Origin of the sequence: Sutterella wadsworthensis 2_1_59BFAA, assembly GCF_000297775.1 — a bacterium.
Taxonomy (GTDB): Bacteria; Pseudomonadota; Gammaproteobacteria; order Burkholderiales; family Burkholderiaceae_F; genus Sutterella; species Sutterella wadsworthensis_A.
The window spans coordinates 141,455-196,070 of the sequence record NZ_JH815514.1 but is presented as its reverse complement, the minus strand read 5'-3'; the positions used below and the strand labels follow the sequence as shown (position 1 = coordinate 196,070).

The following is a 54,616-nucleotide window of genomic DNA, read 5'->3' as shown; positions in this document are numbered from 1 at the left end:
GCTAGCTCGTCCTCGACCCCGCGCTTTTCCTCGCGAAGGTCGCGAAGCTTTCGGTTGGCCTGCGAGATGGCCTGATCGGCGGTCTTGAGCGCCTGGCTGGCCTCCTCGCTGCGCGCTTCGCGTGCATCGAGCTCGGCCTGCAGGCTCTGCAGCTTCTGCTCGATGTTGGCGCGCTGGCCCTCGACGCGCTTCTTTTCCTGGGCAGCCTTCTGCTGGGCGGAGGCGGCAAGCGCGTCCGAGCCGTCGTGCATCGGGGAGAGCCACAATGCGCCGGCAAGGCAGGCGGTGCAGAGGAATTTCAGACGGAAGGGCTTCACGGTGCGAAGTACGGCGTGGATCGGCTAGGCAAAAACAAAAGCAAAACAAAAGGAAAGTTCGCGCTTTCCATGATGCTCATCATAGCGGCAAAAGAGCCCGATGAGTGTGCATCTCGTCTACAATCATTGGATTCGCCTCTGCTCCGGCGGCACTCGTCAGAGTGCGGGGATCAGGGGGCTTCCGATCCATAATCGAACGCAATAAACATGTCGCAGTTTCTCATTGACAACAGCCTGCTGATCGTCGTGATCGCGGTTTCCGTCCTCGGTCTTCTCATTCCCGTCATCAACACCCGCCGCTACGCTCCCGAAGTCTCGCCCGCTCAGGCGACCGAGCTCATCAATCGCCAGGGTGCCCAGATCGTCGACGTCCGCAAGGCGGCCGACTTCGCGAAGGGACACATCGCCAACAGCCGCAACATTCCCGCCGACCAGATCCAGAACGAATTCGGCAAGCTCAAGCGCGAGCGCCCCGTGATCCTCGTTGACCAGACCGGCGCGGGCTCCCGTCCCGTCGCCCGACTGCTTCGCGGCGTGGGCTTCCAACGGGTGACCATCCTCGAGCGAGGCATCGTCGGCTGGCTGCAGGCCAAGATGCCGCTTGAATAATTCGAAATCATCCCCATATCCAAATAAAGTGCCTGACGAAAGGGTTCGCCGGGCATTCTCGTCAGTTGTTTAATTCCGGTTGCCCGCGAGGCCGCCGGGCAAGGAATCCAAAATGGCAGAAAACGAAAACGCCCAGCATCAGGATAATCAGCAGCCCCAGCAGGAAGCCGCTCCGGAACCCGTGTTCCAGCTTCAGCGCTGCTACCTCAAGGACGCCTCCCTTGAAATGCCGCATGCTCCTGAAATCCTTCTGCAGGCCCAGCAGGAACAGCCGCAGGTCGACATCAAGTTTGAAGTCAGCCAGAAGACGGTTGCCGAAGCCCTTTACGACGTGACCGTCCGCGGCACCATCACGGTCAAGGCCGCCGACAAGGTGATTATCCTCGTCGAAGGCACGCAGTCTGGTCTTTTCGCCATCCACGGCATTCCGGTCGAGGCCCTGCAGCATGTCACGAATGTCGTCTGCCCGGCCATGGTCTATCCGTACCTCCGCGCCAACCTCGCCGACCTGATGAACCGCGCCAATGTTCCGCCGGTCCATCTGCCTGAAGTGAACTTTGAAGTTCTTTACCAGCAGCGTCTCGCCCAGGCTCAGGCTGAAGCCGAAGGCGCCGCTCAGGCCTGATTGGTACTTTGATTCGCCGGCGAAAGGCAGCCTTCGGGCTGCCTTTCGTTTTTTCAGGTGTTGGCGAGCAGGCGTTCTTAAGCAAAATGCGGCGGGTGATGTTGGTACAATGGAAAGACTGTTCAAAAATTGTTCGACTCCGAATTTGCCAAGCAGCCCCGCCTTGCCGCATTTGAGTCGGAGCCGCTCTCGGGATTGAAAAAAATGACTCAAAGCATCCGCATTATTTTGGTCGATGACCACACGCTGTTTCGCAGCGGTGTCAAGGCCCTTCTTCAGAGGCAGCCTGACTTCGAGGTGATTGGCGAGGCCAGCGACGGTCTGGAAGGCGTCAAGCTTGTCGAACAGCTGGATCCTGACGTTGTTCTGCTTGACGTGGACATGCCGAGCATGAACGGCTGCGAGGCCATGGCCCAGATCCATGAATCCCATCCCGGCCTGGCGGTTCTGATGCTCACGGTGAGCGAGGACTGCGAGACCCTCGCGGAATGCCTGCGTCTGGGCGCCCGCGGTTATCTGCTCAAGAAGATCGATCAGGACTACCTGCTTCGCGCCATTCGCTCCGCCTACAACGGCGAAAGCATCATTGCGCCGCAGATGATGACGAAGTTCGTCAACCGCTTTGCCGATCCTGAACCGCGTAACGCGCAGGACATGGAAATGACGGCGCTCACGCGTCGCGAACGCCAAACGCTCGCCTGGCTTGCCCGCGGCGTCTCCAACAAGGAGATCGCCCGCGCCATGAATCTTGCCGAAAGCACGGTCAAGGTCCATGTTCAGAGCTGCCTGCGCAAGCTAGGCCTTTCGAGCCGTGTTCAGGCCGCCATCTACGCGGTCGAGCACGGTCTCGACAAGGAACTCGACTGATGCAGGCAGGCTGACGCCTGCTGTACCGCTCAAGAGAAAGGGCGCCCGCGTGGGATGCCCTTTTTTCTTGTCCGATTCTTGGACGGCGGGTTCAGATGCCGCCGTCGTAGCCGTTCTGACGCCATGCCTCAAAGACGGTGACGGCAACGGCATTGCTCAGGTTGAGGCTGCGGTTCTTCGGCCGCATAGGCAGGCGGATGCGCTGCGCCTCGGGGAAGGAGTTGCGGATGCCTTCGGGAAGGCCGGAGCCTTCGCAGCCGAAGACGAACCAGTCGCCCGGCGTAAAGCTCGAGTCCGCAAACGGATGCGAGCCGTGCGTCGTCATGGCGTACATGCAGGAGACGTCGGGATGCTCGGACTCGAGAAACGCCTCCCACGATTCGTGGATGCGGATCGTCGCGTACTCGTGATAGTCGAGCCCCGCGCGCTTCATGTGCTTGTCGTCAAGGGAGAAACCGAGCGGCTTCACAAGGTGAAGCGTGCAGCCCGTGTTGGCGCAGAGGCGGATGACGTTGCCCGTGTTGGGCGGAATTTCGGGATGAACCAGAACGACGTTGAACATGTTGGAGACTATTCCGAATAGTGGGCCTGCTCAAGAGTCTGACGCATCTTCTGGATGGCGAGCTTCTCGATCTGGCGGATGCGCTCTGCCGAGACGCCGAACTCGTTGGCAAGTTCCTGCAGCGTGACGGCCTTGCTGTTGCCTTCCTTGTCGAGATTCAGGTAGCGGGCCGTGATGATGCGGCGGCTGCGCTCGTCGAGCGAGCGCAGGGCCATCTGCAGGCCTTCGCCTTCAAGGCGCTGGTGCTCCTTTTCCTCGAGGATGGCTTCGGGTTCGTCGCTTTCGCGCGTGAGCCAGTCGGACGGGGTGAACGCGTTGTCGGAATCGTCGTCGGCGTTCGAAGGCGTGTCGAGGCTCGTCTCCTGACCGTAGAGGCGCTCCTCCATCTCGAGGACCTCCTTGGGCTTGACGTCGAGCGCGAGCGCGATGTGTTCGGCCTGACTGTTGGTGAGGGCCGTCTGAGGATCCTCCTTCATCTGGCGCAGATTGAAGAAGAGCTTGCGCTGGTTCTTCGTGGTGGCGAGCTTGACGATTCGCCAGTTGCGGATGATGTATTCCTGAATTTCCGAGCGGATCCAGTGCACGGCAAAGGTCATCAGGCGAGCGCCGCGGTCCGGATCGTAGTGGCGGATGGCCTTCATGAGGCCGATGTTGCCTTCCTGAATGAGGTCCGCATAGGGCAGGCCGTATCCGAGAAAGCCTCGGGCGATCGAGATGACCAGGCGGAGATGGCTGAGAATGAGCCGCTGGGCGGCCTCCACGTCACCGTCGTCGCGAAGACGGACGGCCAGGGACCGTTCCTCCTCGGGCGTCAGGATCGGAGCACGCTCGGCTGCGTGCATGAAGGCTTCGAGGTCTCCGAGCGGACCGACGAGCGCCGGTACGGAGGGTGCCTTGTATGCGACGAGGGCTGTGCCTTTGGGTTTCTCAGTCATTTGTGGGTGAGTCGGAGCCGAAAATTCGGAAAAGACTGTATGGTAGCACCGATCGGCGCGCCCAATCCGGAAAAAAAACGTATGCTCGGTCTCTCGAAACAGGGTCAGCGGCGGGCCTTTCGCCAGGCGTCCTGAGCCGAAAGAAGGGCGATGATGTAGCCGATCAGGCTGCAGATGATCACGAAGCCAGCGCACCAGTCGACGGGAGGAAGCGCAAGCGCGAGCTCGACCTCGTAGAGGCGGGCGACGGTGGCTATCGGGTGGCCGAGGACTGCGAGGCCTGCGTACGTGATGGCAATGGCGCCGAGGCTTGCCGACATCATCAGGATGAAGCCGCGCCAGGCGATCGGACGCATGGCGAAGGACGGAGAGGCGCCGAAAAGATAGAGGGCCTTCATCTGCGGCTGAACGGAAAGAGTCGTGAGCCTGATGGAGGCGGCGACAACCAGCATGACGAGCGTGAGCACGACGATGCCGAGGCAGAGGAGGCCAAGACGCGCCGCGTTGGAGAGCGCGTCGAGCTTTTCGCGCCAGTCGGTCTCGTAGGCGAGCATGTCCACGCCCTCGATCTTTTCGATGCGGCCTGCGGCGGCGTCGACGCCTGCGGGCGAGGTGCTGCTGCTGACGGTGGCGATCAGGATGTCGGGAAGGGGATTGTGCTTGACCGCCTTGTCCTTGAGCCCGAGATGTTCATTCAGGCTTCGGATGGCCTCGTCCTTGGGCACGAGCGAGACGCGCTCGATGGTTTCGATTTCGGCCACGGCTTTGGAGAGCTTCTCCATGTCCGTGCCCGACTTCGTGAAGACGGTGATTTCGACGGAAGTCGGAATCTGCCTGATGGGCTCGGCGAGCTCGTAGAAGATCGTCGAGATGAAGAGCGGAATGGAAAGCGCAAGCGCCGACAGGAAGGTCGCGAGCGAGAAGAGGCTGAAGTTCTGGCGGAAGCCCCTGAAGGTTTCCTTGAGCGCCCAGGCGCGCGAGGAGGCGTAGCTCATGCGGCGCCTCCCCTGTTGGACGCGGAGAGCGTGATTTCGCGCGAACGGCAGCCCTCCGGCGTCAGATGCTGGTGCGTGGCGGCGACGACGGTGACGCCCGCGAGGGCAAAGGCGCTCAGAAGGTTGATGAGCGTCTGGGCGTTCGTCTTGTCGAGGTGCGTCGCGGGCTCGTCGGCAAGGATGAGCACGGGACGGTTGACGACGGCGCGGGCCAGACAGGCGATCTGGCGTTGGCCAGCTGAGAGGCTCGAGGGACGAAGGTCGGCGAGATCAGCGGCGCCGCACTTGTTGAGGGCCAGAAGCGCCCTGCGGCGCGCTTCCTGTGCCGTTTCGTCCGCTGCGAGCGCAGGCAACATGACGTTTTCGAGAACGGTCCTGTCCTCAAGTAGAAGCTCCTCCTGCATCATGAGGCCCATGGAGCGCCTGAGCCATCGGCGCTGGGCCTCGTCGAACTCGTCAATGCGGTCTCCCGCAACGACGACTTCGCCCTTCGTCGGGTCGATGAGACCGGCGAAGAGCCTGAGGATGGTGCTTTTGCCGCACCCCGTGCTGCCGTGAATGACGACGAATTCGCCGCGTCCGACTTCAAGACTGAGGTCGTCGATGACGGCATGACCGTCGTAGACGACGCTCACGCCGTTCAGCTGCAGGAGGGGTGCTTCGGTTTCGGACATGAGACCTCTCAGAAGGTGGTCACGGTGATCACGCGGCCGACCTTCTTCCAGTCATCCGCCTCCTGCTGAAGCATGTAGGCGGTGAGGGGATGCTGTTCAAGCCAGGTGCGGTCGATGGCGATGTTGAGCACCGAGTTGTTGAGGCTGCGGGTGATCGTGATGAGCGGAAGCGGCGCGGGCTTGCGGGCATGCGCGAAGATGACGGCAAGGCGCATGGCGAGCACCTGACGGGTGTTGGCTTGGGACTTGAGGAAGTCTTCGGCCTTGCCGAGGCCGCCTCGCTGGGCGAGGATCAGCTTAGCCATGTACTGCTGGTCGGTGCGCGTGAATCCGGGCAGGTCCGCATTGCTCACGATGTATTCGCCGTGGCGGTGGTAGCGGCTCGTCGAGATCGTCGTGCCGACTTCATGCATGAGCGCGGCCCAGCGCAGGCGCTTGAGGGCGGCGGGATCGATGCCGGGGTCGAGCATGCGGAGGAATTCAACGGCGTAGCCTGCGACGATGTCGGCTTGCTCGCGGGACACGCCGCAGGTGCGGATGATCGCGTCGACGCTGATGTCGCGGGTGTCGCGGTTCTGGACGATGCCGAGCTGTTCGTAGAGAAGACCCACGCGAAGGGCGCCGCTGGCGGGACGCATGGACTTGATGCCTGCGGTGCGGTAGACGGCGGTGAGGACGGCATAGCCGCCAGCGATGACTTCGCGGCGGTCGGGCTTGAGGCCGGGGAACTGGATGTTGTTGATGTTCCCGGCGCGAAGCAGAAGCGCGCGGATCTTTTCAAGATGCTCGGGCGTGACTTCGCCGTCGCTCCAGCCCTGCGCAACGCAGATGTCGGAAACGGCGCCGAAGGTGCCGGCGGAGCCGTAGGCTTCGTCGAACTTGGTGTCGTTGAACTTGTGCTCGCCTTCGCTGAACTCGGCGCAGCAGGCGACGATTGCCTTGTCGAGCTTTTCGGCGGTGATGACGCCGTCGGCGAAGAACTTCATCGACGTGTTCACGCAGCCGACGTGGTAGCTCTCGTATTCCTGGGCCTCAAGGTCCTGGCCGACGACGAACTCCGTACTCGCGCCGCCGATGTCGACGACGAGACGGCGCTTGTCGGACGGGGGCAACGTGCGTGCACAGCCCTTGAAGACGAGGCGGGCCTCTTCGTGGCCGCTCAGAATGCCGATGGGATAGCCGAGCGCAGCTTCAGCCTTGGGAAGGAATTCGGAGGAGTTCGCGGCCTCGCGCAACGCCTGCGTGCCGACGGCACGCACCTGGGTGGCGGGAAGGCCTGCGAGCTTTTCGTGGAAGCGGCTCAGTGCGGCGAGTGCCTTCTCCTGCATCTCGGGCGTGAGGGCTCCGTTCTTGTCGAAGCCCGCGGCCATGCGAATGGTTTCCTTCCAGTAGCTCTGAGTGACGATGCGGTCGCCGTCAACACGGCCGATCTCTACGCGGAAGCTGTTGCTTCCAAGATCAACTGCACCTAAAAGCATCTTGTGTGCTCCATTTTTAATTGATTATTCCGGGGCTGTAGCGGGAGTGTTGGGATCGAGTCCGACGAGCGCATTGGCGAACTGCACCGCATTGAAGGGCTGCAGGTCGTCGATGGCTTCGCCCACGCCGATGAAGTAGATCGGCAGGGGATTTTCGGGACGCATTTGTGTAATGGCGACGAGCACGCCGCCCTTGGCGGTGCCGTCGAGTTTCGTGACGATGAGGCCGGTCAGGCCGACCGCGGCGTCGAAGGCCTTCACCTGGGTAAGCGCGTTCTGACCATTGGTGCCGTCGACGACGAGAATCGCCTCGTGCGGAGCGCCGGTCATGGCCTTGTCCTGGGCGCGGCGGATTCGGCGCAACTCTTCCATGAGGTTGATCTGGGTGGGCAGGCGGCCGGCGGTGTCGGCGATGACGACGTCGGTGCCGCGCGCCTTGCCTGCGCTCACGGCGTCGAAGACGACTGCGGCAGGATCGCCGCCCTGCTGGGCGATGACTTCGATCTGGTTGCGGTCGCCCCAGACGGCGAGCTGTTCGCGGGCGGCGGCTCGGAACGTGTCGCCTGCGGCGAGTAGGACGCTCTTGCCGCGCTGGCTCAGGTACTTGGAGATCTTGCCGATGGAGGTGGTCTTGCCTGCGCCGTTGACGCCCGTCATCATGATGACGAGGGGATGCGCCTGCTCGATGTCGAGCTCGCGCTGCGCCGGCGCGAGCATGCGGGCGATTTCATCTCGAAGTGCAAGGCGAACTTCGTCCTGCGTTTTGAGGCCCTTGAGCTTAATGGTGTCGCGCAAACGTTGTAGGATACGAGTCGACGCCTGCACGCCGACGTCGGCCGTGATCAGTGCGTATTCGAGCTCTTCAAGAAAGTCGTCGTCGATCACGCCGCCCGAAAACAGGCCGACGATATTGACGCGCGTTCTGGCAAGACCATTTTTTAATCGGGAAAACCATCCCTCGGAAGATCCAGTCATATTTCTCTAATGGCAGTTCGAAAGAATTCAAGGCGCCTGGGCGCAAGTAACTCAAGTTTAGCAACGCCCGCGCCCGTTCGGGGAGCGGGAAGCGTACGAATTGTGTCAGGCAAGTGGAAGCGCAGCGTCGTTCCCGTTGCTTGTGCCGAAGGGCTTCGCCCCACTTCCGAGCGTGTGAGGGAGACCGTCTTCGACTGGCTCACGCACCTCTTCGGAACCCTCGAGGGATGCGATGCGCTCGACATGTTTGCCGGTTCCGGCGCCATGGGGCTGGAGGCCGCGAGCAGGGGTGCGGATTACGTCGACTGGCTTGATATCCATCGCCAGGGCATTGCGGGAATCCGCCAGGCGCTCACGCGACTCAGTGCCGACGATCACAAGCAGGCGCGCGTGGCCGATGCCTTCCGCTTTCTGCAGGACGCGCCCCGAAGCTATGACGTGATCTTCATCGATCCGCCCTTCAGTCTCGACATGCAGGTGAAGGCCGCACGCGCCGCGCTCGGGGCGCTCAAGGAAGAGGGCCTTCTCTACGTGGAGTCGCCGACGGAGCTGCTCTCCGACGAGGCGCTCGAGTCCCTCGGCGTCGTCCGCGTGCGCTCGGGCAGTGCGGGCGCCGTGCGCTTCGAGCTGCTTGCCAAAGCGGGAAGCGGCATGGCGGGGCTCGTACGCCTGTCCAAGGAAGAGAAGAGGAGCAGGAAATGACGACGGCAGTCTATCCGGGCACGTTCGATCCCATGACGAACGGGCACGTTGATCTCGTGAGGCGCGCCTCCCGCATCTTCGATCATGTGGTGGTGGGCGTTGCGGAAAGTCGCAAGAAGCGTCCGATGCTTTCGCTCGAAACCCGCGTGGCTCTTGCCCGCGGGATCTGCAGGGAGTTCGAAAACGTGACGGTGCAGCCCTTCGACGGGTTGCTCAAGGACTTCGTCGCCGCCTGCGGTGCGGGCGTGATTATTCGCGGCGCGAGGGCCGTGAGTGACTTTGAGTATGAATTTCAAATGGCTGGCATGAACCGGCAGCTGATGCCGGACGTCGAGACGATCTTTCTGACGCCTTCGGATCAGTACCAGTTCGTGAGTGGGACCTTCGTCAGGGAGATTGCACAGCTCTCGCCGAAGGATGCGGCCCGCTTCGTGACGCCCGAGGTGCTCGAGGCACTGATTGAGGCATGCGCTGACAAGAAGGAGTAGATGATGGCGCTGATGATTACTGACGAATGCATTTCCTGCGGCGTCTGCCTGCCGGAATGCCCCAACGAGGCCATTGTGGAGGACAACGGCGTCTTTCGCATCCGCGGCGGCCGCTGCACGGAGTGCGCGGGCTTCTTTGACGAGCCCAAGTGCAGGGAGCTTTGCCCTGTGAGCGAGTGCATCGTGCCCAATCCCCGCCGTCCTGAAACAAGGGAGATGCTGCTTGAAAAGCATCGCCGCCTCGAGCTCAGAAAGCGGGTGGAGGCGGCGATGAAGGTGACGGGCTTGTAACGTTCGTCAGACGGGGTTGCGAGCGTCGGAGTTTTCCGGCGCCTTTTCTTTGCCGATGAATTCATTCGCCCAGTCGGGAAGCTCGATGTCGGGCAGCCTGAACTCGGGGAGGCTGAAGTCCTCGGTGTTGAATTCGGGGAGCTTCAGCTCGGACGCATCGAGGTTGTTCCACCAGTTTTCAAGTCCCTGACGGAGGCGGTCCTTGAAGTTGCCGGCCGTCCAGGGCAGCTCGCCGACGTGTTCGCGGGCGGAGGCGTGGGCGGCCGTCCAGTCTGGCGTCCAGAGGACGGGGTCGGCCTGGATGCGGGCGGGCATCGTGAAGAAGGCGGAGCCATTGTCGGTGGTGAAGTCGACGCGGCCGTCGATGTGTCCGTAGGCGCCCGTGAAGGCGGCCTTCCAGTTCGAGCCTTCGGCCGAACCGTTCCTGACGGTCCAAGCGCCGCCGTTGAGGGAGAGTTCGCAGGATAGCGCGGTGAAGGCCGTGCGGCTTGCGCGCAGGAAGGCGCTTGTGGGAAGGGCCTCGGGCTGGACTTCACGCATGATTTTCGAGGCCTGCTCGAGGTCGGCGCCGAGGAACTCGCCGTCGCGTGCCTCAAGCCTGACTTCGGCGACGCTCTTCGAGGCGTCCTTGAGCTGCCCGGAGGCGTCGAGCGATCCCGAGAGAGGACCGCTCAGGATGGAGGGGAGAAGGTCTCCTGCGTCAACGCCGCTCCACTGGCTGCGGATGTGCCAGGTGCCGTCTGCGGCAAGGTCGGCGTCGAAGGGAACGGGCGCGGAGGGAAGCTTCAGGCTGCCGTCGACCACGTAGGCCTTGCCTGCGGCGGTGATGAGACGTCCGGTCGCTTCATGCCTGCCTGCATGGGGAGACTTGAGCATGACGTTGAAGTCCACGGCCGACTCGACGTCCTTGAGGAGCGTTTCGGAGGACATCAGGCCGACGGCTGTCTTGAGGGCGATTTCTCCAAGGGATACGCGTCCCGTGAGACGGGGGATTGCCGCAAACTTGTGCGGGAAGAACGCACGGTCGGCCGTGAAGGGCACGGCGTTCGAGACGGACAGGTCCAGCGTAACGGGCGTGCCCTGAAGAGTGCCGTCGAATTCGGCGCGTCCCTCGCCCGAAGAGGCGTTCCAGAGAAGGCTGCCCGTAAGGGAGCCGGCATTCGAGGCGGTCGTTGCGCCTGCGGCCCTTTCGCTTGCGGCGACCGTGATGGACGGAGCCTCGAGGCGACGTGCACCGAAGTCGGCTTTGAGGGCCGAGGAGGCGGAAAGGGTCAGGGAGCCTTCGGGGGACATGACGGTGAGGGCCGTCGTCAGGACGGGGGTGTCAAGCGTGTGCCTGTCGAGCGTGACGGCGGGGGAGGAAAGCTCGAGCAGCGTCTCTTCACCGCGCTTCAGGGAGGCGGCGACATTGGAGAGCGAGGCGTTTTCGCGCGTCAGTGCGATCCTGTCAGCGTGCCCTGCGAATTCGGTGCGGCGGCCGCGGACTTCACCCTTGAAGGAGGCGTCGAGCTGTTCGGTTCTGGCTTCAAGAAGGCCTCGGGACCAGTCGGTGATGCCGCGGAGTTCGGCGCTGCCGAGCATTTCGGGAAGCTTGATGACGCCGTTGAGGCTGTAGGCGGCACCCGCTTCGCTCAGGTTGCTGATCGAGACGGAGGCGTTGTTGACGTATGCCCAGGGTTCGGGTCCCGTCAGGGGATCGGAGAAGTAGACGGCGCCCCTGTGAACGACGAGGTGGTCGACGTTGAAGGCAAGCGGCTTGACCGTGCCTTCGATCCAGGCGCGAACGTCTTCGGGAGACGTGTTGCCGAAGGTGAGCGAGCCGTCGGCGGTCGTGATCTCGGAGATGCGGGGGCTGCGCGTGAAGAGTGCAAGCGGATGAAGCCTGATCGTGGCGGAGGGCACGCTGCCGCGGACGGCGCCGTCGGCGCTGGTGAGAACGGCGTCCTTGACGGTGAACTTCAGGCTCGGCAGGCGGGTGTCGATGTGCAGTTTGGCCATTTCGATCTTCAGCCCGAGATGATGCGAGAGCGTGTTGGCCAGACGGGCGGAGACGCGTTCGGGCGTGATGAAGACGTAAAGGCCGGCGACGAGCACCAGCAGGAAGAAGGCGAGCGTGGTGAGGGCAAGCAGGAATGAGCGCACATAGCGCATGGCGGAATCCTCTCTTTGAGTCTTTGCGCGAACAAGTGTGCCACAAAAGAAATGGGGACGGGCGCAGGCCCGTCCCCTTTCAGGGAGAAAGTGATCGTGTCGTCAGGCGCCCTGACGGATCAGGTAGTCGAAGGCGCTCAGAGAGGCCTTGGCGCCTTCGCCGAGGGCGATGACGATCTGCTTGTAGGGAACCGAGGTGCAGTCGCCGGCGGCAAAGAGACCGGGGGCCGACGTCGTGCAGCGGTCGGAGACGGCGACTTCGCCGTACGCGTTGAGCTCGACAGCGCCGTCAAGCCATTCGGTGTTGGGCTTGAGGCCGATCTGCACGAAGCAGCCGTCGACGTCGATGGATTCGGTCTCGCCCGTTTCCCTGTTGAGGTAGAAGAGCTTTTCAAGCTTGTTCGAGCCCGTGAGCTTGGAGGTGCTGGCACGGTACTTGACGGTGACGTTCGGGAGCGAGAGGAGCTTTTCCTGAAGCACCTTGTCGGCGGTGAGCTCGGAGCCGCGCTGCAGAAGCACGACAGAGGAGGCAATGCCGGCGAGGTCGATGGCGGCCTCGACGCCGGAGTTGCCGCCGCCGACCACGGCGACGCGCTTGCCCTTGAAGAGCGGGCCGTCGCAGTGCGGGCAGTAGGCCACGCCGCGGCCCTTGAATTCCTCTTCGCCGGGCACTTCAAGCTGCTTCCATCGGGCGCCGGAGGCGGCGATGATGGTCTTGGAGCGGAGTTCGGAGCCGTTTTCGAGCACGAGCCTCCACATGTCGCCCTCGCGTTCGATCTTTGCGACGGAGTGCGGGGTGATGATGTCGATGTCGTAGGACTTCAAATGCGCCGTGAAGTTGCCGGCGAGCGCGGTGCCGTCCGTCTTGAGGATGGACGTGAAGTTCTCGATGTCGGCGGTTTCGTTCACCTGGCCGCCGAGGCGGTCGGCAACGATGCCCGTACGCAGGCCCTTGCGGGCGGCGTAGATGGCGGCCGTGCTGCCCGCCGGGCCGCTGCCGACAACGAGTACGTCAAAAGGGGCTTTGGCGCTGATCGAGGCCTGAGCCGCTTCGGCGACGGACGTGTCGAGCTTGGCGAGGATTTCGGAGAGCTCGCGGCGGCCGGAGAGGAAGGACTGGCCGTTGAGGAAGACCGTCGGAACGGCCATCACGTTGCGGCCTGCGGCCTCCTCGCGGAAGAGCGCTCCGTCGATCACGGTGACGGTGGCGTTCGGGTTGAGGATCGAGATGAGGTCAAGCGCCTGCACGACTTCAGGGCAGTTGTGGCAGGAGAGCGAGATGAAGACCTCGAAGTTGAGCGGGCCCTTGAGGGCTGCGATCTGGCGGGACTCCTCGTCGGAGATCTTGGCGGGATGGCCGCCCGTCTGCAGAAGGGCGAGCACGAAGCTCGTGAATTCATGGCCCATCGGGAGGCAGGCGAAGCGAATGCCTTCGTGACCGCCCTGAGGGGCGACTGTGAAGCTGGGACGGCGAACGGAGGCGTCGGACTCGACCTCGTAGGAGATCTTGTCCGAAAGCTCGGCGACTTCCTTGAGGAGCGCCTCGATGTTGGTGGCGTCCTGCGAGCCGTCAAGGGCGGCCTTGAGCACGATGGGACGGCGGAGTTTGGTGAAGTAGCTCTGCAGCTGGGCTTTGATGTTGGCGTCAAGCATGATGGATGAGGGCATTCGCTTTGAGGATAAGGAAACAGGCCGCCGACCGTATGGGTCTGCGGCCTGTCTGTTTCAGCCGATCGCTGGATTAGATCTTGCCGACGAGGTCAAGGGACGGCGTCAGCGTGGCGGCACCCGGCTGCCACTTGGCCGGGCAGACCTGGCCGGGGTTGGCGGCGACGTACTGGGCGGCCTTCACCTTGCGGAGGAGTTCGGAGGCGTCGCGGCCGATGCCGCCGTCGTGATGTTCCATGATCACGATCTTGCCTTCGGGATTGATCACGAACGTGCCGCGCTCGGCAAGGCCGTCGGCCTCGATGAGCACCTGGAAGTTGCGGGCGAGCGTGGCGGTCGGGTCGCCGATCATCGGGAACTGAACCTTGCCCACGGCGGCGGAGCTTTCATGCCAGGCCTTGTGCGTGAAGTGCGTGTCCGTGGAGACGGCGTAGACCTCAACGCCGAGGGACTTGAATTCGGCGTAGTTTTCGGCGAGGTCTTCGAGTTCCGTCGGGCAGACGAACGTGAAGTCGGCCGGGTAGAAGAAGACGACGGACCAATGACCCTTGAGGGAGGCTTCGGTCAGTTCGACGAATTCGCCGTTGGCGTAGGCCTGGGCCTTGAAGGGAAGGATTTCAGTGTTCAGAAGGGACATTTTGTTAACTCCGGTATGAGACGTGTGAGAAGGAGTCTCATTTGTTGATGGGGTTATCTTAGCTAACTTTTATACCCGTGTCAACAGAATAAGTAAAAAACTATTGCGATGAATCGAAAAATCCCGCCCTGGAGGGGCGGGAGTCGTTCAGTTCTTGAAGCGGCGGCGGAATTCCTGCTTGAGGTTCGGCGCCAGCCTTTCGAGTGCGTCCATGGTGGAGAAGATGGACGCGCGGCCGCGCTGCGAGAGGTCGCGAAAGCGCGAGAGAAGTTCGTTTTCCTCAGCCACGGGCACGTGACGTTCGGCCGTGATGATGAACATGACGTCGAAGCCGCAGGCGGCAAGACGGGGCAGGCGGTAGACGCCAGGATCGTCGTCGCCGTTTTCGAAGCGTTCGTAGGCGGGGATTGGAACGCCGAGCAGCTGTGCGATCTGCTGCTTCGTATAGCCAAGTCGTTCGCGTTCGTGGCGGAGGCGTTCTCCGATTTCCTGACGCTTTTTTGTGGAGGTCGTGGCCATGACAGCGTGGTTGTGGAGTTGTTGGGACGCCGTTCAGTATAACGGCATACGGAAAGAAAACGGGAGGCTGCCCCGAAGGCAGCCTCCCGTTGAAGTTCATGATGCGTCTTCGACGATCAGACGTTGAAGAGGAAGTTCATGACGTCGCCGTCCTGAACGATGTAGTCCTTGCCTTCGGCGCGCATCTTGCCGGCTTCCTGAGCGCCCTTTTCACCCTTGAAGGCAATGAAGTCTTCGTAGGCGATCGTCTGGGCGCGGATGAAGCCGCGTTCGAAGTCGGTGTGGATGACGCCGGCGGCCTGCGGGGCGGTGTCGCCCTTGTGGATCGTCCAGGCGCGGACTTCCTTGACGCCGGCCGTGAAGTAGGTTTGCAGGCCGAGCAGGTCGTAGCCCGCGCGGATGACGCGGTCGAGGCCAGGTTCGGTCATGCCCATGTCTGCGAGGAACATTTCCTTGTCCTCGTCGTCGAGGTCGGCGATGTCGGCCTCGGTCTTGGCGCAGACGGCCACGACGGGGGAGTGCTCGGAGGCGGCGAATTCACGCACGGCGTCGAGCAGCGGATTGTTTTCAAAGCCGTGGTCCTCGACGTTGGCGACGTACATCGTCGGCTTGATCGTGAGGAGGAAGAGCGGGCGCACGACGGCGATCTCTTCGGGCGTGAGCTTCACGGAACGGGCGGCACGGCCTTCGTTGAGGGCGGGCAGGAGCTTCTCGAGCACGAGCACGAGCTTGAGGGCTTCCTTGTCGCCGCCGGAGCGGGCCTGCTTGCTGTAGCGGGTGAGGGCCTTTTCGACGGTCTGAAGGTCGGCGAGGGCGAGTTCGGTGTTGATGACGTTGATGTCGTCAAGCGGATCGACCTTGCCGGAGACGTGAACGATGTTGTCGTCGGTGAAGCAACGGACGATGTGGGCGATGGCGTCGCACTCGCGGATGTTGGCGAGGAACTGGTTGCCGAGGCCTTCGCCCTTGCTGGCGCCGGCGACGAGGCCGGCGATGTCGACGAATTCGACGGCGGCCGGGACGACGCGTTCGGGATGAACGATTTCGGAGAGCGCCTTCAGGCGGGGATCGGGAACTTCAACGACGCCGACGTTCGGTTCAATGGTGCAGAAAGGATAGTTTTCGGCAGCAATGCCGGCTTTGGTAAGCGCATTGAAGATCGTCGACTTGCCGACGTTGGGAAGGCCTACGATGCCACACTTCAAACCCATGGTGAATCTCTGTTGAAATCAAAAAAAAGTTGCAGACAAAATCGTCCGGAAAATCATTCTATTTTAGCAAGCGGGATCTTCTTGCGTCTTGAGAGAGGCAAGAAGATCGAGGTCGTTCTCGGTGAGAACGCGTACGCCTGCATCCGAAAGTAGTTCGGCGGTGAGGCCGCGGCCCGCGACGAGGGTGCCCGTAAAGGTGCCGTCGTAGACCTGGCCGAAGCCGCAGGAGGGGCTCTTGGCCTTGAGGAGCGCAAGCCTGACGCCGTTCTCGCGGCAGAGGTCGGCCGCAATGCGGGCGCCCTTCATGAAGCAGGCCGTGTTGTCCCTGCCGTCCGCGGCCATGATGTGGTCGCGTCCTTCAAGCACGCCGCGGGCCGTGCCCCGGATTTCGGAGGGCGTGCGCGGCGTGGGAAGTCCGCCGTCGCTCTCGGGGCAGACGCTGATCCAACAGTCGTCTCCGATGCCTGCGGCGCGCAGGGGGGGCCTGAGGTCCGTCTTCACCCTGCCGTCGTATCGGCAGGGCTTGCCGAGCAGGCAGCGGCTCACGAGCAGCTTCATTCGGCGGCCTTCTTGGGCGGCTTGGGCGGATTGCCGTACTTGGCAAGACGGCGGGAGACACCCGTGAAGTCGCCTTCTGCAAGAGGACCGGCCTCCTTGAGGGCGATGCCGATGCAGTCTTCGATGGCGGCCTCGTGTTCGGAGGACGGTGCCGAGAGCACGAAGTCGGCCACCTGCTGGGCCATGCCGAGCGTGCGCGGATGCCCCGTGCCGAGCCTCAGGCGCCAGAAGTTCGGCGTGGAGAGCTTGGCGGAGATGTCCTTGAGGCCGTTGTGACCGGCATTGCCGCCGCCCTGCTTGATCTTCATGCAGCCGGGAGGCAGGTCAAGCTCGTCGTGAACGACGAGGATCTGATCGGGCGTGATCTTGTAGTAGAGCGCAAGCGCCACCACGGCGTCGCCCGAGCGGTTCATGTAGGTCGAGGGCTTGAGAAGCCAGACGTCGCTGTCGCCGATCCGCGTCCTGCAGACCTCGCCCTGGAACTTCCGCTCGTCGCGGAAGAAGGCGCCCGTCTTGCGCGCGAGCTCGTCGACGAACCAGAAGCCGGCGTTGTGGCGGGTGCGGGCGTATTCGCTGCCCGGATTGCCGAGGCCGACGATCAATCGAATTCCTTGTTCGGTCATGACGTTCAATGCGTGAAAAGGCCGGCAGAGCCGGCCGTGGAAAACTGGGTCCGGAGCGTCTCGAAGGAGACTGTCCGGACCTGCGTCATTTTAGCGGCGGGGACCGCGCTTGTCGTAGCCGCCTTCACGACGGAAGTCGCGCTTGGTTTTGGCGCCGCGGTATTCGCGGGAGTCGTCGCGCTGCTGCCAGCCGCGGTCTTCGCCGCGTTCACGGCGGTACTCGCCTCGGCCTTCACCACGACCTTCGATGCGGAAGTCACCGCGGTCTTCGCGCGGCTCGCGGCGCGGGCGGTCGAGCTTGACCGTGGTTTCACGGCCCTTGAAGCGCACGCCTTCCATGGCGTCGATGATCTGCTCGACGCGGTCGGAGTCGACTTCAACGATCGTGAAGCGGTCGGTGATGTCGATGGCGCCGATGCACTTGGATGGAACGCCGGCTTCGTTGGCGATGGCCCCGACGATGTCGGACGGACGAATGCCGAGGTCGCGGCCGGCGCCGACGAAGAGGCGCGTCATGCCTTCTTCGGGAGCCTCGCGGCGTTCACGGCGCGGAGCGCGTTCGCCGCGCACGGGCTTGTCGCCGCGTTCGCGGCGGGGACGCTCGAAGGGCGAGTAGGCGGGGATTTCCGTATCGTCGTCGTTCGCGCCTTCGTTTTCCTGGGCGAGCTTCATGGCGGCGGCAGCCACGTCGAACGGGTCGTACTCTTCGCAGAGGGACTCGACGACGACGCGGAAGCGGTCGAGGTCGCCCGCCTCGAGGATTTCGGCGAGGGAGCCGCGCATCATTTCGAGACGGCGGGCGCGCACGTCCGTGGCGGACGGCACGGAGCGCACTTCGATGCGGGCCTTCGTGATGCTCTCGATGGCGCGCAGGTGACGATGTTCGCGCGGCTCGAGAATGGTGATGGCGGTGCCGGTGCGGCCGGCGCGGCCCGTGCGGCCGATGCGGTGCACGTACGTCTCGTAGGAGGCGGGAATGCCGAAGTTGATGACGTGCGTAAGGTTTTCAAGGTCGATGCCGCGGGCGGCGACGTCGGTCGCCACGATGGCGTCGATCTGGCCGGAGCGGGCGCGCTTCATGACGCGGTCGCGGGTCGGCTGGTCAAGACCGCCGTGAAGGGCCTCGACGCTGAAGCCGCGGGCGCGAAGCGATTCCGTGAGGTCGTCCACCTCCATGCGGGTGCGCGTGAAGATGATGGCGAGCTCGGGGGCCTCGAGGTCGAGGATGCGGCCGAGCGCGGTCGTGCGGTAGTTGTGGCCCACGACGTAGGCGATCTGCGGGACGCGGGGCGTTTCGCCTTCGGCAGTCTTTTCCTTGGCGATCGTGATGCGGACCGGGTCGACAAGGCGGGCTTCGGCGATGCGGGCGATCTTCGGGGGCAGCGTGGCGGAGAAGAGAGCCGTCTGCACGTGGCCGGGAAGGGCGTCGAAGATGGCGTCGAGCTCGTCGGCAAAGCCCAGATCGAGCATTTCGTCGGCTTCGTCAAGCACGACGGCCTTGATGTTCGTGAGGTCGAGCGTGCCGCGGCCGATGTGGTCGAGCGCGCGGCCCGGCGTGGCGACGACGACGTGCGTGCCACGGCGCAGGGCACGGATCTGGCGGCTGTAGTCCTGACCGCCGTAGATCGGGGTCACGAGCACGCCGGCCTTGCGGCCGTAGTTGTGGAACGCCTCGCTCACCTGCAGGCAGAGTTCACGGGTCGGGGTGAGAACGAGGACGAGCGGCGCATCGGCTTCCTGACCGAGCACGTGGCGCTCAAGGAGCGGAAGCGAGAAGGCGGCGGTCTTGCCCGTGCCCGTGGCGGCGCGGCCGAGCACGTCGGCGCCGGTCAGGAGGGCGGGAATGGCCTCGTTCTGAATGGGGGTGGGTTCCTCGAAGCCGAGTTCGGTCAGGGAGGAAACGATGGAGTCGGACAGGCCGAGTTCGGAGAAAGTCGTCATGAGTTCGTGTTGAAAATGTTCTGACGGCCGCCCGCAGGTATGCAGGGAAGCAAGACGGACATGGCGGACGTCGGGAGAAGGGAATGGATCCGTTTTCCCCGCACATAACGAACGACGCGAACTTTCTGAAAGGGGCAAACGGCTTGTGGCGGCGCTTCAGGCAGCGGCCGCGGAGGTGTGGAAGACCGCGAGACGGTCTTCGGAAGGGGCGGGCCCTTCGTACAAAAAAGATCCGCAGGGAGTAGGTCCCTGCGGATCCTGTCAAAGCAACTGAATCAGATCAGAAACTTATTAGGCAGCCGGGGTTTCGGCGGCTTCGCCTTCAGCGGAGGGGACTTCTTCCTCGACCGGGAGGGCAACCGTGGCGAGCACGATGTCTTCGCCGGACTTGGCGTGGACTTCGATGCCTTCCGGAAGCTGAAGCATGGAGGCGTGGAACGTCTGGCCGGCTTCGAGCTTGGAGAGGTCAACGGTGATGAATTCCGGCAGTTCCTTCGGCATGCAGGTCACTTCGATGGCGGACACGGCATGGGAAACGATGCACTTGGAGACCTTGACGGCCGGGGATTCTTCTTCACCCTGGAAGTGCAGGGGCACGCGCATCGTGACCTTTTCGTTCGGGTTGATGCGCTGGAAGTCGATGTGCATGACCTGCGGCTTGTACGGGTGCATCTGGAAGGCGCGGAGAACGACGAGTTCTTCCTTGCCGTCGAGTTCCATCGTCAGGATCGAGGCGTGGAACTTTTCCTTGCGCAGAGCGTAGAAGATCGGATTGTGTTCGAGCTCGATCGGCGTAGCGGGGAGGTTGCCGCCGTAGACGATGCCCGGCAGCTTGTCCGCGCGGCGAAGGCGGCGGCTCGCACCCGTACCCTGCACGTTACGCGTGGTGGCGATGATGTTCATTGGATTACTCCTAAAAGTTAAGAAAAAAGGTTCCCGCGGTCGCGACCAACTGCGGGAACGAGGAAAAAACTGTTCCTTATTCCGTGAACAGGTTGCTCACGGAGTCTTCGCGGGCGATGCGCGAAAGCGTTTCGCCGATGATCGCGGCGCAGGAGACCTGGCGGATCTTCGGGCAGGCTTCGGCGGCGGCAGACAGCGGAATCGTGTCCGTAACGACCAGCTCGTCGAGAGCGGAATTCATGATGCGTTCAACGGCGGCGCCGGAGAGCACCGGGTGCGTGATGTAGGCGACGACGCGCTTGGCGCCGCGCTCCTTCAGGGCACCGGCGGCGTTGCAGAGCGTGCCGGCCGTGTCAACGATGTCGTCGGTGATGACGCAGGTGCGGCCCTTGACTTCACCGATGATGTTCATGATTTCAGCGACGTTGGCGCGCGGACGGCGCTTGTCGATGATGGCGAGGTCGACTTCGAGAGCCTTGGCCATGGCGCGGGCGCGGACAACGCCGCCGACGTCCGGGGAAACAACCATCAGGTCGTCGTACTTGCGTTCGACGAGGTCGTTGAGAAGAACCGGGGTGGCGTAGATGTTGTCGACCGGGATGTCGAAGAAGCCCTGGATCTGGTCGGCATGGAGGTCCATCGTGAGGACGCGGTCAACGCCGACGGCCTGAAGCATGTTGGCGACGACCTTGGCGGAGATGGCCACGCGCGTGGAACGCGGACGGCGGTCCTGACGGGCATAGCCGTAGTAGGGGATCGCAGCCGTGATGCGGCGGGCGGACGCACGCTTGAGGGCGTCAACCATGATCATGAGTTCCATCAGGTTGTCGTTCGTCGGAGCGCAGGTGCTCTGAAGGATGAAGACGTCCTTGCCGCGCACATTGTCGAGCAGCTGAACCATGACTTCGCCGTCGCTGAAGCGGTTGACGGTGGCGGAGCCAAGGGGAATGTTGAGATATTTCGTGACAGCCTGGGCAAGTTTCGGGTTGGCGTTGCCCGTGAAGACCATCATACTTTCCGGAACCATGGGATCCATGACTTAAGCTCTTTTCGTGGGCGGGGGCTTGCGCTCTCGCAGTTAACAACAGGGAAGCCGTCAGAGTAACACAAAGACGGCCCTGAAAAAAGAAAGGGAGCGCATTTGTTGCCTCCCATCCTCTTTCGTTTTTGTGCTGGCAGGGGTAGAAGGATTCGAACCTTCGAATGCCGGAATCAAAATCCGGTGCCTTAGGCCAGCTTGGCTATACCCCTACCGATTGTTTCTAGTCAAGCCAAGCCGAGAGCGGATGCTCCCGGAGCGACTTTGCGGCAAATCCTTTCCAGCCGTCGGGCAGCTGCGGCAGCCTGTAGCTGCACGGATCGGCGATGACGCCGAAGACGGCGCTGCCGGACCCTGTCATTCTGGCGTCGTGCGTGCCGCAGGCGAGCATTCCGAGACCTTCCGTCACCCTGTGCTCAAGCTCTTGCGCCACATTCTGCAGGTCGTTGTGCCCGTACAGATTCGGCCAGATTTCCAGTGCCTTGCCTGAAAGGATGTCTATTTTCAGTGATTTGGTATCCCTTGTCAAGTTTGGCGCAGCAAAAATCTCGGCCGTGGAAATGCCCCTTCCGGGCCAGATGACGGCGTATGAGGCAGGGGGGATTTCCAGCGGGGTGATGATCTCTCCAATGCCCTCCACGAAGCCCGTTCGGCCGAAAATGAAGAAGGGAACGTCGGCGCCGAGCCTCTCGCCGAGCTCCATCAGGGCGCTGCGCGAAAGGCCGAGTCCGAAGAGCCTGTTGAGGCCGATGAGGACGGTCGCGGCGTCGGAGCTGCCGCCTCCCATGCCCGCTCCCGCGGGAATGCGTTTTTCAACATGGATGCGCACGCCGCTCCTGACGTCGAAGGTCTCCATGAGCAGGCGGGCCGCGCGCACGCAGAGGTCTTTCTCGACGTTGCCGATCACGTCGCCCGTGCGCTCGACGACGGGTTCCTCAAGCCTGAAGAGGTCGATCGTGTCGTGCAGGTCGATGAGCGTGAAGACGGACTCGAGCAGGTGCTTGCCGTCGGGGCGGCGGCCCACGACGTGCAGAAAGAGATTGAGCTTGGCCGGCGCGGGCAGGCCGAGCAGGGCGCTGTCGGACAACATGTCAGTCCTCGTCCATGGTGAGTGTGAGTGAGACGCCTGTGGAGGAAGCGCGGATCGTGCCGGGCATGCCGTCGTCCCTGCGCTTGAGCACGCGGACGCTCCAGCCGTATTCGGAGGCGCGGTCGCCCTTCATTGTGAGCCAGCGCTCGAGGGTTTCGACGGGAACGGCGACGCCCGTCGTGCGGAGCATGAGCTCCTCGGCGGTGGCCGCCCTGAGGGGAGACTCGTTCTGCGAGGTTTCGAGCACGGCGCCCGAGGGCGTCACCTCGATGCTTGCCAGAATGCCGTTGAGGGGCGTCATCAGATTGAGGCGCAGGCCTGCGGACGTGCGCCGCAGGCTGAAGCGCCCGTTCACGGCCTCTCGTTCGCCCGAGGCGGACGTTGAGACGAGCGCGAAGCGGCCGTATCTCTCAAAAAGCGGGGGCTGTCCCGTCACGCAGCCTGCGAGCGTCAGCACTGCGGCCGCTGCGGGAAGCGCCAGAAGGATTCGACGTTTCATTTGATCTTGTAGTTGAGGCGCTTGGCGAGGTCAAGCACGAGGGCGTCCGAGCCCGCGCGCTGCTCGAGCTCGCGGAAGAGCTTCTCCGCCTCGTGGTCGCGGCCCGAGACGGCGAGGATCTCGACGAGGTGACAGGCCACTTCGACGTCGAAGAGGCGCTTGAGGGAGGCGAGCGTGAACTCCGCCGCCTGGTCGTAGCGTCCTTCCTTGAAGCAGAGCCAGCCCATGCTGTCGAGCACGTACGGATCGACGGGCGACAGACGGTAGGCGTGTTCAAGAAGGCGGCGCGCCTCGGGAAGGTTCATGTCTCTGGTCACCCACAGGTAGGCGAGCGCGTTGCCCGCCTGAACGTGGTCGGGATCGTCGGAGAGGATGTCCTTGAGAATGGACTCGGTCTCTTCGAAGTGACCGACGTTCTGGGCGATCATCGCCGTATCGTAGGCGAGGGAGACGTCGTCGGGTTGCTCGGCGAGGGCGGTCTTCATGACGCCAAGGGCGTCCTCGGGCCTGCTTGCCTCGATGAGCATCCGGGCCTCGGCCGTCATGAACAGGTTCAGGTGCTCGGGGTAGTCTTCGGCGGCACCCTGCAGAACGGCGCGGGCGTCGTCGAATCTCTTTGATTCGGCAAGCGCGGCGGCCTCGCGAAGTCTGGCCTGGGGCGCAAGCTCGCCGTCGGTGAGGGAGCCGAGCGCCTCGGCCTCTTCCTCGTGACGACCGTTTTCATGCAGGACGCCCGCCAGCTTGAGCCAGATGTCGTTGCTGGAGAAGTCTGCGTCGGGATTCTGCTCGGCCACGAGATCGATGTAGCGGGTGAGGTACTCCTCGGCCTTCGGGAAGTCCCTGCAGTCGGTCGCCACCTGGCCTGCGTTGAGCAGGATGACGGGCTTGTCGGGAGAGGTCTTCACGGCGCGCTTGACGTCAGCCATGGCTTCATCGAGCCTGCCCGTGCGGGAAAGCACGCGGGCGTGAATGAGCCTCACGGCCGAGGCGTCGGGATGTCGGGCCAGAAAGTTCTTGAGGATGTTCTCCGTTCCGGCCCTGTCGGCCTGCCAGCAGAGGTCGGCCGCCGCAGTGAGCACGGGCTCGCTGTCGGGCGAGAGCCTGACGGCGGTTCTGCCTGCGCGGCAGGCGCCGGGAATGTCGCGGCGGGCCTGGCGGAAGAGGCCGACGGCCAACTGGACCCTAGCGTTCTTCGCCTGCTTCTCCCAATAGGGGGAGAGGACTGTTTCAAGAGCGGCGGAGGCGGTTTCGGGCTGGGCGAGGAGCGTCGTGACGTCCGTGATCAGCTCGGCCTTGTCCTCCGCGTCTGCGTACATGCGGGAGAGTAGCTCGACGTATTCGGACTGACGGCCCTTTTCGACGGCGTTGACGAGAATCGTGCGCCGGGCAAGGCCAGCCTTCGGATCGATCGCGGCCCAGGCGCGCGCCTGTTCAAGCACGATGTCGGGATTGCGGGTCTGAAGGGCGGTGCGCCAGGCGAGTTCGCCCACTTCCGAGGACTTCGTTCGCGCGAGCGTCTGGTCGAGGAGCGCCAGAGCAACCTCGGGCTGCTCCCTGTGCGCGGCGATCTCGGCGGCTATGACTTCATAAAGAGACTGGGCGGCATCGCGCGATTCTGAGGAATGCGCGTCCACGCCGGGGAAGGCCGCCGCGCAGCCTGCGGCTGCGGCGAAGACGGCGAGCACGGCCGCTTTTTTGAATAGTTTTCCGGTCATGAAAGAGTGAAAGCTTGGGAAGCCGTTGGTGTAGAGTGTCTCCGTACTTTACCTCGAAAACTAAAGGAATGCGGCATGCGGGATCCCGAGAAGTTATTTGCAGATGCAATCATCGGCTGGCACGAAGCCTGCGGCAGGCACGACCTGCCGTGGCAGGTCGAGGACTGGTATCCGAGACTTGTCTCGGAGGTGATGCTGCAGCAGACGCAGGTCGTGTCGGTGCTTCCCAAGTACGAGGCCTTCATGACCGCCTTTCCGACGCCCGAGTGTCTGGCGGCTGCGCCCGACGACGACGTCATGGCGCTCTGGGCGGGCCTCGGATACTACTCGCGCGCCCGCAACCTGCTCAAGGCGGTCCGGATCATCGTCAACGAAATGGGCGGGAGATGCCCTGAAACCGCGGCCGAGCTTGAAAAACTTCCGGGACTCGGCCCCTCGACGGCGGGCGCCGTGGCCGCTTTCGCCTTCCGCGAGAGGGCCGTCATGGCGGACGGGAACGCACAGCGCGTGCTCGCGCGCGTGTTCATGGTCGAGGGCAACGCCGCACAGCCCGGCTTCGTGAAGGAGATCAGGACGCTCGCCGCCTCCCTGCTGCCTTCTTCGGAGCTTATGCCGACATATACTCAGGCGCTGATGGACTTCGGCGCCATGCTCTGCAAGCGGAATCCCGACTGCGGGGCCTGTCCTCTGGCGGACTGCTGCGGCGCGCGTCTGGCGGGCAGGGTGGCCGACTTTCCCGGTCGCAAGCCCCGCCGCGAGCGTCCCGTGAGGCATGCGGTGATGGTGTTCGCGTTTGCCGAGAACGGCCTCTGGCTCAGGCGCCGCACGGAAAAGGGCGTCTGGCACGGCCTCTGGACGCCGCCCCTGAGGCAGCAGGACGAGCCCGTGGAGTCGGCGGATCCGCTTTCCGTCTGTCCTGAACTTGAGGGCGGAATTCTCCGCACGATCAGGCTCGAGCCTCTCGTGCACGACTTCACGCATTACCGCCTCATCATTCATTCCGTGGCCGTCGATCTGGCGCAGGGGTTCGCCCCCGAGGGCTTCGAGCTTCTCGGAGAACAGGAAACGGCGTCGGTGGGAATGCCGACGCCGGTGGTGAAGCTGCTGACGATCTGCAGGGAGGAGCGGGACTTCCGTCCCCTGCTTTTCTGATCTTCTGAATCAGCTGCCTTCGTTCTGGACGGACTTCTCGCCCGACAGCAGGGCCTTCTGCTCGATGATGCGGTGTCGCACGACGACGCCGTCCGTGTCCCTGAAGCGGGCGCCGAGCTCTTCGGCCACGAAGACGGAGCGGTGCTGTCCGCCCGTGCAGCCGACGGCGACGGTCAGATAGTGGCGGTTCTGAGCAATGTAGGCGGGAAGCCACTTGCGGATGAAGCCTTCAATGTCGTCAACCATGTTGATGACGGTCGGGAAGGTGCGAAGGTAGTCGGCGACGGGCTTGTCCCGTCCCGTCAGGGGGCGCAGCGCAGGATCGTAGTAGGGGTTCGGCAGGCAGCGCACGTCGAAGACCAGATCGCTGGCGACGGGAAGGCCGTGCTTGAAGGCGAAGGACTCGAACGTGAGCGTCATCATGGCCTGGGGCTGGCCGACGAACTTCTTCACCCATTCGCGAAGCTGCGAGGAAAGAATGCCGGTGGTGTCCATCAGGGCCGCGCCTGCAGAAATGGGGGCGAGCAGGTCGCGTTCGCGGCTGATGGCCTCCTGAAGCGTGACGAGCTGGTCGCGGCTGGCGGCGAGCGTCGAGAGCGGATGGCGGCGCCTGGTTTCGGAGAAGCGCTTGACGAGCTCCTGATCCGAGGCGGTGAGAAAGAGGATGCGCACGTCGAAGCCCGCCTCCTCGAGTTGTCGGATTGCCTTGAGGGAGCCGTCGAAGGTGCTCTGGCTTCGCGCGTCGATGGCGACGGCGGCGGACTTGATGCCGTGCGTGCGGAGGTCCTGCGCCACGGGGAGCAGGAAGGCGGCGGGCAGGTTGTCGATGCAGTAGTAGCCGCAGTCCTCAAGCTGGCGGATGGCGATGGACTTGCCGCCGCCGGACATGCCGGTCACGATGATGAGTTGCATGGCGTTGCCTCCGTATTGGCGTAGTTTTTTCAGGCGTCTTCGTCGTCTTCGGAGAAGTCGGGCTCGTAGTGAAGGTCGGCGGGAGGCGTCCAGTTGTGAATGAGTTCACAGATCTTGACCTCCGACTCCGCGTGAAGCAGCGCGTTTCTCAGCGGCTTGTTGCCGAAGAGGCAGGCGACTTCGCGCAGGATCTTCAGGTACATGCCGTCGTCGTTTTCGGGAATGAGCAGGCAGAGGAACAGCTGGACGGGACGGCCGTCGGGCGCATCAAGGGAGAGTGGCGCGGCGGTCCTCAGAAAGACGGCGGCGGGTTCGGTGATGCCCTCGACGCGGCCGTGGGGAAGCGCGCAGCCGCTGCCGAGGCAGGTGGAACCGAGTTTTTCGCGTGCGAAGAGCGCGTCGAAGGCCTCCGTGTGGGAAAGACCAGCGGAGGTTTCGAAGACGAGGCCCGCCTCTTCGTAGAGGCGCTTGCGGCTCACGACGTCGAGGTTAAGGCGAACGGTTTCAAGAGTAAGCAGAGGTGCGAGAAGATTCATGACGCGTCGGACGGCCTTGTGGGACCGTCGAATCGAAAACTTCGTTCAGTGTACCAAAGGGGTGGAGAAGTCAGAGCCTGCGGCGGGAGCGAGCCGAGGGAATGCCTGCGCAGGTGCGGTACTTGGCGACCGTGCGGCGGGCGATGGGCACACCCTGCTTCTGAAGCATTTCGCAGAGCATTTCGTCCGAAAGGGGGGCTCTGGGGTCCTCGGTCTCGATGAGCTTGCAGATCATGGCCTGGATTTCGGAGGCTCCCTGCTCCTCGGCGCCGCTGCCCTGGTTGCTGAAGGAGACGGCGCTGAAGAGCGAGCGCATCTCGACCGTGCCCTGGCTGCAGGCGATGAACTTGCCGGAAACGGCGCGGGAGACCGTGGAAACGGACAGGCCGAGTTCTTCGGCGATCTGGCTGAGCGTCATCGGACGCAGGGCGGCGGGGCCGTGCTCGAAGTAGGCCTGCTGGCGCGTGACGATGGCGTCGGCCAGACGCTGCAGGGTGGCTCGTCTGGCCTCGATGCGCTGAATGAAGGTCTTGGCTTCGCCGAGAAGGACGCGGCGGGTCGAGGGATCGGCCTCGCTACTGGCGTCGTTGATGCGAAGGCGAAGGCGCAGCTGCGAGGAGCCGTTGAGGTGCGCTGTGCTCACGCCGTTCTGCGTCCTGACGATGACATCGGGAACGATGTAGAGCGTGCTGGATTCTCTGGCGATCGGATAGGGCGAGAGGGTCTTGAGCACGCGCAGCGCCTCGTCGAGAATGGAGGACTTGCCGTTGGCGAGCTTGAGAAGCGCAGGACGGTTGTCGGCGGCCACCTTGTCGAGATGTTTGGAGACGATGCGCTTGAGGGTTTCAAGCGCGGCGGCATGCATGATGGAGGGCTCGATGCGCTCGATCTGCTTCATGAGGGCCTCGACGGGGCCGGCGGTGCCGATGCCCGGAGGATCCATGCTCTGAAGGGTGGCGAGGGCTTCGCGCCACTCGGCGGCGGTCACGTTCTCGACGCCTTCCTCCTTGAGGATGCGCGCGTAGTAGCGCATGAGCGTCTCGAACGGGGACGTGAAGAAGCCCCTGTCGTCGAGCTCCTCGACAAGGCAGGCGACGAGCAGATGCTGGCGCGGCGTGAGCGGCAGGCAGCCGAGATCGGCGAGCAGCTCGTCCCTGAAGGATTCGGGGGCGGGAATGCGCTCGAAGGGCGCTTCGTCGCTGGAGGCGCCCTGCCAGGCCTCGTAGGGCTGGTCGACGGGCGTCTCCGCCTGGGCTGCGTCGAATTCGGAATCATCCTCGCCGCGGTCGTCCCGCCTGTCGTCGTCATGCTCCTGAGCGCGCGCCTGCGGGTCGTCGGAGGCCTGTGCAGGCTCCTCCACTTCAAGCAGGGGGTTGGATTCGAGCATGAGTTCGATTTCGCCGAGAAGCTCCTGCGTGGGCATCTGCAGAATGCGCAGCGACTGCTGCTGCTCCTGGGAGAGAACCTGCTGTTGGGAGAGTGTGGCGAGGAGATGATTTTCCATTTGGCTACATCCGGAAGTTTTCGCCGAGATAGATCTTGCGGACGGCCTGGTCGTTGACGAGCTCGTCGGGCGTGCCCGAGGCGAGCACTTCGCCTTCGTTGATGATGTAGGCGTGGTCGCAGATCGACAGGGTTTCGCGGACGTTGTGGTCGGTGATCAGAACGCCGATGTTGCGCTCCTTGAGGAAGCGCACGATGCGCTGAATCTCGATCACGGCGATCGGGTCGACGCCCGCGAAGGGCTCGTCGAGCAGAATGAAGCGGGGATTGGCGGCAAGGGCGCGGGCGATTTCCGTGCGGCGGCGCTCGCCGCCCGAGAGCGAAATGGCCTGGTTCGTGCGAAGGTGCTGGATCTGCAGCTCTTCGAGCAGCTGGTCGAGCCGCTCCTCGATCACGTCCTTGGAAAGCGGCTTGCCGTCCTCTCCCTCCTGAAGCTCGAGAATGGCGCGGACGTTGTCCTCGACGGAGAGCTTGCGGAAGACGCTTGCCTCCTGGGGCAGATAGGAGAGCCCCATGCGCGCACGCTTGTAGATGGGCATGTGCGTGATGTCCTGACCGTCGAGGCGGATCTGGCCGTCGTCGGCCACGACAAGGCCCACGACCATGTAGAAGGTCGTCGTCTTGCCTGCACCGTTCTTGCCGAGCAGTCCCACGACCTCGCCCGACTTGACGGCGAGGCTGACGCCCTTGACGACGTTTCGGGGCCCGTAGTGCTTCTTGAGGCCGGTCGCCTCGAGCGCGTGGGTGTGGGAATGGCTAACTGTTGCGTTTTCGGTCACGCTGAAGTCCTGTTACTGCTGAAGCTTGGTGGAGTTGGAGAGGGACGTGCCCTGACGCTGCGTGCCCGCGTCGGTCTTGGAGCGGGGCGCGATGATCGTCGTGACGCGCTTGCCTTCGCCGCTGTTGACTTCGGAACGGGCGTTGCGCATGTCGTAGACGATGCGCTCGCCGCTCGTCATGTCCTTCTGCTGGCCGTTTTCGCTGCGCGAGAGCTGGGCCTTGCCTTCGAGCGTGACCTTGTCGGTCTCCTCGTCGTAGGTGATGCGGCTCGCATGCGCGTGCACCCATTCCTCAACGCCCTTCGTCTTCGGATCGCGCTGCTGCTTGAAGCGTGCGGGAGAGCCCGTGATCGTGGCGCGACGGTAGCCCTTGGGCGTGATTGCAAGATCGAGGCGAGCGCCCGTCAGGTTCATCGAGCCCTGATCGACGACGACGTTGCCGGAGTAGACGGCGGTCTGCTTGACTTCGTCACCGTTGAATTGGTCGGCATGGACTTCAATGGGCTGGCTCTTGTCGGTGCTCAGGGCCCAGGTCGGCGCTGCGATGGCGGCGAGGATGCTGAAAACGATTGACTTCTTCATTTTTGGGCTGCGTTGGCGGATGTGTCAGTGGACTGCGCGTTGGGATGGAAGACCGAGACGACGCTGCCGTCGAGCTCGACCGTGTGCAGGATGTTGTCGTACTTCATGCCGTTGGAGGCTTCGGTGGTGTCGATGCCGCGGCGCATGTAGACCTTCCTGTCCGTCTCGAACCTGTAGGTGTCGAGATACCCCTTGATGTATTCGGTCGTGAAAAAGAGATCGGGCTCGTCCTTGAAGGGTGCGCGGCTCAGCTGCACGTTGCCTTCAAGCTCGACGGTCTCGAGGCTGTCGTTGCTCCATGCGCGGTCGCCCGTGAGGGCGAGCTGGGGCTTCGCAGGATCGAGGGAGTGATAGCTGGCGTCCGTGGCGCGCATGCGCTCGTCTGAGAAGTGCTCCATCGTGCTGGCGGAGAGGCGTGCGGTTGCGACGCCGCGTTCGTCGAAGTCGGTCAGCGTGACGCGGCGCGCCGTGAAGTCGGGGCTCGTTTCGCTGGGGACGTACTTCAGGGCCTCGATGCGGGTCTGGACCGAGTAGTAGTAGCTTGCGCCGACGAGCAGCAACAGCAGGGCCGCGCCGACGATGGCGGTGATGCGTTCGCGGAGGACTAGGCTGCGGTGGATCATTATTTGCCGAGGACGTAGGTGTTGTGCACGAGTGTATCCCATGCGCCCTGGGATTTGAGGATGAGTTCGGACAACTCCCTGACGGCGCCGCGGCCGCCGGGGAAGCGGGACTGCCAGTGAGTATAGTTCAAAACCTCCGGATTCCCGTCTGCGGGAGTCGTGGAGAGGCCCACTCGCATCAGAAGCGGCAGGTCGGGGACGTCGTCGCCCATGTAGGCGACCTGCTCGTCGGTGAGACCGGTCTCCTCAAGAAGTGCCTCGTAGGCGGTGGTCTTGAAGCGCTGGCCCTGGGCGATGCGGGTGACGCCGAGCTCCCTCATGCGCTCGGCGACGATCGCAGAGGTGCGGCCCGTGATGATCGCGATCTCGATGCCGTGCTTCTGCAGCATCTTGATGCCGAGTCCGTCGCGCACGTAGAAGCTCTTGTAGAGCTCGCCCGTGCCCGAGACGTTGATCGTGCCGTCGCTCATCACGCCGTCGATGTCGAGTACGACCATTCTGATGCGGGCCGCGCGCTCGTTCACTGTGGTCATGTCGGGTCTCCCGAAAAGTGGATCAAAGGACCTTGGCACCCATCAGGTCGTGCAGGTGCAGGGCGCCGATGAGCCTGTTGTCCTCGTCGACGACGAGAAGCTGGTTGCAGTGGAAGGTGTCGAGGAGCTTGACGGCGGAGGCGGCGAGCTCTTGGGCGCGGATGGTCTTCGGATTGCGGATCATCACGTCCTTCATGACGCACGGACGGATGTCGCCGAGACGCTCGATGAGGCGGCGCAGGTCGCCTTCGGTGAAGATGCCGGTCACGCGGCCTTGGTCGTCGACGACGGCGGTCATGCCGATGTGCTTCTTCGTGATTTCGCGGACCGCCTCAAGCACGCCGACCTCCTCGCGGACGGCGGGAATGTCCTCGCCCGTACGCATGATGTCCTGAACGTGGATGAGCAGGCGGCGGCCGAGGGCTCCGCCCGGATGGCTGCGCGCGAAGTCCTCCTTCGTGAAGCCCTTGGCGGAGAGGGTCGCAACGGCGAGCGCGTCGCCGAGGGCGAGCGTTGCGGTCGTGGACGTGGTCGGCGCCAGATTGAGCGGGCAGGCTTCGCGGCTGACGTGGCAGTTGAGATGCACATCGGCGTGCTGGGCGAGGCTGGAGTTCGGGTTGCCCGTGATGGCGATGAGCGTCGCGCCCTCGCGCTTGAGCGTGGGGACGATGGTGAGAAGCTCGTTGGTTTCGCCGGAGTACGAGATGGCGAGCACGACGTCGTCGGCCGTGATCATGCCGAGGTCGCCGTGGGCGGCTTCAGCGGCATGGACGAAGTAGGCGGGGGTGCCCGTGGAGGCAAAGGTGGCGGCGAGCTTGCGGCCGATGTGGCCGGACTTGCCCACGCCGGACACGATCAGACGGCCCTTGCAGGAAAGAATGCGCGAAACGGCGTCCGTGAATTCGCTGCCGAGCGTCGAGGCGAGGTGCGTGAGCGCCCCGGCTTCCTGGGTCAGAACTTCCTGCCCGAGCTGGAGAGCTGCTGCGGCATCGAATGCATGAGTGTTGCTCATTTGACGGTCCTTCTTTGCGGGAAAAAAAGCTGTACAACCTGTTAATGATAACCCGTGGCATGACCCTGAGGGGGTTCGGAAAAAGACAAAACCCCGCCGGGAAGCGGCGGGGTTTCGAGGCATGAGCGCTGAAAAATCAGTGCTGCAGAATCTTGGAGAGGAACTGCTGGGCGCGTTCGGTGTGCGGCGAGTTGAAGAACTCCTGGGCGGGGAGGTTTTCAATGATTTCGCCTGCGTCCATGAAGATCACGCGGTCGGCCACCTTGCGGGCGAAGCCCATTTCGTGGGTCACGACCATCATGGTCATGCCTTCCTTGGCGAGCTGGACCATCACGTCGAGCACTTCATTGATCATTTCCGGGTCGAGGGCGGACGTCGGTTCGTCAAAGAGCATGCAGATCGGGTCCATGGCCAAGGCGCGGGCGATGGCCACGCGCTGCTGCTGGCCGCCGGACATCTGGCCGGGGAACTTGTCGGCGTGCTTGAGAAGGCCGACGCGGTCGAGAAGCTTCAGACCGCGCTCGGTGGCTTCCTCGCGGCCGCGGCCGAGCACCTTCATCTGGGCGAGAACGAGGTTCTCGCGGATGGAGAGGTGCGGGAAGAGCTCGAAGTGCTGGAACACCATGCCGACGCGGCTGCGCAGCTGGGGAAGGTTCGTCTTCGGATCGCCAACGGAGATGCCGTCGACGATGATTTCGCCCTTCTGGAAGGGTTCGAGAGCATTGACGGTCTTGATGAGGGTGGACTTGCCGGAGCCGGACGGTCCGCAGACCACGACGACTTCGCCCTTTTCAACATCAACGGAGCAGTCCTTCAGCACCTGGAAGTTGCCGTACCACTTGCTGATGTTCTTGATTTCGATCATTGCCATGATAGGGGGATATCCTGTTCAAATTTTTTAGTGAGCCTGAGCCGTTCGCATTCTCGTCTGCAGTCGACGAATCAGCAGGGAGAGGGACAAGGAGACGGCAAGATAGCAGACAGCAGCAAAAGAGTACATCAAAACAAGCTGTCCGTCACGCTGGGCGATCTTGGAGATCGAACCCATGAAGTCATTGCCGCTGATGACGTAGACGAGACTGGTGTCCTGGAAGAGAATGATCGTCTGCGTCAGAAGCACGGGCAGCATGTGACGGATGGCCTGCGGGAGCACGACGTGCCGCATGGTCTGAGCATAGGATAACCCAAGTCCGTATGCAGCCTGAATCTGTCCCTTCTTCACGGACTGGATGCCCGCGCGCATGATCTCGGCGAAGTAGGCCGCCTCGAAGAGCACGAAGGTGATGATGGCGGTCATTTCGGCGCCGATCTTCACGGGGTGGTCGAGGCCGAGGATGATGCGCAGAATTTCCGGCATCAGCAGGAAGTACCAGAAGAGCACGAGCACCAGAGGCACCGCACGCATCAGGTTGATGTAGAGCTTTGCGGGGGCGGAGAGCCAGCGCTTTTCGGAAATGTGGCAGAGGGCGAGCAGCGTTCCGAGGAAGAGGCCGCCCACAGCCGTGATCGCAGTGAGCTGCACCGTGTAGGCGGCGCCCGAAAGGATGTAGCCCCAGCTGTTCGTAATCGAAGTGAAATCCATGACCGACTCCTTTGCTTACTTGGCGGCGATGAAGCCGGGGATCGCGCAGCGCGCTTCCATCCAGGCCATCAGGCGGTTGACGCACAGCGCGATGGCGATGTAGAGGACCGTCGCCCAGAGGTAGGCGGCGAAGAACTGGAAGGTCGCCTCGCCCATTTCATTGGCGCGCATCGTAAGTTCCGGCAGGCCGATCGTCATGGCCACGGCCGTGTTCTTGATGAGGTTCATCGCTTCGCTTGTGAGCGGCGGCAGCACGAGGCGGAAGGCCATCGGAAGGATGACGAAGCGGTAGCGCTGAATGACCGTGAAGCCCAGGGCCTTGGCGGCGTAGGGAAGACCGGAGGGAATGGACGTGATGCCGGCGCGAACCTGTTCGGCGATTCGGGACGACGTGAAGAGGCCCATGCAGAGGAAGGCCGAGAGGAACTGGCTGAGGACGGGGTCGGCCTCGATCATCCAGTCCTTGTAGGGCGGGATCAGTTCGGGGACGACGAAGTACCAGATGAAGATCTGGACGATGAGGGGAATGTTGCGGAAAAGCTCGATCCAGCCTTCGCAGATGCCTCGGATCCACTTGTTGTCGACGGTGCGGAGAGTGCCGACGATGGTGCCGAGCGTCAGGGCGAGCGCAAAGGAGGCGACGGCAAGGCTGATGGTCCAGCCTGCGCCGTAGACGAGATAAAGCCACCAGGGATCATCACTCAGCAGGGAGGTTTCCCAGAGAGTGTTGAGGGTCATGTTCAGTGCCATGGCGGGGTTCCTCTTGTTTTCGGGAATTAAATCTAAAAGGGGTCCCCGGGACGCGATTGCTAGCTGGCGTCCCGGGGACCGTAAAGGCTTGGGCTTAGATGCCGTCGCTGTTCGGGTTCGCGAAGAGTTCCTTCGTGACGCTGTTCATCGGGAAGTTGAGGTTGGCGTTCTTGGGCGGAATCGGGGATTCGAACCACTTCTTGTAGAGCTTGTCGAGCGTGCCGTCCTTCATCATGCCGACGATGGTCTTGTCAACCAGAGCCTTGAAGGCGGGGTCGTCCTTGGCGAACATCGGGGCGTACGGTTCGACGGAGAGCGAGGCGTCGACGATCTTGAAGTCCTGCGGGTTGGGCAGGTTCGAAATCTGGCCGGCGAGCAGCACGTCGTCGATCACGAAGGCGGCGGCGCGCTTCTTGGCGACAAGCTGCATGGATTCGGCGAAGTCCTTCGTCATCAGGTAGCGGATCTTGATGCCGTTGTCCTTTTCAAACTTCTTGAGCAGGGCGACGGCGGTCGTGCCGGACGTGACGGCGACGTTCTTGTTGTTCAGATCCTTGATGGAGTTGATACCGGAGTCCTTCCACACGGCGGCAGTGACCTGAACGCCGAAGTAGTTGATGCCGAAGCCGGCTTCGCGCTGACGGGCCTTGGAGTTCGTCGTGGAGCCGCATTCAATGTCAACCGTGCCGTTCTGGATGAGCGGAATTCGGTTCGCGCTCGTGACGGCCTGATACTTGATCGTCAGGTTCGGCATGTTGAGTTCCTTCTTCACGGCCTCGCTGACGGCCTTGCAGACTTCGAAGCCGTAGCCCGTGGGCGTGCCGTCAGCCTGCAGGTAGGAGAACGGAACGGAAGCTTCGCGGTAGCCGAGCGTCATCGTGCCGGAGTGCTGGATGCGCTTGAGCGTGCCGGTCAGTTCGGCGGCGGAGGCGGCGGAAGTGAGAAGCATGCCTGCGCAGAGCAGGCCGGTGAGCGGGAGGGAAAGCTTCATGGTGGAACTCCTGAAAACTTGTGTCTGACGAGGGACTGTGAAAATTCGAACGGTCGCAGGGGTGTTGCCCTTCTACGTAGCAATCAGCGTGCCAAAACCGCTAAGGTAAATAAATTAGATCGTTGAAACGACTGCGGCAGAGTCGATGAGCAGAATGCGACCAGGAGCGTTCCTTGAAGGAGGAGAAGACGGGGGCGGACGGGGTCCAAAGGAGGGCGGAACGGGATGCACCAAAACAAAGCGCGCACCAAAATAGTGCGCGCTTTGGGTGCCGAAAAAGGGCGGAGGATTATTCGGGGCGGAAGGCGGGCTTGCGGCCTTCGAGGAAGGCAGCGAGCGCTTCGGCCGCTTCGGCGGATCCCGCCTGGCGGCGCCAGACGGCTTCCTCTTCTTCGGCGGCGACTTCGAGGGCCTTGTTGCGCGGGCCGGTGAGAAGAGCCTTCATGGCGCGAACGGCGCCCGGCGGCAGGACGGCGAGACGAGCGACCTTGGAGGCGACGAGGTTGTCGAGGGATTCGTCATCCGCAATGCCCGTGATGATGCGCATCTCGAGGGCCTCGGCGGCGGTAATCGGCTCGGAGAGCATGAGCTTCTCGGTGGCGCGGGGCAGGCCTGCCGCGGCTGCCATGATGAAGGCGGAGCCGAAGCGGGTCGTCTGGCCGAGCGCGACGCAGGGCAGGGAGAAGAGGGCGCGTTCGGATGCGTAGACGAGGTCGCAGTAGAGCAGCATCGAGAGCGCGTCGCCCACGCACGGGCCCATCACCTGGGCGACGACGGGCTTCGGGAAGGCGCGCAGCGCGGCGAAGAAGTTCGTCATGGCACGGTCGAGCACTTCGGGCTGGGAGCGCATCTCCTCGAGATCGGCGCCGGCGGAGAAGATCTGCTCGCCGCCCTGCAGGAGCACGACGCGAACGGCGTCGTCGGAGGCGGCTCGGGAGAGGGCCTCCGTCATGGTGTCGAACATTTCGGCGTTGATGCTGTTGCGCTTCTGAGCGCGGCTGATCGTCAGGCGGAGAATGCCGAATTCGGTGTTGGACAGAATGGCCATTGCTGTGTTTCCCATGAAGAAGAATGTCTGAGGCGCGCCATTATAGGAGATTCGTCGGGATGGAGATGTCCTTCACCCACGGATCGGTGTCGCGGCTGTCGCCTTCGCCGAGGGTGTAGCCCATGGCCGTCATCATGCCCTGCATGGCCTCGTTGCCCTTGAGGACGTGGCCGACAAGTCGGGTGACGCCGCGTTCGGACGCCGTGGTCTCGATGTGCGCCATGAGCACGCGTGCAAGGCCGCGGCGCTGCCAGGCGTCCTCGACCACGATGCCGAACTCGGCTTCGCCGAGCTCGCCCGTCAGGCGCCAGCGTGCGACGGCGTGGATTTCTCCGTCCTTGGCGAGCGCCCAGGCGGCCTCGCGGGCGTAGTCAAGCGAGGCGAGCTCGCAGATGCGCTCGTCGGAGAGGTGGACGGACGTGTGAAAGCGCAGGTAGAAGGTCTTCTCGGACAAGCGTCCGAGGAAGCGCTTGAGCGGGTGGAAGTCGCTCTGCACGAAAGTGCGCAGCGTGAGCGCCTCGCCGCCGAACACGACTTCGCGGCCTTCCTCCCATGGCGGCGCGCAGACCGTCAGGTGCGGATAGCCGGGTTCGGACTCGACGGGCGCCTCGTTCAGATTGACGTCCGCATCGATCGCGGCGGCGCCGCCGTCGGTCCAGACGAGCGGGTTGATGGTGAGGTCCCTGATGGCGGGGATCAGGGCCGCGAGCACGGAGAGTCTGCAGAGCATCTGCGCGATGAGCGTCCTGTCCGCAGGCGCAAGCCCCCTGTAGGTCCCGAGTGCGCGTGCGATCCGGGTGCTCTCCACGAGACGGTCAGCCTCGCTCAGGTTGATCGGCACCAGCGCGGCCTTCTTGTCCTGATAAAGCTCGGAGCCTATGCCGCCTGCGCCGAACTCGACCACGGGACCGAGCACATTGTCATAGGCAATGGCGAGATGAAGCTCGCGCACGGACGAGTGCGGCACCATCTTCTGCACGACGGCGCCCACCATGGGCGTCATCGGGGAGTTGTTGACGATGCTTTCCTCCATTGAGCGCCATGCGGCGGCGAGACCGTCGCGGTCCTTGATGTCGAGCACCGTGCCCCCGATGTCGGACTTGTGCCTGAGGCCGGGGGCGGTCACCTTCAGGGCAACGGGCCAGCCGAGTTCGTCTGCGGCGGCGCCCGCCTCTTCAAGCGTCCCGACCTCCCTCAGCGGCACGACGGGAATCTCGAAGCAGGCGAGAAGGCGCCCCGTCTCGCTGGGGGAGAGCGCATGACGCCCCTCAAGGCGCGCGCCGTTCACGATGGCGCGTGCCTCGGCGAGCTTGGCGGGGTTGAGTTCCACCGACCATTCGGGCGGAATGCTCAGCCTGTCGGCACGCCTGCGGGCTTCGGCCGCCAGATAGCCGAAGGCGAGTGCGGCGGCCACGGGCGACTGGATGGCGGAGATCGGGGCGTTGGGCACGGAGCGCAGTTGCTTGCGCACGCTCAGCGCGATCCTGTCGCTCACCCAGGCGGTGATGACGGGCTTGTAGGAGCCTGCGGCCGTCTTGGCGAGAAGCTTGAGCGTCGGGTCGATCGTGGTGACGGGGCTCGGCGCCACGACGACGAGCGCGCCGTCGATCATGGGGTCCTGAAGCACGATCTGCAGCGTCTTCCGGTAGCGCTCGGGCGAGGCCGTGGCGCCCACGTTGACGGGGTTCACCGCAATCTGCTGGGAGGGATAGGCGGTCTTGAGGTCCTTGATCGTGGCGTTGCTCAGGCCGTGGAGATCGATGCCGCAGGCCTGGGCGGCGGAGGCGGTGAGCGATGCGAAGCCCGAGCCGTTGGCAATGACGGCGATGCGGTTGCCGCGGGGAAGACGGTTGGTCGCAAAGCCCGAGACGGCTGCGGTGAACTCCTCGAAGGTGGGAACGAGCGTTGCTCCCGCACGCTCTACGAGCGCTGCGAGCGCGCCTTCGCTTCCCGCGTCGGTGCCCATCTTGAAGCAGGCGATGCGGTCGGCGGCGTAGCCCAAGCCGCTGCCTGCCTTGAGGATGACGACGTGCTTGCGCGCACAGGCGGCTCTGAGGGACGAGTAGAACTCGCGCGGACGGCGGATGCCCTCGATGTGCAGGGCGATGACGCGCGTGTTCTTGTCGTTCGCGTAGTAGTCGATCAGTTCAGGCATGTCGACGTCGATGGCGGCGCCCGTCGAGACGACGCCCGAAAAGCCGAGCTCGGCGCCCTGCGCGTAGTCAAGCAGCGCCGTGCCGATCATGCCCGACTGGGTGATGAGCGCGATGTTGCCGGGACGGGGCAGGTTGGGCCAGTAGCTTGCGTTGACGCCGAGCCCCGGGTTCATGAGCCCGAGGGAGTCGGGACCGATCAGGCGCATGCCGTACTGGTCGGCCACCAGCTGGAGCTTCGTGAGCCAGGTCGCGTCGCTCGCGTATGCGTTTTCGTCCGGCGTGATGAGCGCGTAGGCGACGCCCCGTTCGCCCGCGTCGATGAGCGCCTTCAGAATGCGGTCGGCGCGCAGGGAGATCACCGCCAGATCGATGCTGCCCGGCACCTCGTTGATGCTTGAGAAGCAGGGGCGCTCGCCGATGTACTTGTACTTGGGGTTGATCGCCCAGGCGTTCTTGAGGAGCTTCGATCGGGCGACCGCGCGCCAGACGAAGGAGCCGCGGCTGGCGGTTCTGTCGCTTGCGCCGATGACGGCGATGTTTTCAGGACAGAGGGCTCGCTTGAGCGTGGGGCGGATGGGGTTCAAGGTGACCTCCCGGGCGGTGGTTGATCCGTATGCGTTTGCGTTCAATTTTGCTACGAACCGGCGGGTGAAGGCAAAGGAGGCTGCTGATGCGAAATTCGGTACACTAGGAATCAGGGCGAGGTGCGTTCCGACCCGCCAGTCCCGTCAGAAAGGTGAAGACATATGAAAGTTTACGGTGAACCTACAAGAAGCATCCGCTCCCTTGACAACGGCACGGCCGTCGAGATCGTCGATCAGACGCTCCTGCCGTATCGCTTTGAAAAGCGGGTGCTGGGCGACTGGCGGGACTGCGTGGAGGCCATCCGCACCATGCGCGTCCGCGGCGCTCCGCTCATCGGCATCACCGGTGCGTGGGCCGTCGTGCTCGCCGTCAAGGAGAATCCCGAGAACGACGCCCTGCTCAAGGCCGCCGAAGTCATCGCCAATGCGCGTCCAACGGCCGTGAACCTTTCCTGGGCCGTGCGCAGGATGATGAGCACGCTTCTGCCGCGCGACCCCGCGCTTCGCTTCGAGGCCGCCGTGAAGACGGCCGAGGCGATGACGCAGGAGGACGTGATGACCTGCCGCGCCATCGGCGAGGCGGGCATGACGCTCATCTCTGACCTCTACGCCAGGCTGCGCCGTCCCGTGAACGTGCTCACGCACTGCAACGCGGGCTGGCTTGCCACCGTCGACTACGGCACGGCGCTCTCGCCGATCTACATGGCGTTCGAGCAGGGCACACCGCTGCACGTCTGGGTCGATGAAACCCGTCCCCGCAACCAGGGCCTTCTCACGGCCTGGGAGCTCGGCCAGCACGGCGTGCCCTACACGCTCGTCGCCGACAATGCGGGCGGCCAGCTCATGCAACAGTGCGACGTCGATCTCGTGATCGTGGGCGCCGACCGCATTACGCGTCGCGGCGACGTGGCCAACAAGATCGGCACCTACCTCAAGGCGCTTGCCGCCGTCGACAATGAAGTCCCCTTCTACGTGGCCGCGCCATCCTCGACCATCGACTGGACGCTCAACGACGGAAAGCGCGAGATCCCCATTGAAAACCGCGCCGCCAGCGAGCTTCTCGTGGTCAACGGCGTGGGCAGCGACGGCGAAACGCGCACCGTCCAGATCGCCGCACCCGAAGTCGCCGTGGCCAACCCCGCGTTCGACGTCACGCACAACCGCTTCGTGACGGGCATCATCACCGAGCGCGGCATCGTGAAGCCGACGGATCTGACCGCGGTATTTGCCGACTTATTACCAAAGGCCTGAAGAAATGATGCAGGATACGACGGCGCTGCGCGCCGAATTGATTGAAACCGCCCGCGGGATGAATCTGCGCGGGATCAACGTGAACAAGTCGGGGAACGTCTCGGCGCGCGCCTGCAGGGCCGACGGTGCCGAGGGCTTCCTGATCACGCCGACGGGCATGCCGTACGAGTCGCTCACGCCCGACGATCTGGTCTGGATTCCTCTGGTGAATCCGCCTTCGCTGCGCAATGCCGACGGCGCACGGCGCCCGTCCTCCGAGTGGGAGATGCATGCGCGCGTGTATCTGCGCCGCTCCGACATCGATGCGGTCGTGCACACGCACTCGTGCTTTGCGACGGCGCTTGCCTGTCAGGACATGCCGATTCCGCCCTTCCACTACATGGTGGCTGCGGCAGGCGGCCATTCGATCGACGTGGCGCCCTACGCGACCTTCGGTACGCCCGAGCTTGCCCGCGTCGCCGCCGAGGCGCTCGCCGTCAAGAACGCCTGCCTGCTTTCGCACCACGGCGTGCTCGCTGCAGGCAAGTCGCTTCAGGCGGCGCTCACGCTGGCGGTCGAGGTCGAGAACCTGGCCCATCAGTACGTCGTCGTCTGTCAGCTCGGCAAGCCGAAGCTCATTTCCTACGAGGAGATGAACGAAGTGCTGAGGAGCTTCAGGACCTACGGGCAACAGTCCGTTGAGGGAGAGTCCAAGTGACGACGAAGGCGCCCGAAAGGTGGCTCAGGGTCGACGGCTCCGTCGTCTCCTGCACGGAGAGCGTCAAGGTGCTCAATGAAAACTGGCACGAGGCCTGCGACATGCTTCAGGAGATGTTCGAGGACGCCGTGCTTCTCGGTTGCGGCAAGGAGGCCTTCAGGGCGGAGTTCCGCCGTCTGATCGACGGCCTTGACTGCGACTACAAGGAGCTCCTTCAGCCCGTCGAGGCCAAGGGAGTCAAGGGGGACTGACCATGAGAATCAGAGCACTGGGCTGCGCGCTGGCATCAGCGGCCTGTCTTCTTCTGACGGCCTGCAGCCATCCTCAGCTCATGGATCCCGGCATGACCGAGTCACAGGTCAGGACGGAGCTCGGCGCGCCGCACGCGGCCGTTGATACGGGCAAGGGCACGCAGCGCTGGGTCTATTCCATGCAGCCCTTCGGTCAGGAGGTCTGGTGGATCGAGTTCGATGCGGACGGCAGGATCGTGCGGCGCGAGGAGGTGCTCGACAGGGCGCACATGGCACTCATCAAGCCGGGCGTGAGCACGGAGAAGGACGTCTGGAACCTTTTCGGCAAGTGTGCCCAGGAGTACACCTTTTCGCTCATTGACCAGACGGCCTGGATGTACCGATTCAAGGACGACGGTCTTTTCGACATGGCCTGCTGGGTTCAGTTCGACGTCAACGGCGTCGTGACCGAGGTGGGCTTCACGACCGATCCCTGGAAGGACAGGGATGGCCTTTTCTGGGGATTCAACTAGGAGGCGGACATGCGGGACCCGCAGTTCATGGCGAGAGTGCAGCGCATTCAGGAGGCGGCCTCCGGCCGCTGGCTGGACATACTGATCGACGCAGGATTGCCCGAGGTCATGCTTCTTCGCCTGAACAGGCCGTGTCCGCTCTGCGGCGGGAGGGACCGCTTCTCCTTCTACAGGAACAAGCCCGACGGCCACTGGTTCTGCAGGGGATGCGGCTACGGCGACGGACTGAGCCTTCTGCAGAAGTGGCGCAGCGAGCGCTTCACGGACACGCTCGTCTATCTCGAGAGGGTTCTCGGACTTCCTGAATACAAGCGGCAGGACACTGGGCCCGACTCCGTGCAGACTGCGGAGGCGGCCGCGAAAAAGCGCCGTCAGGACAGGATCGAGGCGGTCTGGAAGGAGGCGCAGGCGCTCTCCAAGGTCCCGCCGAGCGATCCCGTCAGGCTTTATCTTGCGTCCCGCGGCCTTTACTGCGGCTCGATCTGCGAGCTTCGCAGTCATCCGCTTCTGGACTACTGGGAGGAGCTCGATGACGGAGATAGAACGCATAAGCGATGGCCCGCGATGCTCGCGCTCGTCACCGACGACGAGGGACGGATCGTCACGCTGCACAGGACCTATCTGACGCCCGAGGGCATCAAGGCGCCCGTCGAGGCTCCCAAGAAGCTTTATGCGGGCGGCGCCCGTGGCGGCCTCATCAGGCTCGGCGAACCCTCAGACGTGCTCGGCATTGCCGAGGGGATTGAAACGGCGCTGTCGGCGAGGACGCTCTTCAAGATTCCCGTCTGGAGCGCCGTGAGCGTCGGCGGATTTCAGAATTTCACGAAGGTGCCCGACGGGGTGAGGAAGGTCGTCGTCTTCGGAGACAACGACAGGAGCTATGCGGGGCAGGCGGGCGCGTATGCGCTGGCCGCCAGACTGCGCAGGGACAATCCCTCCCTTGAGATCGAGGTCGAGATTCCCAAGACTGAAGGACTGGACTGGAGCGACGTGTGGATGCGGCGCAGGACGGGCAGCCGCCGTCCCTCGGGGGCCGGGACGAAGGCCTGAGGGCGGGGCGCTCCGCACCTCCGTGTGACCATGAACAAGAAGGGCCGCTTCCGTGAGGAAGCGGCCCTTCTGTGTCAGAACCGAATGTTCAGGTCAGCGGATTACTGGCCGGCGATTTCGAGTTCCTTCTTCTGCTCGTTGCGCAGGCGGATGTGGAGCTCGCGCAGCTGCTTTTCGTCGACCGGAGCCGGAGCGTGCGTCAGCAGGCACTGGGCGCGCTGCGTCTTCGGGAAGGCGATGACGTCACGGATGGAGTCCGCTTTGCACATCATCGTGACGATGCGGTCGAGACCGAAGGCGAGGCCGCCGTGCGGAGGAGCACCGAACTGGAGGGCGTCGAGCAGGAAGCCGAACTTCTGACGGGCTTCTTCCGGACCGATCTTGAGGGCTTCGAAGACCTTTTCCTGGACTTCTTCGCGGTGGATACGGATGGAGCCGCCGCCGATTTCCCAACCGTTGAGGACCATGTCGTAGGCCTTGGCGTAGGCATGTTCCGGATCGGAGACGAGGAGGTCCTCATGACCGTCGAGCGGGCTGGTGAACGGATGGTGGCAGGCAACCCAGCGCTGGTCTTCTTCCGAGTACTCGAACATCGGGAAGTTGATGACCCAGAGCGGCTGCCAGCCCGGGGTGAAGAGGCCGTGCGACTTGCCGAATTCGGAGTGACCGATCTTCAGGCGGAGAGCGCCGAGGCTGTCCCAGACGATCTTGGCCTTGTCGGCGCCGAAGAACACGACGTCGCCGTCCTGGGCGCCGGTGCGTTCGATGATCGTGTTGAGCTCTTCATCGGAGAGGTTCTTGACGATCGGGCTCTGGAGACCTTCGCGGCCCTTGGAGAGATCGTTGATCTTGATGTAGGCGAGACCCTTGGCACCGTAGATCTTGACGAACTCGGTGTAGGCGTCGATTTCGGAACGCGGCATGGAGGCGGCGCCCGGAACGCGCAGGGCGACGACCTTGCCGTTGTGCAGGGACTTGACGCCGGAGAACACCTTGAACGTGGAGTTCTCGACGACGTCGGTCACTTCGACGAGCTTCAGGTTGACGCGAAGGTCGGGCTTGTCGGAGCCGTACTGGGCCATGGCGTCGTCCCAGTTCATGACGGGGAACGGGTTCTTGAGGTCGACGTCGAGGACTTCCTTGAAGACCGTGCGGATGAGTTCTTCCATCAGGGCGCGGATTTCGTCCATGTTGAGGAAGGACGTTTCAATATCGACCTGCGTGAATTCAGGCTGACGGTCGGCGCGAAGGTCTTCGTCGCGGAAGCACTTGACGATCTGATAGTAGCGGTCGAAGCCGGCGACCATCAGGAGCTGCTTGAAGAGCTGCGGAGACTGCGGCAGGGCGAAGAAACAGCCGTCCTGAACGCGGGACGGAACGAGGTAGTCGCGGGCGCCTTCAGGCGTGGAGCGCGTCAGCATCGGGGTTTCGATGTCGATGAAGCCGTTCTTGTCGAGGAACTTGCGGAAGGCCATGGCAGCGCGATAGCGCGTGCGGAGGTTCTTCTGCATGACACCGCGGCGAAGGTCGAGCACGCGGTACGTCAGACGCGTGGTTTCGGAGAGGTTTTCGTCATCGAGGTGGAACGGAGGCGTGACCGACGGGTTGAGGATCTCGAGTTCATGGCAGAGAACTTCGATGCCGCCGGAGACGAGCGTTTCGTTCTTCGTGCCTTCCGGACGGGCGCGCACGACGCCGACGACCCTGAGACAGAATTCGTTGCGGCACTTGTCGGCCGTGGCGAAGACTTCGGGACGGTCCGGGTCGCAGACGACCTGAACGATGCCCTCGCGGTCGCGAAGGTCGATGAAGATCACGCCGCCGTGGTCGCGACGACGATGAGCCCAGCCGAAAAGAGTCACGGTCTGACCGATGAAGGATTCATCAACCAGGCCAGAATATACGGTTCGCATATAAGCTCCGAGAAAAAGACCAACGCGCGATACGAGAGCTGTTGGCCACACGATTACAACGACAATGCTATGGCTTTGCAGAGCCGCAATGGTGCATGCGGCGGCGCGACGGGCGCACCGCTGCGGAATCAGTCCGCGCCGCCTCAAGGGGGCGAAAGCGCACAATGATTAAGTTTACTGCCAAAGAATGTCGAAAGACGAGAAAACGCGGCAGTTTGGGGTATTTTATCTAGAACCGCTCACATGAAAACGCACAAAGGCCGTTGCCTCGGACTGACAGTCCTGGACATCCGGCCTTTTATCGTTTTGACGGGCGGCGTTGGCGCACTGCTTACTTCGAGCTGTCAGGCTTGCGGTGAGAGGCCGGAAGGGCTTTGTGCCCGCCGTTGAAGTCTGTGGCGGCCCAGCCCGTGCCCCTGAGCTCGAAGCCGGGGGCGGAGAGTTCCTTCACCAACGCATCCTTGCCGCACTGAGGGCACTTCGTCAGAGGCTTGTCACTCATCTTCTGAAGAAAATCCTTTTCAAAGCCGCAGTTCGTGCATCGATAAGCGTAGATAGGCATGGTATGAAAGTTTGGAAAGTGAACGTGGAGGAAACAGATTATAAGGAAGTGACGGCGGCAGAGGCTTGAAAAAGCGGAAAAAAGGCCGCCGCATCAAAGATACGGCGGCCTTGTCAGTGGCCGGATTCAGCGAAGAGGATTATTCCTCGTCGTCCTCGCGGTGGAACTTGCCTGCAAGTTCGGCCTGCTTCTGGGCCGGAACCGGCTGGTAGCTGTCAAGCTCCATGGACCAGCTGCCCGTGCCCTGCGTGAGGGCGTGCAGGCGGGTGGCGTAGCCGTCGAGTTCGGAAAGCGGCACGACGCCGGTGATTTCCATCAGGCCGCCGGGCAGGGAGTCGGTGCCGGACACCTGGCCGCGACGGCTGGCGAGGTCGCCTGCAAGGTCGCCCATGTACATGTCGGGCGCCGTGATCTCGATGCGGACGATCGGTTCGAGGATCTTCGGCTGGGCGTTGGCGAGCGCGTCAAGGAAAGCCTTGCGGCCGGCGGCGACGAAGGCGACTTCCTTCGAGTCGACGGGGTGGCTCTTGCCGTCGTAGACGGTGACCTTGACGTCCTGGATCGGGTACCCGGCGAGGTAACCGGAGTCGAGCACTTCGCGGACGCCCTTTTCAACGGCGGGGATCAAGTTGAACGGAATCACGCCACCCTTGACCTCGTCGTGGAACTCGAAGCCCGCGCCGCGTTCGAGCGGCTCGATGCGCAGGTAGACTTCGCCGAACTGGCCAGCGCCGCCCGTCTGCTTCTTGTGGCGGGCATGGCCTTCGGCCGGCGCGGTAATGGTCTCGCGGTACGGAACGCTCGGCGTGCCGGTGACGACTTCAAGCTTGAAGTTGACCTTCATGCGGTCGAGGATCGAACGGACGTGCATTTCGGTCAGGCCGCGGATCACGGTCTCGTTGAGCACGGCGTCATGGTCGACGGCCATCGTCGGATCTTCGGAGAGCATCTTGTTGAGGACTTCGCCCATGCGGGCTTCGTCGCCGCGGCGGGACGGTGCGATCGCGAGGCCGAACATCGGCTTCGGGAAGTTGATCGGACGCATGCGCACGTCGCAGAGGTTCGGATCCGAGTGAAGGATCGAGCCGTAGGTGAGTTCATCGATCTTGGCGAGGGCGCCGATGTCGCCCGGGCTGAGGAAGTCGGTTTCGGTCGTGTTCTTGCCCTGGAGGAGCAGCGGGTGAGCGGCTTTCACGCCCTTCTTGTTGTCGTCGACGTAGAGCGTGGTGTCCTTCTGGATTGTGCCCTGATGGACGCGGAAGATGCCGATCTTGCCGATGTACGGGTCATTGACGACCTTGAAGACCTGGGCGACGACGGGCAGATCCTTTTCCGGACGCGTGATGAACGGCGTGCCGTCGGCATGGATGAAGAGAGCGTCGTTGGCTTCGGCCGGGCTCGGAAGATGGCGGATGATGACCTTCATGAAGTCGCGGATGCCGATCAGGTTCTTCGCGGAGACGAAGCAGACGGGGATGACCGTGCCTTCACGCAGGGCCTTCGTGATGAGCGGGTGCAGGGTGCGAGGGTCGACGCTGCCTTCCTCGAGATAGTGCTCGAGCATTTCGTCGTCCTGCTCGATGATCTTTTCAATGAAGGCGCGATGGACTTCACCGACGCTGAGAATGTCGGCTTCTCCTTCGTCCTTGTCGAAGCAGTCGATGACGATGGAGCGGTTGTTGGCGGGAAGGTTGATCGGGAGAACGCCCGGACCCCAGACTTCCTGCAGGTCCAGAAGCAGCTGTTCGAGGTCGACGTCGGGTGCGTCGAACTTGTTGATCACGATCATGCGGCACAGACCGCGTTCCTTGGCGATGTCCATCATGCGGCGCGTCAGAAGCTCGACGCCCTTGGTGGCGTCGATGACGGCGCAGACGGACTTGACGGCGTCAAGCGCGGACATGTCCTGACCGATGTAGTCGGGGTACCCCGGGGTGTCGAGCACGTGAATGCGCACGGGGGTGAGGTCGGGAAGAGCCGTGTCGACGTGAGCGACGGCCAGACGGATGGAGTGCTGGACCTGCTTTTCAAGCGCGTCGTTGTCGCACATCGTGTTGCCGCGCTCAATGGAGCCGAGTTCGGAAATCATGCCGGTGCGGTAGAGCATGGCTTCGATGAGGGAAGTCTTGCCGCAGGAGCCGTGCCCCACCAACGCTACGGTACGAAGATTCTCGGTCAGATAGTTGCTCATTGCTGTTCTCCTCTTCCAGAACAATTTTTTGAACGGCTGGTCAAGCCGTCAGCCTTTCAATTGTGCGCCCGCGGGAGTGGAGATGGGGTGTTATGACGAAAGATGTTGACTTATGTCGACAGGATGAGAGAAGACACTGGTTTTTTCGGGCGAAAAGGGGCAAACTGTATAGTTGCGCCAAAACACAAAAGCCTTGCCCCGATGATTTCGCGGCAAGGCTTTTTGCTTTCAGGGCCGTTCAGGGCTCGTCGCAACCGATTTCAATGGACTTTGGCAGACGGATTTCGGTCTCGAGACCGTGGGGGCTGACATTGCGCGCCGTGATGGCGCCGCCGTGCGCCGTCACGCTTCGTCTGGCGATGGCGAGCCCAAGGCCGAACCCCGTGCCCGTGCGGACGTTGGCGCCGCGCACGAAGGGCGAGAACATGCCTGCGAGCTCCTCTTCGGGCATGCCGGGACCCTCGTCCCTGCATCTGATGATGAAGCTCTCCGCGTCCGAGGAGAGCGACAGGAGGATCGTGGAGTCTTCGGGTGCGTGGCGAAGCGAGTTGCGCGCAATGTTGTCGACGGCCCTTGCGATCAGGTTGCCGTCCGCATCGACGACGGGATCCCCCTCGAGCACCGTCTTCACGGTCACGTTCTTCTGCTGGGCCTCGAAGCCGAGGTCGTCGGCAACGCCCTCGAGGATGTCCGCGAGACCGACGGGCGACTTCGTCATGTTGGCGCCGTTTTCAAGACGGGCATAGGTGAGAAGCGACTCCACCAGTGCGTTGATGTTGCCGACCTCCTTCTCGATGCGTCCGAGCGAGTCCTGCGTGCGTGCGGGGTCGCGCCTCGCAAGCTCAAGCGCCACCTCGATGCGCGCGAGCGGGCTGCGGACCTCGTGGCTCACGTCGTGAAAGAGCCTTCGCTGCCTTGTGATGAGGGACTCGATCTTGTCCGCCATGCCGTCGAAGACGCGTGCGAGGTTGGCGACCTCGGCGTCCCCGCGGGCGAGTTCCTCGGAGGTGCGGGTGTCGAAGGCGCCGTCGGCGAAGCGGCGCATGGCGCCGTCGAGCGTGTGGAGGCTGCGCGTGTAGAGGCGGGCGAGAAGCCAGGAGACGAGTAGCGTGAAGAAGGCGGCGAGCGAAAGGGTCAGCGCGATCGGAAAGTGATGGAGCTCAGGGGGAATCAGTCTAACGGGGAAGGCGACGGTGCGCACGGCGAAGAATTCGCAGGGCTCGTTGTCGATCTCGACGGTTCTGACGGGCAGGCGCTTTTCTGGCGGACCGTTGGGGTCGTCGGTGAGCTTGCGGATGGCCTTAAGACTTTCGTAGGCCTTGTCGGGCAGCTTGCGTCCGGAGATTTCCCGGCCGCTGCTGTCAAGCACGAAGACGATGGGATTGGTGTTGAGGCGCTCGTTGCGCAGCCATGAGATGAGGCCGTCCCTGCCAGCCACCTCGTAGATGCCGACGGCGCTGTCGACGGACTTGTGTGCGATGAATCGCCATTCAATGCGGCCGATGTCCTCGTTCTGCTGGCTCTGGGCCGAGTAGGCGGCCATCCAGACGCCTGCCGCCGTCAGCAGAATGACGAGGCAGAAGCCGGCGAAGAGCTTGCCGAAAAGCGTGTTGAACAGGCGGTTGAGCATGAGCTACTCCTTCTTTTCGGCGGGACGGCGAGTCGGCGGATGCAGCGGATCAGCGGACCACGAACTGATAGCCCACGCCGCGGATGCTTTCGATCGCGACGCTCGTTCCAAGCACGGCGGCGAGCTTGTGGCGGATCGAGGAGACGTGGACGTCGATCGCGCGGTCATAGCGCTGCATGGCGCGGCCGAGCACCTTCTGGTAGATCTCGTCCTTCGGGACGGGAGTGCCGACCTTGCGGGCCAGCACCTCAAGGAGCGTGAGTTCGGTGCCCGTCAGGTCGATGACGATGCCATTGGCCGTGGCTTCGCGGCGGCTCGGGTTGATGGTGAGGGGGCCAGCCACCACGGGGGCGATCGCAGAGGGCATGTTGGCCGTGCGGCGGAGAATCGCGTTGAGTCGGGCGGCAAGCTCGCGCGGCGGACAGGGCTTGGGAACGTAGTCGTCGGCGCCGAGCTCGAGGCCGATGATGCGGTCGACGGGATCGCCCTTGGCGGTGAGCATGAGAACGGGAAGCTGGCTCTTTTCGCGAATGCGTTTGAGAACCTCCACGCCGCTCATGCCGGGCATCATCACGTCGAGCACGACGATTTCAAATTCCTGTCTTGAAAGCAGTTCCAGAGCCTCGGTGCCGTTGTGGGCAGCAACGGGAGCGAAGCCCTCGAGCTGCAGGTAGTCGACGAGAAGCGTGACGAGCTCGACGTCATCGTCGACGATGAGGATGGGACGGGGATGCTTGAACATAACGGACCCGAAAATAACGGCTTGAACCGTGACTTGGAACAATGGAATGACTCATGTTAACAAAAATCGGCGAGCAAAAGTTTGTTACGTGCTCTTCCGAAACCTTTACCCGAAGCCTGTGGAACGCCGTTGTGGTCTGTAGGAGAATGAAAGTGAGGATCTCAACCGTTTATGATTCTCGTTCAAATTTCCCAAAGACCGGATACAGCAGAAAAACAATGACGAATCCGTTGACGATGAAGAGGTCTGTCCTGGGCTTGCTGATCGGCGCGCTGTTCCTCTCTGGCTGCGCAGTGCAGATGCCGGACATGAAGACCATGGCCGAGGAGGCGGCTCCCGGGGCCTGGAGCGTCTCGATTGAGACTCAGGCGCCTGCCGACCCCGCCGAATTCTGGCAGTCCTGGAACGATCCGAAGCTATCGGCGCTCGTTGAGAAGGCCAGAAGCGCAAATGCCGACGTGCTCACAGCGCTCGCATCACTGCGTACGGCCAGAGCGGGCCTGTCGGAGGCGCAGCATGCGCTCTTTCCCGAGGCCACGATCGGTGGCGACGCTTCGCACCGCCATGCCGACGGCGGTTCGAGCGACAGTTTCTCGGCCTCCGCCGACATGAAGTGGTCGTGGAACCTCGCGGGTGCGGATCTCTCCAACGAGACCGCCAGACGTTATGAGGCGCTCGCGAGCGAAATCTCCGTTGCCGATGCGCAGGCGCTCGTCGAGGCCGAGACGGCTCAGGCGTACATCAACCTGCGTTCGACGCAGGTTCTCCTGCAGATCGCCGAGGACACCGTCAGGAACTACGAGGAAAGCGCCGAGATCGCGGGCTGGCGTGCAGGCGCAGGCCTGAGCAGCGCCTCGGAGGCCGAGGACGCGCTTTCGCAGGTCGCCTCCGCCCGAGCCGCGATTCCTCAGCTGAAGGCGACCGAAGCCACCTATCGAAACGCACTGGCCCGCCTGACGACGATTCCCGCCGACAAGCTCGATCTGGGCACGGGTTCCGTACCTCAGGCGCCGATTCGCCTGACCGCCTCGATTCCCGCCGAGACGCTGATGAAGCGTCCTGACATCCGCAGCGCGCAGGCCTCTCTTCTGGCTGCAGGCGCCGATCTCAGGAGCGCCCGCGAAAGCTATTTCCCGACGCTGTCGCTCTCGGGCTCGCTCGGCACGCAGGCCGCGACGCTCGGCGCCCTCGGCGCGAGCGGCACGGGCATCGCGTCCCTGATCGGCGCGCTGTCCATGCCCGTGCTCAACTGGGGCAGTCTGGCCGCACAGGAGGAGAGGGCCGCCGCATCGCTGGACAAGGCGAAGGCGAACTACCTATCCGTCATCGTGAAGGCGCTTGAGGAGACGGACAACGCCCTCAACGGCATCCGGTCCGCACAGGACCGAACGGCGCTTCTCAGGACGGCCCTTCAGCACACGGAGAAGACCTACGAGCTCACGGGGCTCGAATACAGGTCGGGCATCGGCGACTATTCGATGCTTCTTGAAGCACAGCAGCGCCTCCTCACCCTGAGGGAGAGCGTGACGAACAACATGACGGAGCTTTCCCTTCAGCACGTGAAGCTCTACCGCGCCCTGGGCGGCGCCTGGAAGGCACAGGAGAGTGCAAGATGACCGAACAAGAAAACAACGACCGCACGAAGCTTCTGCTCAAGGATGAAAGCCGCTCGCGCTATGTCCTCTGGGCGGCGGGCGGAGTTCTGGCCGCGCTCGTGGCAGGCGCTTGGTACTGGTATCAGGGCACGCAGAACACCAACGCCGTCAAGTACGTGACCGAGGCCGTCGAGCGCGGGGACGTGCACGTCAGCGTGTCCGCGGACGGCACGCTCGCACCTGTGCGCACCGTCTCGCTCGGTTCCGAGCTTTCGGGCATCGTGCGCGAGGTAAACGTCGACGTCAACGACGAGATCAAGGAGGGCCAGAGCCTCATCGTGCTTGACAAGCGCAATCTGGAGGCGAAGGTGCTTCAGAACAGGGCTTCGCTGCGAAGCGCGGAGGCCAGCCGCAGGCAGAGTGCGGCGAGCCTGAGGGAGGCGGAGCTCAAGCTCAAGCGCATGCAGGAGCTCAATCGTCTCTCCAAGGGCACCATGCCGAGCAAGACCGAGCTTGAGACGCAGGCCGCGTCCGTCGACACGGCGCGCGCGGCGGTCGCCGTGGCCGATGCGAACATCGCCGACGCCATGGCCTCGCTCCAGACGGCTGAGAACGATCTCTCCAAGGCCGACATCAAGTCTCCCATCGACGGCGTGGTGCTCGCCCGTTCGGTCGAGCCCGGCTATGCGGTGGCGGCAAGCCTGCAGGCGGTCGAGCTGCTGACGCTCGCCACCGATCTGAGTCAGCTTGAGCTCGAGGTGTCCGTCGACGAGGCCGACATCGGCGTCGTCAAGCAGGGGCAGAAGGCCTACTTTACGGTGAGCGCCTATCCGAACCGCCGCTTCCCCGCTGAACTGACCAAGGTTTCCTACGGCGCCACGACGACGGAGAACGTGGTGACCTACACGGCCTATCTTCAGGTCGACAACCAGCAGATGCAGCTGCGCCCCGGCATGACGGCTTCGGCCACGATCTCGACGGCCGACAAGCAGGACGTGCTCCTTGTCCCCAATTCCGCCTTCCGCTTCCGTCCCAAGGCCGCATCGGAGAGCGACAAGCCGAAGATGAATGCCATGATGCCGGGGCCGCCCCACGGCGCCGCCAGCAAGAAGGTCAAGGAGATTGCCCAGCACGGCCAGGCGAGCAGGACCGTTTACGTGCTGCGTGACGGCAAGCCCGTGCGCGTCGACGTCGTCACGGGTCTCACCGACGGCATGCAGACCGAAATCGTCTCGGGCGACATCGCCGAGGGCGACAAGGTCGTCGTCGACCAACAGAAGGGCGCCTGAGGAGACGCAATGGGACAGCCACTAGTTGAACTCGTCGACATCCGCAAGCGCTACGGCACGGGCGAGGCGGCCTTCGAGGCCCTGCGCGGCGTGAGCTTTTCGATTGACGAGGGCGAATTCGTCGCCATCATGGGCGCGTCGGGCTCGGGCAAGTCGACGGCCATGAACATCATCGGCGCGCTCGACAGCCCGACGGCGGGCGCGTATCTCTTCAGCGGAATGCACGTCGAGAGCCTGTCGCGCGACCAGCGTGCGCTCCTGCGGCGCAAGTACCTCGGCTTCGTCTTTCAGGGCTTCAATCTTCTCGCCAGAACGACGGCGCTTGAGAACGTGGAGCTTCCGCTCCTCTACCGCGGCATGGGCGCCTCCGAGCGCCGCAAGCTGGCGCGGGCCGCGCTCGACCGCGTAGGCCTGCTGGACTGGGAGCACCATACGCCGGCGGAGCTCTCGGGCGGACAGCAGCAGCGCGTCGCGATTGCGCGCGCCATCGTCACGCGCCCGAAGCTGCTTCTCGCAGACGAGCCGACGGGCAGTCTTGACACGGCGCGAAGCGAGGAGATCATGGCGCTTCTTTCGGCCCTCAACGCCGAGGACGGCATCACGGTCGTGCTCGTCACGCACGAGCCCGACATGGCCCGCTACGCAAAGCGCCACCTTGTCTTCAGGGACGGCCTGCTCATCAGCGACAGCAAGACGGAGGCCGCGTCATGATCGGGAATGCATTCGTGCTGGCCGTGCGCCAGATCAGTCGAAATCCGCTCAGAAGCCTGCTCACCGTGCTCGGCGTCGTGATCGGCGTCATGGCCGTGATCACGATGGTGACGGTCGGCAACGGGGCCTCGCAGGCTATTCGCACGCAGATCGAGTCCTTCGGCAACAACCAGCTGATGCTGCGTCCCGGTCTTCGCATGGGGCCGGGCCAGAGCGTGGGCGCGCCGAACTTCACGCTCGAGGACGCCGATGCGCTCAAGCGCCAGATCGCGGGCATCGTCGCCGTGGCGCCTCAGGCCTCCAAGACCATGACGGTCGTGGCCAACGGGCGCAACTGGCAGACGAGCGTGATCGGCACGGACAACAACTACTTTACGATCGACAACCGCGAAATCGTCGACGGACGCACCTTCGAGCAGGGCGAAATGCAGTCGGGTGCCGCCGTCTGCGTGATCGGCGGCACCATTCAGAAGGAGCTCTTCGGCGAAGGAGCGGAGGTCATCGGACGCACCATCCGCACGGGAAGCTTCTCGTGCAGGGTCGTGGGCCTTCTCAAGACCAAGGGTACGGCCGCCATGGGCGGCGATCAGGACGACCTGCTCGTCATGCCGATCAAGACGCTCCAACGCCGCATCCTCGGCAAGAACCGAGTCGGCGCCCTTCTGGTTTCGGTGAATCCGCAGTCGGACCGAGACCGCCTGCGCGATGCCGTCACGGAGCTCATGCGCGAGAGGCGCAGCCTCTCCGACGGCGATGACGACAACTTCCAGATTCTGGACACGGCGGAGATCGCCGCCAAGGTGGCATCCACCACGCAGATCATGACTACGCTGCTCGCCGCAGTGGCGGCCGTGAGCCTGCTCGTGGGCGGCATCGGCATCATGAACATCATGCTGGTGTCCGTGACAGAGCGAACCCGTGAAATCGGCATCCGACTCGCCATCGGCGCCCTCGAGCGCGAGGTGCTGCTCCAGTTCCTGATCGAGGCGCTGATGCTCGGCTGCATGGGTGGCGCGCTCGGCGTGCTGGCGGCTCTGGGCGTCTCGAAGGCCCTTGCGGTCTACATGGGCGTGCCCTTCATCTTCAGCCCGGGCATCAATCTGCTCGCTTTCACCGTGTCGGCCCTCACGGGCGTGGTGTTCGGCTTCTTCCCCGCCAGACGTGCGGCCAAGCTCGACCCGATCGAGGCGGTGCGTCACGAGTGACGCGGGAGCGCAGTGGAAAAGCAGAAAGGTCCGAAGCGTGAGCTTCGGACCTTTCATTTTGTTTGCTGGTGCGCTTGCCTGATTCGCATGAAGGCGAAAGCGCACGGCTTAGTATGAAAGCGGAAGCGCCGGAAACCAAAAAGAAAAAACACCCCCGGTAGGAATACTCGATTCCTATGTTGATGGGGCATTACTATGGACT

55 protein-coding genes and 1 tRNA gene (1 of these 56 only partly in view) are annotated in these 54,616 nt (G+C 63.4%); 16 read left to right on the top strand and 40 right to left on the bottom strand.

What is annotated here, in order from left to right; genetic code table 11:
- Positions 1–317, bottom strand: partial view of a murein hydrolase activator EnvC family protein gene (locus HMPREF9465_RS03020; RefSeq protein ID WP_005433994.1) — the start only. The gene continues 946 nt to the left of window position 1, outside the view; the window shows 317 of its 1,263 coding nt (coding positions 1–317); it begins with the start codon at positions 315–317; its stop codon lies beyond the left edge, outside the window.
- A gap of 207 nt (positions 318–524) precedes the next feature.
- On the opposite strand from HMPREF9465_RS03020, the gene HMPREF9465_RS03015 reads away from it, so the two are divergent.
- From HMPREF9465_RS03015 to HMPREF9465_RS03005, 3 genes are all read left to right on the top strand, one after another.
- Positions 525–926 carry a rhodanese-like domain-containing protein gene (locus HMPREF9465_RS03015; RefSeq protein WP_005433992.1) on the top strand — a complete coding sequence of 134 codons (402 nt, stop codon included), beginning with the start codon at positions 525–527 and terminating at the stop codon, positions 924–926.
- 112 nt (positions 927–1,038) lie between these two features.
- Positions 1,039–1,551, top strand: coding sequence for a protein-export chaperone SecB (gene secB / locus HMPREF9465_RS03010; RefSeq protein ID WP_005433990.1), 513 nt, complete (start codon positions 1,039–1,041; stop codon positions 1,549–1,551).
- Between the two features lie 204 nt (positions 1,552–1,755).
- Positions 1,756–2,418 carry a response regulator gene (locus tag HMPREF9465_RS03005; RefSeq protein ID WP_038006433.1) on the top strand — a complete coding sequence of 221 codons (663 nt, stop codon included), beginning with the start codon at positions 1,756–1,758 and terminating at the stop codon, positions 2,416–2,418.
- A gap of 91 nt (positions 2,419–2,509) precedes the next feature.
- On the opposite strand, the gene trmL is transcribed toward HMPREF9465_RS03005, so the two are convergent.
- The 6 genes from trmL to ftsY form a co-directional block, all read right to left on the bottom strand.
- Positions 2,510–2,980, bottom strand: coding sequence for a tRNA (uridine(34)/cytosine(34)/5-carboxymethylaminomethyluridine(34)-2'-O)-methyltransferase TrmL (trmL, locus tag HMPREF9465_RS03000; RefSeq protein WP_005433986.1), 471 nt, complete (start codon positions 2,978–2,980; stop codon positions 2,510–2,512).
- A gap of 8 nt (positions 2,981–2,988) precedes the next feature.
- On the bottom strand, positions 2,989–3,915 hold the full coding sequence (gene rpoH / locus HMPREF9465_RS02995; RefSeq protein ID WP_005433985.1) for an RNA polymerase sigma factor RpoH: 927 nt from the start codon (positions 3,913–3,915) through the stop codon (positions 2,989–2,991).
- A gap of 104 nt (positions 3,916–4,019) precedes the next feature.
- Complete coding sequence (locus tag HMPREF9465_RS02990) at positions 4,020–4,910, bottom strand: cell division protein FtsX (RefSeq protein ID WP_005433983.1); 891 nt, start codon at positions 4,908–4,910, stop codon at positions 4,020–4,022.
- Positions 4,907–5,584 (bottom strand): cell division ATP-binding protein FtsE, encoded by a 678-nt coding sequence (locus HMPREF9465_RS02985; RefSeq protein WP_005433981.1) that lies wholly within the window; start codon positions 5,582–5,584, stop codon positions 4,907–4,909. The genes HMPREF9465_RS02990 and HMPREF9465_RS02985 overlap by 4 nt, the downstream gene beginning before the upstream one ends.
- An 8-nt stretch (positions 5,585–5,592) precedes the next feature.
- Positions 5,593–7,062: a Ppx/GppA phosphatase family protein gene (locus HMPREF9465_RS02980; protein WP_005433979.1), complete on the bottom strand. Its 1,470-nt coding sequence runs from the start codon at positions 7,060–7,062 to the stop codon at positions 5,593–5,595.
- A 24-nt stretch (positions 7,063–7,086) separates the two neighbouring features.
- A complete protein-coding gene (gene ftsY, locus HMPREF9465_RS02975) occupies positions 7,087–8,037 on the bottom strand; it encodes a signal recognition particle-docking protein FtsY (RefSeq protein ID WP_005433978.1) in 951 nt (316 codons plus the stop codon).
- A 102-nt stretch (positions 8,038–8,139) separates the two neighbouring features.
- On the opposite strand from ftsY, the gene HMPREF9465_RS02970 reads away from it, so the two are divergent.
- From HMPREF9465_RS02970 to HMPREF9465_RS02960, 3 genes are read left to right on the top strand one after another with little or no spacing between them, the layout of a single operon-like run.
- A complete protein-coding gene (locus HMPREF9465_RS02970) occupies positions 8,140–8,739 on the top strand; it encodes an RsmD family RNA methyltransferase (protein ID WP_196793845.1) in 600 nt (199 codons plus the stop codon).
- The gene (gene coaD, locus HMPREF9465_RS02965) at positions 8,736–9,227 is read left to right on the top strand and encodes a pantetheine-phosphate adenylyltransferase (protein ID WP_005433975.1); all 492 of its coding nucleotides are present in this window, start codon (positions 8,736–8,738) and stop codon (positions 9,225–9,227) included. Before HMPREF9465_RS02970 ends, coaD begins: the two co-directional genes overlap by 4 nt.
- Before the next feature lie 12 nt (positions 9,228–9,239).
- Entirely contained in the window at positions 9,240–9,518 is a 279-nt protein-coding gene (locus HMPREF9465_RS02960; protein WP_369818381.1) for a YfhL family 4Fe-4S dicluster ferredoxin, read from the top strand.
- Between the two features lie 6 nt (positions 9,519–9,524).
- Here HMPREF9465_RS02960 and HMPREF9465_RS02955 read toward each other — a convergent pair whose 3' ends face one another.
- The 14 genes from HMPREF9465_RS02955 to HMPREF9465_RS12180 form a co-directional block, all read right to left on the bottom strand.
- The gene (locus HMPREF9465_RS02955; protein WP_005433972.1) at positions 9,525–11,669 is read right to left on the bottom strand and encodes a hypothetical protein; all 2,145 of its coding nucleotides are present in this window, start codon (positions 11,667–11,669) and stop codon (positions 9,525–9,527) included.
- Between the two features lie 102 nt (positions 11,670–11,771).
- Complete coding sequence (gene ahpF, locus HMPREF9465_RS02950; RefSeq protein ID WP_005433966.1) at positions 11,772–13,322, bottom strand: alkyl hydroperoxide reductase subunit F; 1,551 nt, start codon at positions 13,320–13,322, stop codon at positions 11,772–11,774.
- Positions 13,323–13,410: 88 nt separating this feature from the next.
- Positions 13,411–13,974 carry an alkyl hydroperoxide reductase subunit C gene (gene ahpC, locus HMPREF9465_RS02945; RefSeq protein WP_005433961.1) on the bottom strand — a complete coding sequence of 188 codons (564 nt, stop codon included), beginning with the start codon at positions 13,972–13,974 and terminating at the stop codon, positions 13,411–13,413.
- A 147-nt stretch (positions 13,975–14,121) separates the two neighbouring features.
- A complete protein-coding gene (locus HMPREF9465_RS02940) occupies positions 14,122–14,493 on the bottom strand; it encodes a helix-turn-helix domain-containing protein (RefSeq protein WP_005433960.1) in 372 nt (123 codons plus the stop codon).
- Between the two features lie 116 nt (positions 14,494–14,609).
- Positions 14,610–15,704: a redox-regulated ATPase YchF gene (ychF, locus tag HMPREF9465_RS02935; protein ID WP_005433958.1), complete on the bottom strand. Its 1,095-nt coding sequence runs from the start codon at positions 15,702–15,704 to the stop codon at positions 14,610–14,612.
- Between the two features lie 63 nt (positions 15,705–15,767).
- Positions 15,768–16,262 (bottom strand): DUF523 domain-containing protein, encoded by a 495-nt coding sequence (locus tag HMPREF9465_RS02930; RefSeq protein ID WP_005433956.1) that lies wholly within the window; start codon positions 16,260–16,262, stop codon positions 15,768–15,770.
- Positions 16,259–16,885 carry an aminoacyl-tRNA hydrolase gene (gene pth, locus HMPREF9465_RS02925; protein WP_038006429.1) on the bottom strand — a complete coding sequence of 209 codons (627 nt, stop codon included), beginning with the start codon at positions 16,883–16,885 and terminating at the stop codon, positions 16,259–16,261. The genes HMPREF9465_RS02930 and pth overlap by 4 nt, the downstream gene beginning before the upstream one ends.
- A 90-nt stretch (positions 16,886–16,975) precedes the next feature.
- Complete coding sequence (locus HMPREF9465_RS02920) at positions 16,976–18,826, bottom strand: DEAD/DEAH box helicase (protein WP_005433948.1); 1,851 nt, start codon at positions 18,824–18,826, stop codon at positions 16,976–16,978.
- Between the two features lie 291 nt (positions 18,827–19,117).
- The gene (locus tag HMPREF9465_RS02915) at positions 19,118–19,729 is read right to left on the bottom strand and encodes a 50S ribosomal protein L25/general stress protein Ctc (RefSeq protein ID WP_005433946.1); all 612 of its coding nucleotides are present in this window, start codon (positions 19,727–19,729) and stop codon (positions 19,118–19,120) included.
- Between the two features lie 76 nt (positions 19,730–19,805).
- Positions 19,806–20,756 carry a ribose-phosphate pyrophosphokinase gene (locus HMPREF9465_RS02910; RefSeq protein WP_038006427.1) on the bottom strand — a complete coding sequence of 317 codons (951 nt, stop codon included), beginning with the start codon at positions 20,754–20,756 and terminating at the stop codon, positions 19,806–19,808.
- Positions 20,757–20,902: 146 nt separating this feature from the next.
- Positions 20,903–20,980 (bottom strand) — tRNA-Gln (locus HMPREF9465_RS02905).
- A gap of 11 nt (positions 20,981–20,991) precedes the next feature.
- Positions 20,992–21,858 (bottom strand): 4-(cytidine 5'-diphospho)-2-C-methyl-D-erythritol kinase, encoded by an 867-nt coding sequence (gene ispE, locus HMPREF9465_RS02900; RefSeq protein WP_005433934.1) that lies wholly within the window; start codon positions 21,856–21,858, stop codon positions 20,992–20,994.
- Between the two features lies 1 nt (position 21,859).
- Complete coding sequence (locus HMPREF9465_RS12185) at positions 21,860–22,357, bottom strand: outer membrane lipoprotein LolB (protein WP_005433932.1); 498 nt, start codon at positions 22,355–22,357, stop codon at positions 21,860–21,862.
- Entirely contained in the window at positions 22,354–24,072 is a 1,719-nt protein-coding gene (locus HMPREF9465_RS12180; protein WP_005433930.1) for a tetratricopeptide repeat protein, read from the bottom strand. Before HMPREF9465_RS12180 ends, HMPREF9465_RS12185 begins: the two co-directional genes overlap by 4 nt.
- Positions 24,073–24,147: 75 nt before the next feature.
- Here HMPREF9465_RS12180 and HMPREF9465_RS02885 point away from each other — a divergent pair, with 75 nt between their 5' ends.
- Positions 24,148–25,224 (top strand): A/G-specific adenine glycosylase, encoded by a 1,077-nt coding sequence (locus tag HMPREF9465_RS02885; protein ID WP_005433928.1) that lies wholly within the window; start codon positions 24,148–24,150, stop codon positions 25,222–25,224.
- A gap of 9 nt (positions 25,225–25,233) precedes the next feature.
- On the opposite strand, the gene rapZ is transcribed toward HMPREF9465_RS02885, so the two are convergent.
- From rapZ to HMPREF9465_RS02815, 14 genes are all read right to left on the bottom strand, one after another.
- A complete protein-coding gene (gene rapZ / locus HMPREF9465_RS02880) occupies positions 25,234–26,136 on the bottom strand; it encodes an RNase adapter RapZ (protein ID WP_005433927.1) in 903 nt (300 codons plus the stop codon).
- 29 nt (positions 26,137–26,165) lie between these two features.
- Complete coding sequence (locus HMPREF9465_RS02875; RefSeq protein ID WP_005433925.1) at positions 26,166–26,672, bottom strand: PTS sugar transporter subunit IIA; 507 nt, start codon at positions 26,670–26,672, stop codon at positions 26,166–26,168.
- Positions 26,673–26,742: 70 nt separating this feature from the next.
- Positions 26,743–28,176: an RNA polymerase factor sigma-54 gene (rpoN, locus tag HMPREF9465_RS02870; RefSeq protein WP_005433923.1), complete on the bottom strand. Its 1,434-nt coding sequence runs from the start codon at positions 28,174–28,176 to the stop codon at positions 26,743–26,745.
- Positions 28,177–28,180: 4 nt separating this feature from the next.
- Positions 28,181–28,954 (bottom strand): LPS export ABC transporter ATP-binding protein, encoded by a 774-nt coding sequence (gene lptB, locus HMPREF9465_RS02865; RefSeq protein WP_005433921.1) that lies wholly within the window; start codon positions 28,952–28,954, stop codon positions 28,181–28,183.
- 12 nt (positions 28,955–28,966) lie between these two features.
- Entirely contained in the window at positions 28,967–29,536 is a 570-nt protein-coding gene (gene lptA / locus HMPREF9465_RS02860; RefSeq protein ID WP_005433918.1) for a lipopolysaccharide transport periplasmic protein LptA, read from the bottom strand.
- Positions 29,533–30,159, bottom strand: a complete 627-nt coding sequence (gene lptC / locus HMPREF9465_RS02855; RefSeq protein ID WP_005433917.1) for an LPS export ABC transporter periplasmic protein LptC — start codon at positions 30,157–30,159, stop codon at positions 29,533–29,535. The genes lptA and lptC overlap by 4 nt, the downstream gene beginning before the upstream one ends.
- The gene (locus HMPREF9465_RS02850; RefSeq protein WP_005433916.1) at positions 30,159–30,692 is read right to left on the bottom strand and encodes a KdsC family phosphatase; all 534 of its coding nucleotides are present in this window, start codon (positions 30,690–30,692) and stop codon (positions 30,159–30,161) included. Before HMPREF9465_RS02850 ends, lptC begins: the two co-directional genes overlap by 1 nt.
- 22 nt (positions 30,693–30,714) lie before the next feature.
- The gene (locus HMPREF9465_RS02845; protein WP_005433915.1) at positions 30,715–31,704 is read right to left on the bottom strand and encodes a KpsF/GutQ family sugar-phosphate isomerase; all 990 of its coding nucleotides are present in this window, start codon (positions 31,702–31,704) and stop codon (positions 30,715–30,717) included.
- 136 nt (positions 31,705–31,840) lie between these two features.
- Positions 31,841–32,569 (bottom strand): amino acid ABC transporter ATP-binding protein, encoded by a 729-nt coding sequence (locus HMPREF9465_RS02840; protein ID WP_038006417.1) that lies wholly within the window; start codon positions 32,567–32,569, stop codon positions 31,841–31,843.
- A gap of 33 nt (positions 32,570–32,602) precedes the next feature.
- Positions 32,603–33,286: an amino acid ABC transporter permease gene (locus tag HMPREF9465_RS02835; RefSeq protein WP_005433913.1), complete on the bottom strand. Its 684-nt coding sequence runs from the start codon at positions 33,284–33,286 to the stop codon at positions 32,603–32,605.
- Between the two features lie 15 nt (positions 33,287–33,301).
- Entirely contained in the window at positions 33,302–34,036 is a 735-nt protein-coding gene (locus tag HMPREF9465_RS02830; RefSeq protein WP_005433912.1) for an amino acid ABC transporter permease, read from the bottom strand.
- 94 nt (positions 34,037–34,130) lie between these two features.
- Positions 34,131–35,027, bottom strand: coding sequence for a transporter substrate-binding domain-containing protein (locus tag HMPREF9465_RS02825; protein WP_005433910.1), 897 nt, complete (start codon positions 35,025–35,027; stop codon positions 34,131–34,133).
- Between the two features lie 289 nt (positions 35,028–35,316).
- Positions 35,317–36,075, bottom strand: a complete 759-nt coding sequence (locus tag HMPREF9465_RS02820) for an enoyl-CoA hydratase-related protein (RefSeq protein ID WP_005433909.1) — start codon at positions 36,073–36,075, stop codon at positions 35,317–35,319.
- 40 nt (positions 36,076–36,115) lie between these two features.
- Positions 36,116–38,815 carry a bifunctional acetyl coenzyme A synthetase (ADP forming), alpha domain/GNAT family N-acetyltransferase gene (locus tag HMPREF9465_RS02815; protein ID WP_005433908.1) on the bottom strand — a complete coding sequence of 900 codons (2,700 nt, stop codon included), beginning with the start codon at positions 38,813–38,815 and terminating at the stop codon, positions 36,116–36,118.
- Between the two features lie 162 nt (positions 38,816–38,977).
- On the opposite strand from HMPREF9465_RS02815, the gene mtnA reads away from it, so the two are divergent.
- From mtnA to HMPREF9465_RS02790, 5 genes are read left to right on the top strand one after another with little or no spacing between them, the layout of a single operon-like run.
- Positions 38,978–40,066, top strand: a complete 1,089-nt coding sequence (mtnA, locus tag HMPREF9465_RS02810) for an S-methyl-5-thioribose-1-phosphate isomerase (RefSeq protein WP_005433907.1) — start codon at positions 38,978–38,980, stop codon at positions 40,064–40,066.
- A 4-nt stretch (positions 40,067–40,070) separates the two neighbouring features.
- Entirely contained in the window at positions 40,071–40,763 is a 693-nt protein-coding gene (locus HMPREF9465_RS02805) for a class II aldolase/adducin family protein (protein WP_005433906.1), read from the top strand.
- Positions 40,760–41,014, top strand: a complete 255-nt coding sequence (locus HMPREF9465_RS02800; RefSeq protein ID WP_005433905.1) for a hypothetical protein — start codon at positions 40,760–40,762, stop codon at positions 41,012–41,014. Before HMPREF9465_RS02805 ends, HMPREF9465_RS02800 begins: the two co-directional genes overlap by 4 nt.
- Before the next feature lie 2 nt (positions 41,015–41,016).
- Entirely contained in the window at positions 41,017–41,526 is a 510-nt protein-coding gene (gene bamE, locus HMPREF9465_RS02795; protein WP_005433904.1) for an outer membrane protein assembly factor BamE domain-containing protein, read from the top strand.
- Positions 41,527–41,535: 9 nt separating this feature from the next.
- Positions 41,536–42,576 (top strand): DUF7146 domain-containing protein, encoded by a 1,041-nt coding sequence (locus HMPREF9465_RS02790; RefSeq protein ID WP_005433903.1) that lies wholly within the window; start codon positions 41,536–41,538, stop codon positions 42,574–42,576.
- A gap of 101 nt (positions 42,577–42,677) precedes the next feature.
- On the opposite strand, the gene aspS is transcribed toward HMPREF9465_RS02790, so the two are convergent.
- The 5 genes from aspS to HMPREF9465_RS02765 form a co-directional block, all read right to left on the bottom strand.
- On the bottom strand, positions 42,678–44,489 hold the full coding sequence (gene aspS, locus HMPREF9465_RS02785; RefSeq protein WP_005433902.1) for an aspartate--tRNA ligase: 1,812 nt from the start codon (positions 44,487–44,489) through the stop codon (positions 42,678–42,680).
- A gap of 331 nt (positions 44,490–44,820) precedes the next feature.
- Positions 44,821–45,051, bottom strand: a complete 231-nt coding sequence (locus tag HMPREF9465_RS02780) for an FmdB family zinc ribbon protein (protein WP_005433896.1) — start codon at positions 45,049–45,051, stop codon at positions 44,821–44,823.
- 139 nt (positions 45,052–45,190) lie between these two features.
- A complete protein-coding gene (fusA, locus tag HMPREF9465_RS02775; protein WP_005433894.1) occupies positions 45,191–47,242 on the bottom strand; it encodes an elongation factor G in 2,052 nt (683 codons plus the stop codon).
- Positions 47,243–47,480: 238 nt separating this feature from the next.
- Positions 47,481–48,872: a sensor histidine kinase gene (locus HMPREF9465_RS02770; protein WP_005433888.1), complete on the bottom strand. Its 1,392-nt coding sequence runs from the start codon at positions 48,870–48,872 to the stop codon at positions 47,481–47,483.
- Positions 48,873–48,921: 49 nt separating this feature from the next.
- Entirely contained in the window at positions 48,922–49,614 is a 693-nt protein-coding gene (locus HMPREF9465_RS02765; protein ID WP_038006330.1) for a response regulator transcription factor, read from the bottom strand.
- Between the two features lie 236 nt (positions 49,615–49,850).
- Here HMPREF9465_RS02765 and HMPREF9465_RS02760 point away from each other — a divergent pair, with 236 nt between their 5' ends.
- From HMPREF9465_RS02760 to HMPREF9465_RS02745, 4 genes are read left to right on the top strand one after another with little or no spacing between them, the layout of a single operon-like run.
- Positions 49,851–51,230, top strand: coding sequence for an efflux transporter outer membrane subunit (locus HMPREF9465_RS02760; RefSeq protein ID WP_196793844.1), 1,380 nt, complete (start codon positions 49,851–49,853; stop codon positions 51,228–51,230).
- A complete protein-coding gene (locus tag HMPREF9465_RS02755) occupies positions 51,227–52,498 on the top strand; it encodes an efflux RND transporter periplasmic adaptor subunit (RefSeq protein ID WP_005433883.1) in 1,272 nt (423 codons plus the stop codon). Before HMPREF9465_RS02760 ends, HMPREF9465_RS02755 begins: the two co-directional genes overlap by 4 nt.
- A gap of 9 nt (positions 52,499–52,507) precedes the next feature.
- Positions 52,508–53,209: an ABC transporter ATP-binding protein gene (locus tag HMPREF9465_RS02750; RefSeq protein ID WP_005433882.1), complete on the top strand. Its 702-nt coding sequence runs from the start codon at positions 52,508–52,510 to the stop codon at positions 53,207–53,209.
- Positions 53,206–54,414 (top strand): ABC transporter permease, encoded by a 1,209-nt coding sequence (locus HMPREF9465_RS02745; RefSeq protein WP_005433881.1) that lies wholly within the window; start codon positions 53,206–53,208, stop codon positions 54,412–54,414. The genes HMPREF9465_RS02750 and HMPREF9465_RS02745 overlap by 4 nt, the downstream gene beginning before the upstream one ends.
- The last annotated feature ends 202 nt before the right edge of the window (positions 54,415–54,616 follow it).

Excerpts from the sequence above, each read along its gene's own strand:
- HMPREF9465_RS03015 (WP_005433992.1), top strand. The coding sequence starts at position 525 with ATGTCGCAGTTTCTCATTGACAACAGCCTGCTGATCGTCGTGATCGCG.
- secB (WP_005433990.1), top strand. The coding sequence starts at position 1,039 with ATGGCAGAAAACGAAAACGCCCAGCATCAGGATAATCAGCAGCCCCAG.
- HMPREF9465_RS03005 (WP_038006433.1), top strand. The coding sequence starts at position 1,756 with ATGACTCAAAGCATCCGCATTATTTTGGTCGATGACCACACGCTGTTT.
- trmL (WP_005433986.1), bottom strand. The coding sequence starts at position 2,980 with ATGTTCAACGTCGTTCTGGTTCATCCCGAAATTCCGCCCAACACGGGC.
- rpoH (WP_005433985.1), bottom strand. The coding sequence starts at position 3,915 with ATGACTGAGAAACCCAAAGGCACAGCCCTCGTCGCATACAAGGCACCC.
- HMPREF9465_RS02990 (WP_005433983.1), bottom strand. The coding sequence starts at position 4,910 with ATGAGCTACGCCTCCTCGCGCGCCTGGGCGCTCAAGGAAACCTTCAGG.
- HMPREF9465_RS02985 (WP_005433981.1), bottom strand. The coding sequence starts at position 5,584 with ATGTCCGAAACCGAAGCACCCCTCCTGCAGCTGAACGGCGTGAGCGTC.
- HMPREF9465_RS02980 (WP_005433979.1), bottom strand. The coding sequence starts at position 7,062 with ATGCTTTTAGGTGCAGTTGATCTTGGAAGCAACAGCTTCCGCGTAGAG.
- ftsY (WP_005433978.1), bottom strand. The coding sequence starts at position 8,037 with ATGACTGGATCTTCCGAGGGATGGTTTTCCCGATTAAAAAATGGTCTT.
- coaD (WP_005433975.1), top strand. The coding sequence starts at position 8,736 with ATGACGACGGCAGTCTATCCGGGCACGTTCGATCCCATGACGAACGGG.
- HMPREF9465_RS02960 (WP_369818381.1), top strand. The coding sequence starts at position 9,240 with ATGATTACTGACGAATGCATTTCCTGCGGCGTCTGCCTGCCGGAATGC.
- HMPREF9465_RS02955 (WP_005433972.1), bottom strand. The coding sequence starts at position 11,669 with ATGCGCTATGTGCGCTCATTCCTGCTTGCCCTCACCACGCTCGCCTTC.
- ahpF (WP_005433966.1), bottom strand. The coding sequence starts at position 13,322 with ATGCTTGACGCCAACATCAAAGCCCAGCTGCAGAGCTACTTCACCAAA.
- ahpC (WP_005433961.1), bottom strand. The coding sequence starts at position 13,974 with ATGTCCCTTCTGAACACTGAAATCCTTCCCTTCAAGGCCCAGGCCTAC.
- HMPREF9465_RS02940 (WP_005433960.1), bottom strand. The coding sequence starts at position 14,493 with ATGGCCACGACCTCCACAAAAAAGCGTCAGGAAATCGGAGAACGCCTC.
- ychF (WP_005433958.1), bottom strand. The coding sequence starts at position 15,704 with ATGGGTTTGAAGTGTGGCATCGTAGGCCTTCCCAACGTCGGCAAGTCG.
- HMPREF9465_RS02930 (WP_005433956.1), bottom strand. The coding sequence starts at position 16,262 with ATGAAGCTGCTCGTGAGCCGCTGCCTGCTCGGCAAGCCCTGCCGATAC.
- pth (WP_038006429.1), bottom strand. The coding sequence starts at position 16,885 with ATGACCGAACAAGGAATTCGATTGATCGTCGGCCTCGGCAATCCGGGC.
- HMPREF9465_RS02920 (WP_005433948.1), bottom strand. The coding sequence starts at position 18,826 with ATGACGACTTTCTCCGAACTCGGCCTGTCCGACTCCATCGTTTCCTCC.
- HMPREF9465_RS02915 (WP_005433946.1), bottom strand. The coding sequence starts at position 19,729 with ATGAACATCATCGCCACCACGCGTAACGTGCAGGGTACGGGTGCGAGC.
- HMPREF9465_RS02910 (WP_038006427.1), bottom strand. The coding sequence starts at position 20,756 with ATGGTTCCGGAAAGTATGATGGTCTTCACGGGCAACGCCAACCCGAAA.
- ispE (WP_005433934.1), bottom strand. The coding sequence starts at position 21,858 with ATGTTGTCCGACAGCGCCCTGCTCGGCCTGCCCGCGCCGGCCAAGCTC.
- HMPREF9465_RS12185 (WP_005433932.1), bottom strand. The coding sequence starts at position 22,357 with ATGAAACGTCGAATCCTTCTGGCGCTTCCCGCAGCGGCCGCAGTGCTG.
- HMPREF9465_RS12180 (WP_005433930.1), bottom strand. The coding sequence starts at position 24,072 with ATGACCGGAAAACTATTCAAAAAAGCGGCCGTGCTCGCCGTCTTCGCC.
- HMPREF9465_RS02885 (WP_005433928.1), top strand. The coding sequence starts at position 24,148 with ATGCGGGATCCCGAGAAGTTATTTGCAGATGCAATCATCGGCTGGCAC.
- rapZ (WP_005433927.1), bottom strand. The coding sequence starts at position 26,136 with ATGCAACTCATCATCGTGACCGGCATGTCCGGCGGCGGCAAGTCCATC.
- HMPREF9465_RS02875 (WP_005433925.1), bottom strand. The coding sequence starts at position 26,672 with ATGAATCTTCTCGCACCTCTGCTTACTCTTGAAACCGTTCGCCTTAAC.
- rpoN (WP_005433923.1), bottom strand. The coding sequence starts at position 28,176 with ATGGAAAATCATCTCCTCGCCACACTCTCCCAACAGCAGGTTCTCTCC.
- lptA (WP_005433918.1), bottom strand. The coding sequence starts at position 29,536 with ATGAAGAAGTCAATCGTTTTCAGCATCCTCGCCGCCATCGCAGCGCCG.
- lptC (WP_005433917.1), bottom strand. The coding sequence starts at position 30,159 with ATGATCCACCGCAGCCTAGTCCTCCGCGAACGCATCACCGCCATCGTC.
- HMPREF9465_RS02850 (WP_005433916.1), bottom strand. The coding sequence starts at position 30,692 with ATGACCACAGTGAACGAGCGCGCGGCCCGCATCAGAATGGTCGTACTC.
- HMPREF9465_RS02845 (WP_005433915.1), bottom strand. The coding sequence starts at position 31,704 with ATGAGCAACACTCATGCATTCGATGCCGCAGCAGCTCTCCAGCTCGGG.
- HMPREF9465_RS02840 (WP_038006417.1), bottom strand. The coding sequence starts at position 32,569 with ATGATCGAAATCAAGAACATCAGCAAGTGGTACGGCAACTTCCAGGTG.
- HMPREF9465_RS02835 (WP_005433913.1), bottom strand. The coding sequence starts at position 33,286 with ATGGATTTCACTTCGATTACGAACAGCTGGGGCTACATCCTTTCGGGC.
- HMPREF9465_RS02830 (WP_005433912.1), bottom strand. The coding sequence starts at position 34,036 with ATGGCACTGAACATGACCCTCAACACTCTCTGGGAAACCTCCCTGCTG.
- HMPREF9465_RS02825 (WP_005433910.1), bottom strand. The coding sequence starts at position 35,027 with ATGAAGCTTTCCCTCCCGCTCACCGGCCTGCTCTGCGCAGGCATGCTT.
- HMPREF9465_RS02820 (WP_005433909.1), bottom strand. The coding sequence starts at position 36,075 with ATGGCCATTCTGTCCAACACCGAATTCGGCATTCTCCGCCTGACGATC.
- mtnA (WP_005433907.1), top strand. The coding sequence starts at position 38,978 with ATGAAAGTTTACGGTGAACCTACAAGAAGCATCCGCTCCCTTGACAAC.
- HMPREF9465_RS02805 (WP_005433906.1), top strand. The coding sequence starts at position 40,071 with ATGATGCAGGATACGACGGCGCTGCGCGCCGAATTGATTGAAACCGCC.
- bamE (WP_005433904.1), top strand. The coding sequence starts at position 41,017 with ATGAGAATCAGAGCACTGGGCTGCGCGCTGGCATCAGCGGCCTGTCTT.
- HMPREF9465_RS02790 (WP_005433903.1), top strand. The coding sequence starts at position 41,536 with ATGCGGGACCCGCAGTTCATGGCGAGAGTGCAGCGCATTCAGGAGGCG.
- aspS (WP_005433902.1), bottom strand. The coding sequence starts at position 44,489 with ATGCGAACCGTATATTCTGGCCTGGTTGATGAATCCTTCATCGGTCAG.
- HMPREF9465_RS02780 (WP_005433896.1), bottom strand. The coding sequence starts at position 45,051 with ATGCCTATCTACGCTTATCGATGCACGAACTGCGGCTTTGAAAAGGAT.
- fusA (WP_005433894.1), bottom strand. The coding sequence starts at position 47,242 with ATGAGCAACTATCTGACCGAGAATCTTCGTACCGTAGCGTTGGTGGGG.
- HMPREF9465_RS02770 (WP_005433888.1), bottom strand. The coding sequence starts at position 48,872 with ATGCTCAACCGCCTGTTCAACACGCTTTTCGGCAAGCTCTTCGCCGGC.
- HMPREF9465_RS02765 (WP_038006330.1), bottom strand. The coding sequence starts at position 49,614 with ATGTTCAAGCATCCCCGTCCCATCCTCATCGTCGACGATGACGTCGAG.
- HMPREF9465_RS02760 (WP_196793844.1), top strand. The coding sequence starts at position 49,851 with ATGAAGAGGTCTGTCCTGGGCTTGCTGATCGGCGCGCTGTTCCTCTCT.
- HMPREF9465_RS02755 (WP_005433883.1), top strand. The coding sequence starts at position 51,227 with ATGACCGAACAAGAAAACAACGACCGCACGAAGCTTCTGCTCAAGGAT.
- HMPREF9465_RS02750 (WP_005433882.1), top strand. The coding sequence starts at position 52,508 with ATGGGACAGCCACTAGTTGAACTCGTCGACATCCGCAAGCGCTACGGC.
- HMPREF9465_RS02745 (WP_005433881.1), top strand. The coding sequence starts at position 53,206 with ATGATCGGGAATGCATTCGTGCTGGCCGTGCGCCAGATCAGTCGAAAT.